The sequence below is a fragment of the Oceaniglobus trochenteri genome, from assembly GCF_020529025.1.
Classification (GTDB): Bacteria; Pseudomonadota; Alphaproteobacteria; order Rhodobacterales; family Rhodobacteraceae; genus Oceaniglobus; species Oceaniglobus trochenteri.
On record NZ_JACNMM010000002.1, the window covers coordinates 56,455 to 110,295 of the forward strand.

Annotated in this window: 58 protein-coding genes and 1 pseudogene (1 of these 59 only partly in view); 37 read left to right on the forward strand and 22 right to left on the reverse strand. The window is 64.1% G+C overall.

Annotation, left to right across the window (positions count from 1 at the left end; genetic code table 11):
- Nucleotides 1-10 precede the first annotated feature (10 nt).
- Both H7828_RS00430 and H7828_RS00435 read right to left on the reverse strand, forming a co-directional pair.
- Nucleotides 11-724, reverse strand: coding sequence for a porin (locus H7828_RS00430; protein ID WP_226778966.1), 714 nt, complete (start codon nt 722-724; stop codon nt 11-13).
- A gap of 135 nt (nt 725-859) precedes the next feature.
- On the reverse strand, nt 860-1,408 hold the full coding sequence (locus H7828_RS00435) for a tetratricopeptide repeat protein (protein ID WP_226778967.1): 549 nt from the start codon (nt 1,406-1,408) through the stop codon (nt 860-862).
- Between the two features lie 84 nt (nt 1,409-1,492).
- Here H7828_RS00435 and H7828_RS00440 point away from each other — a divergent pair, with 84 nt between their 5' ends.
- Together H7828_RS00440 and H7828_RS00445 are read left to right on the forward strand one after the other, a co-directional pair.
- Nucleotides 1,493-1,780, forward strand: coding sequence for an SCP2 sterol-binding domain-containing protein (locus tag H7828_RS00440; protein ID WP_226778968.1), 288 nt, complete (start codon nt 1,493-1,495; stop codon nt 1,778-1,780).
- Nucleotides 1,781-1,783: 3 nt separating this feature from the next.
- Nucleotides 1,784-2,731, forward strand: coding sequence for an alpha/beta fold hydrolase (locus H7828_RS00445; protein ID WP_226778969.1), 948 nt, complete (start codon nt 1,784-1,786; stop codon nt 2,729-2,731).
- A 6-nt stretch (nt 2,732-2,737) separates the two neighbouring features.
- On the opposite strand, the gene H7828_RS00450 is transcribed toward H7828_RS00445, so the two are convergent.
- From H7828_RS00450 to H7828_RS00470, 5 genes and pseudogenes are all read right to left on the reverse strand, one after another.
- Entirely contained in the window at nt 2,738-3,565 is an 828-nt protein-coding gene (locus H7828_RS00450; RefSeq protein ID WP_226778970.1) for a fumarylacetoacetate hydrolase family protein, read from the reverse strand.
- 119 nt (nt 3,566-3,684) lie between these two features.
- Complete coding sequence (locus H7828_RS00455) at nt 3,685-4,404, reverse strand: Ntn hydrolase family protein (RefSeq protein WP_226778971.1); 720 nt, start codon at nt 4,402-4,404, stop codon at nt 3,685-3,687.
- Nucleotides 4,405-4,563: 159 nt separating this feature from the next.
- Entirely contained in the window at nt 4,564-5,409 is an 846-nt protein-coding gene (locus H7828_RS00460) for a transglutaminase family protein (RefSeq protein ID WP_226778972.1), read from the reverse strand.
- On the reverse strand, nt 5,406-6,359 hold the full coding sequence (locus H7828_RS00465) for an alpha-E domain-containing protein (protein WP_226778973.1): 954 nt from the start codon (nt 6,357-6,359) through the stop codon (nt 5,406-5,408). The genes H7828_RS00460 and H7828_RS00465 overlap by 4 nt, the downstream gene beginning before the upstream one ends.
- Before the next feature lie 10 nt (nt 6,360-6,369).
- Nucleotides 6,370-7,759: pseudogene (locus tag H7828_RS00470) on the reverse strand (circularly permuted type 2 ATP-grasp protein).
- Between the two features lie 304 nt (nt 7,760-8,063).
- Here H7828_RS00470 and H7828_RS00475 point away from each other — a divergent pair.
- The 4 genes from H7828_RS00475 (at nt 8,064) to H7828_RS00490 (ending at nt 12,880) form a co-directional block, all read left to right on the forward strand.
- The gene (locus H7828_RS00475) at nt 8,064-8,252 is read left to right on the forward strand and encodes a hypothetical protein (RefSeq protein ID WP_226778974.1); all 189 of its coding nucleotides are present in this window, start codon (nt 8,064-8,066) and stop codon (nt 8,250-8,252) included.
- 78 nt (nt 8,253-8,330) lie between these two features.
- Complete coding sequence (locus tag H7828_RS00480) at nt 8,331-9,344, forward strand: ligase-associated DNA damage response exonuclease (protein WP_226778975.1); 1,014 nt, start codon at nt 8,331-8,333, stop codon at nt 9,342-9,344.
- Nucleotides 9,341-10,933 carry an ATP-dependent DNA ligase gene (locus H7828_RS00485; protein WP_226778976.1) on the forward strand — a complete coding sequence of 531 codons (1,593 nt, stop codon included), beginning with the start codon at nt 9,341-9,343 and terminating at the stop codon, nt 10,931-10,933. The genes H7828_RS00480 and H7828_RS00485 overlap by 4 nt, the downstream gene beginning before the upstream one ends.
- A gap of 135 nt (nt 10,934-11,068) precedes the next feature.
- On the forward strand, nt 11,069-12,880 hold the full coding sequence (locus H7828_RS00490; RefSeq protein ID WP_226778977.1) for a M3 family oligoendopeptidase: 1,812 nt from the start codon (nt 11,069-11,071) through the stop codon (nt 12,878-12,880).
- A 48-nt stretch (nt 12,881-12,928) separates the two neighbouring features.
- On the opposite strand, the gene H7828_RS00495 is transcribed toward H7828_RS00490, so the two are convergent.
- The 3 genes from H7828_RS00495 to H7828_RS00505 form a co-directional block, all read right to left on the reverse strand.
- A complete protein-coding gene (locus H7828_RS00495; protein ID WP_226778978.1) occupies nt 12,929-13,903 on the reverse strand; it encodes a Gfo/Idh/MocA family protein in 975 nt (324 codons plus the stop codon).
- A gap of 70 nt (nt 13,904-13,973) precedes the next feature.
- The gene (gene rpoH / locus H7828_RS00500) at nt 13,974-14,870 is read right to left on the reverse strand and encodes an RNA polymerase sigma factor RpoH (RefSeq protein WP_226778979.1); all 897 of its coding nucleotides are present in this window, start codon (nt 14,868-14,870) and stop codon (nt 13,974-13,976) included.
- A 175-nt stretch (nt 14,871-15,045) separates the two neighbouring features.
- A complete protein-coding gene (locus H7828_RS00505) occupies nt 15,046-16,080 on the reverse strand; it encodes an RluA family pseudouridine synthase (RefSeq protein ID WP_226778980.1) in 1,035 nt (344 codons plus the stop codon).
- Between H7828_RS00505 and H7828_RS00510 the strand changes: the two genes are divergently transcribed.
- Together H7828_RS00510 and H7828_RS00515 are read left to right on the forward strand one after the other, a co-directional pair.
- Nucleotides 16,079-16,381, forward strand: coding sequence for a DUF6476 family protein (locus H7828_RS00510; protein WP_226778981.1), 303 nt, complete (start codon nt 16,079-16,081; stop codon nt 16,379-16,381). The two genes, H7828_RS00505 and H7828_RS00510, sit on opposite strands and share 2 nt — an antisense overlap.
- 96 nt (nt 16,382-16,477) lie before the next feature.
- Nucleotides 16,478-17,155 (forward strand): sulfotransferase family 2 domain-containing protein, encoded by a 678-nt coding sequence (locus H7828_RS00515; RefSeq protein WP_226778982.1) that lies wholly within the window; start codon nt 16,478-16,480, stop codon nt 17,153-17,155.
- 203 nt (nt 17,156-17,358) lie between these two features.
- On the opposite strand, the gene H7828_RS00520 is transcribed toward H7828_RS00515, so the two are convergent.
- From H7828_RS00520 to H7828_RS00565, 11 genes are all read right to left on the reverse strand, one after another.
- Nucleotides 17,359-17,547 (reverse strand): hypothetical protein, encoded by a 189-nt coding sequence (locus H7828_RS00520; RefSeq protein ID WP_226778983.1) that lies wholly within the window; start codon nt 17,545-17,547, stop codon nt 17,359-17,361.
- Nucleotides 17,548-17,881: 334 nt separating this feature from the next.
- Nucleotides 17,882-19,114 carry a hypothetical protein gene (locus tag H7828_RS00525; RefSeq protein ID WP_226778984.1) on the reverse strand — a complete coding sequence of 411 codons (1,233 nt, stop codon included), beginning with the start codon at nt 19,112-19,114 and terminating at the stop codon, nt 17,882-17,884.
- Nucleotides 19,111-19,239: a hypothetical protein gene (locus H7828_RS22785; RefSeq protein WP_281070665.1), complete on the reverse strand. Its 129-nt coding sequence runs from the start codon at nt 19,237-19,239 to the stop codon at nt 19,111-19,113. Before H7828_RS22785 ends, H7828_RS00525 begins: the two co-directional genes overlap by 4 nt.
- Nucleotides 19,239-19,568, reverse strand: coding sequence for a hypothetical protein (locus H7828_RS00530; RefSeq protein ID WP_226778985.1), 330 nt, complete (start codon nt 19,566-19,568; stop codon nt 19,239-19,241). Before H7828_RS00530 ends, H7828_RS22785 begins: the two co-directional genes overlap by 1 nt.
- Nucleotides 19,525-20,109 (reverse strand): hypothetical protein, encoded by a 585-nt coding sequence (locus H7828_RS00535; protein ID WP_226778986.1) that lies wholly within the window; start codon nt 20,107-20,109, stop codon nt 19,525-19,527. The genes H7828_RS00530 and H7828_RS00535 overlap by 44 nt, the downstream gene beginning before the upstream one ends.
- Entirely contained in the window at nt 20,109-20,333 is a 225-nt protein-coding gene (locus tag H7828_RS00540; protein ID WP_226778987.1) for a hypothetical protein, read from the reverse strand. Before H7828_RS00540 ends, H7828_RS00535 begins: the two co-directional genes overlap by 1 nt.
- Nucleotides 20,330-20,581 (reverse strand): hypothetical protein, encoded by a 252-nt coding sequence (locus H7828_RS00545; protein WP_226778988.1) that lies wholly within the window; start codon nt 20,579-20,581, stop codon nt 20,330-20,332. The genes H7828_RS00540 and H7828_RS00545 overlap by 4 nt, the downstream gene beginning before the upstream one ends.
- On the reverse strand, nt 20,572-20,943 hold the full coding sequence (locus tag H7828_RS00550; RefSeq protein WP_226778989.1) for a helix-turn-helix domain-containing protein: 372 nt from the start codon (nt 20,941-20,943) through the stop codon (nt 20,572-20,574). Before H7828_RS00550 ends, H7828_RS00545 begins: the two co-directional genes overlap by 10 nt.
- Nucleotides 20,940-21,260, reverse strand: a complete 321-nt coding sequence (locus H7828_RS00555; RefSeq protein ID WP_226778990.1) for a hypothetical protein — start codon at nt 21,258-21,260, stop codon at nt 20,940-20,942. Before H7828_RS00555 ends, H7828_RS00550 begins: the two co-directional genes overlap by 4 nt.
- Nucleotides 21,261-21,367: 107 nt before the next feature.
- Nucleotides 21,368-21,688, reverse strand: coding sequence for a hypothetical protein (locus tag H7828_RS00560; protein ID WP_226778991.1), 321 nt, complete (start codon nt 21,686-21,688; stop codon nt 21,368-21,370).
- The gene (locus H7828_RS00565) at nt 21,689-22,297 is read right to left on the reverse strand and encodes a helix-turn-helix domain-containing protein (protein ID WP_226778992.1); all 609 of its coding nucleotides are present in this window, start codon (nt 22,295-22,297) and stop codon (nt 21,689-21,691) included. It abuts the gene before it with no gap.
- A gap of 102 nt (nt 22,298-22,399) precedes the next feature.
- On the opposite strand from H7828_RS00565, the gene H7828_RS00570 reads away from it, so the two are divergent.
- Nucleotides 22,400-22,684: a hypothetical protein gene (locus H7828_RS00570; protein WP_226778993.1), complete on the forward strand. Its 285-nt coding sequence runs from the start codon at nt 22,400-22,402 to the stop codon at nt 22,682-22,684.
- An 8-nt stretch (nt 22,685-22,692) separates the two neighbouring features.
- On the opposite strand, the gene H7828_RS00575 is transcribed toward H7828_RS00570, so the two are convergent.
- On the reverse strand, nt 22,693-23,310 hold the full coding sequence (locus tag H7828_RS00575; RefSeq protein ID WP_226778994.1) for a DUF4145 domain-containing protein: 618 nt from the start codon (nt 23,308-23,310) through the stop codon (nt 22,693-22,695).
- Here H7828_RS00575 and H7828_RS00580 point away from each other — a divergent pair.
- The 28 genes from H7828_RS00580 to H7828_RS00715 form a co-directional block, all read left to right on the forward strand.
- Nucleotides 23,309-23,524, forward strand: coding sequence for a hypothetical protein (locus tag H7828_RS00580; protein ID WP_226778995.1), 216 nt, complete (start codon nt 23,309-23,311; stop codon nt 23,522-23,524). The two genes, H7828_RS00575 and H7828_RS00580, sit on opposite strands and share 2 nt — an antisense overlap.
- A 241-nt stretch (nt 23,525-23,765) precedes the next feature.
- Nucleotides 23,766-24,149: a hypothetical protein gene (locus tag H7828_RS00585; RefSeq protein ID WP_226778996.1), complete on the forward strand. Its 384-nt coding sequence runs from the start codon at nt 23,766-23,768 to the stop codon at nt 24,147-24,149.
- 28 nt (nt 24,150-24,177) lie between these two features.
- Nucleotides 24,178-24,696 (forward strand): DUF2829 domain-containing protein, encoded by a 519-nt coding sequence (locus tag H7828_RS00590; RefSeq protein WP_226778997.1) that lies wholly within the window; start codon nt 24,178-24,180, stop codon nt 24,694-24,696.
- Between the two features lie 6 nt (nt 24,697-24,702).
- On the forward strand, nt 24,703-25,854 hold the full coding sequence (locus H7828_RS00595; RefSeq protein WP_226778998.1) for a DUF7146 domain-containing protein: 1,152 nt from the start codon (nt 24,703-24,705) through the stop codon (nt 25,852-25,854).
- On the forward strand, nt 25,844-26,833 hold the full coding sequence (locus H7828_RS00600) for a hypothetical protein (RefSeq protein WP_226778999.1): 990 nt from the start codon (nt 25,844-25,846) through the stop codon (nt 26,831-26,833). The genes H7828_RS00595 and H7828_RS00600 overlap by 11 nt, the downstream gene beginning before the upstream one ends.
- Nucleotides 26,830-27,024 carry a hypothetical protein gene (locus H7828_RS00605; protein ID WP_226779000.1) on the forward strand — a complete coding sequence of 65 codons (195 nt, stop codon included), beginning with the start codon at nt 26,830-26,832 and terminating at the stop codon, nt 27,022-27,024. Before H7828_RS00600 ends, H7828_RS00605 begins: the two co-directional genes overlap by 4 nt.
- A complete protein-coding gene (locus tag H7828_RS00610) occupies nt 27,021-28,880 on the forward strand; it encodes a hypothetical protein (protein ID WP_226779001.1) in 1,860 nt (619 codons plus the stop codon). Before H7828_RS00605 ends, H7828_RS00610 begins: the two co-directional genes overlap by 4 nt.
- Nucleotides 28,881-29,317: 437 nt before the next feature.
- A complete protein-coding gene (locus tag H7828_RS00615; RefSeq protein WP_226779002.1) occupies nt 29,318-29,863 on the forward strand; it encodes a hypothetical protein in 546 nt (181 codons plus the stop codon).
- Between the two features lie 283 nt (nt 29,864-30,146).
- The gene (locus H7828_RS00620) at nt 30,147-31,850 is read left to right on the forward strand and encodes a hypothetical protein (protein ID WP_226779003.1); all 1,704 of its coding nucleotides are present in this window, start codon (nt 30,147-30,149) and stop codon (nt 31,848-31,850) included.
- Complete coding sequence (locus H7828_RS00625; protein WP_226779004.1) at nt 31,850-32,179, forward strand: hypothetical protein; 330 nt, start codon at nt 31,850-31,852, stop codon at nt 32,177-32,179. The genes H7828_RS00620 and H7828_RS00625 overlap by 1 nt, the downstream gene beginning before the upstream one ends.
- A complete protein-coding gene (locus H7828_RS00630; protein WP_226779005.1) occupies nt 32,176-32,688 on the forward strand; it encodes a hypothetical protein in 513 nt (170 codons plus the stop codon). The genes H7828_RS00625 and H7828_RS00630 overlap by 4 nt, the downstream gene beginning before the upstream one ends.
- 10 nt (nt 32,689-32,698) lie before the next feature.
- Complete coding sequence (locus H7828_RS00635; RefSeq protein ID WP_226779006.1) at nt 32,699-32,905, forward strand: hypothetical protein; 207 nt, start codon at nt 32,699-32,701, stop codon at nt 32,903-32,905.
- 3 nt (nt 32,906-32,908) lie between these two features.
- Nucleotides 32,909-33,184, forward strand: a complete 276-nt coding sequence (locus tag H7828_RS00640) for a hypothetical protein (protein WP_226779007.1) — start codon at nt 32,909-32,911, stop codon at nt 33,182-33,184.
- 2 nt (nt 33,185-33,186) lie between these two features.
- On the forward strand, nt 33,187-33,366 hold the full coding sequence (locus H7828_RS00645) for a hypothetical protein (RefSeq protein WP_226779008.1): 180 nt from the start codon (nt 33,187-33,189) through the stop codon (nt 33,364-33,366).
- Complete coding sequence (locus H7828_RS00650) at nt 33,366-35,027, forward strand: portal protein (protein ID WP_226779009.1); 1,662 nt, start codon at nt 33,366-33,368, stop codon at nt 35,025-35,027. Before H7828_RS00645 ends, H7828_RS00650 begins: the two co-directional genes overlap by 1 nt.
- A complete protein-coding gene (locus tag H7828_RS00655; protein WP_226779010.1) occupies nt 35,027-35,224 on the forward strand; it encodes a hypothetical protein in 198 nt (65 codons plus the stop codon). The genes H7828_RS00650 and H7828_RS00655 overlap by 1 nt, the downstream gene beginning before the upstream one ends.
- Before the next feature lie 12 nt (nt 35,225-35,236).
- Nucleotides 35,237-35,554 (forward strand): hypothetical protein, encoded by a 318-nt coding sequence (locus H7828_RS00660; protein WP_226779011.1) that lies wholly within the window; start codon nt 35,237-35,239, stop codon nt 35,552-35,554.
- Nucleotides 35,532-36,584 (forward strand): hypothetical protein, encoded by a 1,053-nt coding sequence (locus H7828_RS00665; RefSeq protein ID WP_226779012.1) that lies wholly within the window; start codon nt 35,532-35,534, stop codon nt 36,582-36,584. The genes H7828_RS00660 and H7828_RS00665 overlap by 23 nt, the downstream gene beginning before the upstream one ends.
- A 285-nt stretch (nt 36,585-36,869) precedes the next feature.
- Nucleotides 36,870-37,793, forward strand: coding sequence for a phage capsid protein (locus tag H7828_RS00670; RefSeq protein WP_226779013.1), 924 nt, complete (start codon nt 36,870-36,872; stop codon nt 37,791-37,793).
- An 83-nt stretch (nt 37,794-37,876) separates the two neighbouring features.
- Complete coding sequence (locus tag H7828_RS00675) at nt 37,877-38,344, forward strand: hypothetical protein (RefSeq protein WP_226779014.1); 468 nt, start codon at nt 37,877-37,879, stop codon at nt 38,342-38,344.
- Nucleotides 38,345-38,352: 8 nt separating this feature from the next.
- A complete protein-coding gene (locus H7828_RS00680) occupies nt 38,353-38,961 on the forward strand; it encodes a phage connector family protein (RefSeq protein ID WP_226779015.1) in 609 nt (202 codons plus the stop codon).
- Nucleotides 38,961-41,384 carry a phage tail protein gene (locus H7828_RS00685; RefSeq protein WP_226779016.1) on the forward strand — a complete coding sequence of 808 codons (2,424 nt, stop codon included), beginning with the start codon at nt 38,961-38,963 and terminating at the stop codon, nt 41,382-41,384. Before H7828_RS00680 ends, H7828_RS00685 begins: the two co-directional genes overlap by 1 nt.
- Nucleotide 41,385: 1 nt before the next feature.
- Complete coding sequence (locus tag H7828_RS00690) at nt 41,386-41,829, forward strand: hypothetical protein (RefSeq protein WP_226779017.1); 444 nt, start codon at nt 41,386-41,388, stop codon at nt 41,827-41,829.
- Nucleotides 41,830-41,831: 2 nt separating this feature from the next.
- Nucleotides 41,832-43,865: a hypothetical protein gene (locus tag H7828_RS00695; protein ID WP_226779018.1), complete on the forward strand. Its 2,034-nt coding sequence runs from the start codon at nt 41,832-41,834 to the stop codon at nt 43,863-43,865.
- Nucleotides 43,865-47,191, forward strand: a complete 3,327-nt coding sequence (locus H7828_RS00700) for a D-Ala-D-Ala carboxypeptidase family metallohydrolase (RefSeq protein ID WP_226779019.1) — start codon at nt 43,865-43,867, stop codon at nt 47,189-47,191. The genes H7828_RS00695 and H7828_RS00700 overlap by 1 nt, the downstream gene beginning before the upstream one ends.
- A complete protein-coding gene (locus H7828_RS00705) occupies nt 47,188-47,718 on the forward strand; it encodes a Thoeris anti-defense Tad2 family protein (protein WP_226779020.1) in 531 nt (176 codons plus the stop codon). The genes H7828_RS00700 and H7828_RS00705 overlap by 4 nt, the downstream gene beginning before the upstream one ends.
- Nucleotides 47,715-50,291, forward strand: a complete 2,577-nt coding sequence (locus H7828_RS00710; RefSeq protein WP_226779021.1) for a hypothetical protein — start codon at nt 47,715-47,717, stop codon at nt 50,289-50,291. The genes H7828_RS00705 and H7828_RS00710 overlap by 4 nt, the downstream gene beginning before the upstream one ends.
- Nucleotides 50,288-53,841: the 5' portion of a hypothetical protein gene (locus H7828_RS00715; protein ID WP_226779022.1), read on the forward strand. Its footprint extends 265 nt past the window's final position; 3,554 of the gene's 3,819 nt are visible here — the first part of the coding sequence; its start codon is at nt 50,288-50,290; its stop codon lies off the right edge, out of view. The genes H7828_RS00710 and H7828_RS00715 overlap by 4 nt, the downstream gene beginning before the upstream one ends.

Below are 53,841 nucleotides of genomic sequence, written 5' to 3' on the forward strand. Positions count from 1 at the left end.
GCGGCGAAAATCATGACCCGGGCGTGATTTTCAGGATACCCCGGCTGCCGAAGGTTGCGCCCTTCTTGTCCCCCAACGCAAAGCTGGCGCCAACGCCCACAAAGGTCTCCGAATCCGAGAACCCCTGGTCGGCCACCCTGACGCTTCCCACCTCGGCATAGGCCGACACCCGGGGCGCGAAGGCGTATTCGCCCCGAAGGCCGACGCGGCGCAGGGATGCGCCGTCTTCGAAGCTGACATAGTCAATCGAGGTTTCGATGCTGAACGCGTCGTTCAAGGCATAACCGCCGGACAAGCCTGCGAAAGTCGCCTTTTCGCCTTCACTGTCGCCATGGGCGGCATAGCCCTCGACACGGAAGGCGTCAAAGGTGCTGCGCGCCTCAAGGCCAAGGTAATCGGCATGTTCGCCGCTGACCCAGTCGCGCCCATAGAACAGGCCCAGGGCCGTGTCGTCATTCAGGTGATAGATGCCGTGCAGGGTAAGGTTGCTTCCGTTTTCGTCGGAAACCCCGAAGTCGCGATAGGCCAGGTCGACCTCGACACCGAACTGCGGCGTGATGCCGAACTCGACCGCACCTTCAAGGCTGAGCGCGCGAAAATCGGCGTCCTTGGTAAATGCGGAATAGCCCAGGGTCACGTCGCCCCCGGTCAACTCGGCCGCCTGGGCGGTTCCAAACAGGCACGCAAAGACCACCGCACCGGTGGCCGCAGATCTGACGTTCATTCTTACCTCGAGAAGGGATGGCGATGGCCTCTCACGATCGAGGGCCCGCGCCGCACCGATATCCGATTTCGCGAACCAGTAAATATCCCCGTTACGATTGCGCCGGCGGATGACCGGAAAAGCACAATCCGCCGCTCAGGTCTCTACGCCCTCGGCGATGACCGTCAGGCGCTGGATCGCGGCCTTTGCGCCCGGTTGGGCGGGGTAGAGATCGTGCACAGCGCGCCATGCGGCCAGTGCCTCGACCTCATATCCCATTTCCTCAAGCAATGTGGCCAGCCCACCCAGCGCCCCGAAATGGCGCGGGTTCAGCGCCAGCGCCATGCGGATGTCGGCCAGCGATTCGCCATAGCGGTTCAACTGGAACAGCGCGGTGGCGCGGGCGTTATAGCCTTCGGCAAAATCCGGCGCATGGTCGATCAGGGCCGAGTAGTGTTCGATGGCAAGCACAAGGTCGCCCTGCTCCATCATCTTGCGGCCCCGTTCCAGCAGCAGGTCCATGGCGGGCGAGCCGCTTTTCGACCATTCCTCCCAGATCTTGCGCGCGATGGGTTCCGACGCTTCGACATCGGCCGATTTCAGCGCCGCGAACAGGTCATCCAGGTCGTCCTGTTGTGCGACGGCCGGAAGTGTCACACAAATGTTCAGGGCAAGTGCCGCAACGACAGGTTTGAGAATTTTCATGACCGCTCCCATAACATTAGGAAGATATTAGCGTACCGGTGCCGGAAATCACCCCACCGACGCATCACAATGAAAGGAATTTCCATGTCCGACCTGATCACCGCCGCCGCTGCCACGCTGAACGAAAAGCTGGGTGGCGATTTCGACGGCTCGGCCAAGTTCGTGATCCCGGACGAAGGCGCGATCATGCTGGACGGTGCAGGCGCGCGCCCCGGCGATGACGACGCCGACGTGACCATGACCGCCGACGCCGACACCTTCCGCGAGATCATCGAGGGCGAGTTGAACCCCACCACCGCCTTCATGTCGGGCCGCCTGACCATCGACGGCGACATGGGCACGGCGATGAAGCTGGCCTCGGCCCTCGCCTGAGCCATGGTCGCCCTGACGATGCAGAAGGCGCCCTTCCATGCGGAAGTGGCAGGTGCCCCCGAAGGCGGTGAAACCCACTGGGCCACCACCGCCGACGGGCTGCGCATCCGGCTGGCGCATTGGGCGAAGGGCGACAAGGGCACGGTGCTGCTGTTTCCGGGGCGCACCGAATATATCGAGAAATACGGCCCCGCAGCGGGGGAATTTGCCGCCCGGGGCTATGCCATGCTTAGCGTCGATTGGCGCGGACAGGGCCTGGCCGACCGCATGATCGACGATCCGCTGGGCGGGCATGTGGTGGAATTCACCGACTACCAGAAGGATGTCGCCGCCCTGGTCGAGGCGGGCGAACGGCTGAACCTGCCCCGGCCCTGGTATCTTGTGGGCCATTCCATGGGGGGCGCCATCGGGCTGCGCGCCCTGAACGAGGGCCTGGCGGTGAAGGCCGCGGTCTTTTCGGCGCCCATGTGGGGCATCACCATCGCCCCGTCCCTGCGCCCCCTGGCCTGGTCTCTGTCCTGGGCCAGTCGGGGGCTGGGCTTCGGCCACGCCTTCGCGCCGGGCACCTCGAACCAGTCCTATATCCTGGGCAACGGCTTTGACGACAACATGCTGACGGGCGACCGCGGCATGTGGGACTGGATGAAGGCCCAGCTTTCGGCCCACCCCGAGCTTGTTCTGGGCGGCCCGTCCCTGCGCTGGCTTTACGAGGCGCTGAACGACACGCGGGCGCTGGCGCGCATGCCTTCGCCTTCAATTCCCGCGCTGACCGTGCTGGGCACCGACGAAAGGATCGTCGATCCGGGGCGGATCAAGGCGCGCATGGCCGACTGGCCGGGCGCAAGCACCCTGATGATCGAAGATGGCCGCCACGAGGTGATGATGGAAACGCCAGAACGGCGCGCACGCTTCTATGATGCCGCCTGCGCCCTGTTCGACGCCAACCGTTAGGGGGGATCAGGCCGCGCGCACCTTCTGGTGCTGACGACCCAGGTGGCCCACCTCAAGCTCCATCGCGTCACCGGCCTTCAGGTACACCTGGGGCCGCCGCCCCATCCCGACGCCCGAGGGCGATCCGGTGGCGATGATGTCACCGGGCATCAGCGACATGAACTGCGACATGTAGCTGATCAGCCGCGCCACCGGGAAGATCATGTTCGAGGTATGCCCGTCCTGCATCAGCTGACCGTTCAGCGACAGGCGCAGCGCCATGTCCTGAGGATCGCCCGCCTCGTCTGGGGTGACAAGCCAGGGGCCGACAGGGCCGAAGGTGTCGGCGGATTTGCCCTTGGTCCACTGGCCCGCGCGCTCAAGCTGGAATTCGCGGTCGCTCAGGTCGTTCACGGCGACGTAGCCCGCAACATGCGACAGGGCCGCGGCCTCATCGACATAGCTGGCCCTGCGCCCGATGACGACGCCCAGTTCCGCCTCCCAGTCGGCCTTGACGGAACCGCGCGGCAGGATCACGTCGTCATTCGGCCCGCACAGGGCCGAGGTGGCCTTGAGAAAGAAGATCGGTTCGCGCGGGGGCTGCATGTTGTTCTCGCGCGCATGGTCGGTATAATTCATGCCCACGCAGATGTATTTTCCCACCTGCCCGACCGGCACGCCAAGGCGCGGATTTCCTTCCACTTTCGGATAGTGGCGGGGGTCGATCCCCTGCAGTTTCGCCAGAACCGGACCGGCAAGATCCATGAAATCCTGCGACAGGTCGCGGATGGTTCCCGTATCGTCCAACACGCCGGGTCGTTCGGCGCCGGGTTGGCCAAATCGCACAAATCTCATTGCCTGCTCCAAATGCTTGCGCCCTTTGAACGGCAGCGCTGACCGAAGGTCAACCCGCGGTTATCGGGCCGGCCTGAATGCAACCCGTGGCGCAGCGGCCGCAAGACCACGATCAGGGGTCAGAGTGCGACTTCGGTAAAGGCATCGCGCAGGGCGTTGGACCAGGACACGCTCATGCTGTGGAACACCGGATCGTCGGCTTCGATGCGGCGGTAATCGGCCTTCATCGCGCCTTCGCGGATCACCGTCAGGTCCAGCGGCATGCCCACCGACAGGTTCGAACGCAGGGTCGAATCCATCGACAGCAGAACCGCCTTCTGTGCATCGGCCAGCGATGTGTCCATCGTCACCACGCGATCCAGGATCGGCTTGCCGTACTTGTGCTCACCGATCTGGAGGAACGGCGTGTCGGTGGTGGATTCGATGAAATTGCCCTCGGGATAGACCAGGAACATGCGCATCCCGCCGCCCCGCCGTTGCCCGGCGACGATCATCGTGGCGCTGGCGTTCTGGTTCATGCCACCCATCTTCACCGCGACATCCCGCGCGACGTTCGACAGGGTATTGCCCACGATCTCGGCCACCCGAAGCATGGTGGGCGCCGACATGATCGATTCGACCGGGCCGTCGGGGGTGTCGATGGCATCTTCCAGGCGCGCGATCGTCGTCTGGGTCACCGAAAGGCTGCCAGCGGTCATGATGGTGATGACACGTTCGCCCGGCTGTTCGAAGGTGAAGGTCTTGCGATAGACCGAAATATTGTCGAGCCCGGCATTGGTGCGCGTGTCGGAAAGCAAAACCATGCCCGCATTCAGCAAAAGCCCCACGCAATACGTCATCGTCCCACCGTCGCCCTGTTCAGAAATCCGACCGCCCCGAGGCGGTATCGGACCTGATTATGACGCGAACGGGCAATGCGCAATCCGCGACGATGCGTAAAAACGGACATGGGGCAGCTTTGCCACCCCATGCCCCTGCCCCTGCCAGGCGACGCGGCCCTATTGCTGCGTCTGGCTTTGGCTTTGCCCGCTGTCCACCTTCTCGACGTGAACATCGACATCCATCGCCTCGATCCCGGCGCCATCGACCACGCCGCGGATCGGTGCCGCACCCTGGGCATCATGCCCCGAGCCCAGCCTGACATAGCGTTCATCGGGGCAGCACTGGTTTGCCGGGTCAAACCCGATCCAGCCGATGCCCTGCACCCAGAGTTCGGCCCAGGCATGGCTGGCCTCGTGGGCGGCTCCGTCGGCCCCGGATTCAAGATATCCGGTGACATAGCGGGCCGGAATGTCGCTGGCCTGTGCGGCCGCGATCAGGGCGTGGGAATGATCCTGGCACACCCCCTGCCCCTGTGCCAGGGCCTCGGCCCCGCTGGTGGCCGAGGTGGTTTCGCCCGGGCAATACTGGATCGCCCCTGCCACGGCATTGGCCAGGGCATGGGCACGCGCCAGGTGATCGTCGGCAGGCACATCGGCCAGCGCCTCCTCGGCCAAGGCATGGACCGAACGGTCGGCCTCGGTCGAGGTGGTGGGGCGCAGATAGGCCTCGGGCGGGACGGATTCGCGATGGCCGCGCAGCACGCCCGCAAGGTCGCGGGTTTCGATGGTGCCCTGTACCACCACCCGCACCTCGTGCACCGGGCCGGGCACCGATATCGTCTCGATCCAGTCGCCCGCCCCGTCGCGAAACGACGCACCGCGCAGGGCGCCTTCAATCTCGACCTTCCAGTCGACCACCTGCTGGCCCTCGAACTGCGAGGGCGTCAGGCGGTGGCTTTGCACCACGCTGCGCATGGGTGGGTTGAAACGGTAAAGTGTTTCGTGGCTGATTGTCAGTCTCATCGCACATCCCCGCTCAGATACATTTCCTGCACTTCGCCGCCCAGGGCGGCCACGTTGCCGATCATCCGGCTCAGGAATTCGTGAAGGCCCTCGTCGAAGACATCCTGAACCTGCATGTCCGACAATTCGCCCACCATCTCGCGCACCTTGGTCTGGGCCGGCCCCGGCTTGCCATAAGAGCGCGCAAGGCGTTCGAGGTGGAAATCGGCACCTTCGATCGCGCTGGTCAGCGACCTTGGGCATTGCCGGTTCAGCACCAGGAAATCGACAATCTTGGGCGGACTGATTTCGCCCCCATAGGCCCAGTTGAAGGCCCGGCTGGAGGACATGGCCCGCAACAGCGTGCGCCACTGGTAGTTGTCCAGCCCCGAACCGACATAGCTGAGCTGCGGAAGCAGCGTGAAATACTTCACGTCCAGCATCCGTGCCGTGCTGTCGGCCCGTTCCAGGTAATGGCCAATATTGGTGAAATCATAGCCATCGTTGCGCAGCTGCGTGTTCAGCGCGGCGCCGCGCACAAGGGCGGTGGTGCGCAGGGTCCAATCCGTCAGGTCCGACAGCGACAGGCGCGAACGCTCGACGCGGCCGAAATCCTGCACCTCCTGGAAGGCGGTGTTCAGGGCATCCCAGACCTGCCCGGTCAGCGCCGTGCGCACGATCCGACCGTTTTCACGGGCCTTTTCGATGCACGAGGCAACCGAGTTCGGGTTGTCGCGGTCGAAGAACAGGTAGGTTTCGACGTTGCGCTGCACGATGTCGGAATACTTTTCGCCAAACCCGCCGGCGGTGCCGGTGGCCTGCAGGACGGATTCCCAATCGTTGCGGTATCCGCCACCGGTGTTGGGCATCAGCGCATTGCGCGCCCCCACTTCCAGAAGACGGGCGTTGGTTTCGGCACGTTCGATGTAACGCGCGATCCAGTAAAGGTTCTCGGCGGTTCTGCTCAGCATGTTCTGCTCCTCACTCCGCCATGACCCAGGTGTCTTTCACCCCGCCACCCTGTGACGAGTTGACCACGAGAGAGCCTTCGGTCAGGGCCACACGGGTCAGCCCGCCGGGCACCAGATCGATGCTTTCTCCGACCAGGCAATAGGGCCGCAGGTCAACGTGGCGCGGCGCGATCCCCTCTTCCACGAAGGTCGGGCAAGTCGACAGCGCAAGGGTGGGCTGGGCGATGTAGTTCCAGGGCTTCTGGCGGATCTTGTCGGCGAAAAGTTCGATCATGGCCTTGTCGGCGCGCGGGCCCACAAGCATGCCATAGCCGCCCGAGCCGTGAACCTCTTTCACGACCAGTTCGGGCAGATGCTCAAGGACGTATTTGCAATCTTCGGGCTTGGCGCATTGCCAGGTGGGCACGTTGTTCAGGATCGGCGCCTCGCCCAGGTAAAAGCGGATCATTTCCGGCACGTAGGTATAGATGGCCTTGTCGTCGGCCACACCGGCCCCCGGCGCCGAACAGATGGAAACGCCGCCCGAACGATAGACGTTCATCAGCCCGGGAACGCCCAGCATGGAATCGGGGCGGAAACACAGCGGGTCCATGAAGGCATCGTCGATCCGGCGATAGATCACGTCGACGCGCTTGGGCCCCTCGGTCGTGCGCATCCAGCAATAATCGCCCTCGACGAACAGATCGGCCCCTTCCACCAGTTCGACACCCATCATGTCGGCCAGGAAGGAATGTTCGTAATAGGCGCTGTTGAAATGGCCCGGCGTGAAGATCACCACGCGCGGTTCGCCATCGCACTTGTCGGGGGCGACGCTGGCCAGGGTCCGGCGCAGAAGGGCCGGGTAATTCTCGACCGGGGCGATCCGGTTGTTCTGGAACAGGTCGGGGAACATCCGCATCATGATCTCGCGGTTTTCCAGCATGTAGCTGACCCCCGAGGGCGTGCGGCAGTTGTCTTCGAGCACGAAGAATTCATCCGGCCCGGTGCGCACAAGGTCGATCCCGACGATGTGGGAATAGACGCCCTTGGGCGGCACGATACCGCAAACGGCCGTCTCGTAGGCCTCGTTCTGATAGACCAGCCGCCCGGGAATTCGCCCGGCCTTCACGATTTCGCCGCGCCCGTAGACATCGACAAGAAAGGCGTTCAGGGCGCGCGCGCTGCTTGATCCCGCGTTCCAGCCTGGCCCATTCATCGGCCTGAAAGACGCGCGGGAACATGTCGAACGGGATCAGACGTTCGGGATTGCCCCCTTCGCCGTAGACCGCAAAGGTAATTCCGATCCGGCGAAAAAGCGCCTCGGCCTCGCTCTGTTTCAGATTGCGCAGTTCCTGCGGCATGTCCCGGCTCCAGCCGAGAAGCCCCTGATAGGGCGCACGCACGGTCTCGCCATCAAACATTTCGTTGAAATAGTTTGTAATCTTCGCTCTCCCCTTGCTGTGGTACGATCCTAGCAACCGTTTTCGTGTTTTGGAAACCTCCCAATGCCTCAGGCGTGGCTTTGTTCCGATTTCAAGGGGATTCAGCCACAGCCAGCCCCGGATTGGCGCGGCGAAAACCGGCCCAACCGCCCCGACCAGTCACGTTGGGGTTGACGCAAGGCCCCACTGCATATCATCCTAAGGTTGAAAGCGACGATGGCTCACGTTGTTGCGTATCTGTAATCAGTATCCGGCGCGCCCGTTGCGCGCCACAGGGGGGAACATGGCCGCCACCGGTATCATCCTGAGTTCACTAGCCGCCTTTGTCGCAACGCTGACCCATGCCGTCACGGGCGAGCCAAGTGTTGCGCAGATGCTCTATACCTATTTCGCGGTCGCGGTGACGGTTTTCGGCACACTTCTCTTCTGGTTGTCCCCGACCGCACCGCAGGAATCCACCGTTTCGGCCTGAACCCCGGCGCGAAGGATTTTGGCGCGCGCCTGACTTGCCGTCACTGGCCGCGGGCGCGAAGCGATCTAGATCAGGCGCATGGCCGATCCGCTTCTTACCTTTACCGACGAAGGCATCTATTGCCCGCAGGGTGATTTTCACATCGACCCGTGGCGCCCGGTCGATCGCGCCCTGATCACCCATGGCCATGCCGACCACGCCCGCCCCGGCCATCAAAGCTATCTTGCCACCCATGCCGCCGCGCCGGTGATGCGCCACCGGCTGGGCGACATCCGGCTTGAAACCATCGGATACGGCGAAGCGCGGGTGCAGAACGGCGTCAGTGTCTCGTTCCATCCGGCGGGGCATGTTCCCGGCTCGGCCCAGATACGGGTGGAACACCGGGGCGAGGTCTGGGTGGTTTCGGGCGATTACAAGGTGGTTAACGACGGGCTGAGCGAACCTTTCGAAAGCCTGCGCTGCCACGCCTTCATCAGCGAATGCACCTTTGGCCTGCCTGTCTTCAAATGGCAGCCACAGGATGAAATCGCCCGCCAGATCAACGGTTGGTGGGCGGAAAACGCCGCCTCGGGCAAGACGACGATCCTGGGGGCCTATGCCCTGGGCAAGGCGCAGCGGCTTCTCTGCATGCTCGACCCGGCCATCGGCCCGATCCTGACCCATGGCGCGGTGGAAAACACCAATGTCGTGCTGCGGGGCCAGGGCATCACCCTGCCGGACACCACCCTTGTCACCCCCGACCTCAAGCGCGGCAATCACCCCGGCGCCATCGTCCTTGCGCCGCCCTCGGCGCTTGGCACACCCTGGGCGCGGAAGTTCGGCCCCGCTTCGGACGGGCTGGCCTCGGGGTGGATGGCGCTGCGCGGGATACGCCGGCGACGTGCCGCCGACCGCGGCTTCGTGGTTTCCGATCATGCCGACTGGGAGGGGCTGAACAGCGCCATCCGCAACACCGGCGCCGAAAGGATCTTTGTCACCCACGGCTATACCGAGATCTTCCGCCGCTGGCTGGAAGAACAGGGCTATGACGCGCGGATCGTGCAGACCGCCTATGAAGGCGAAGCCGCCGATCCGGCCGAGGCGCCGGAATGAAACGTTTCGCCGACCTTTTCCTGACGCTGGACCAGACCACCAGCACCAGCGCCAGGGTCGCCGCGCTGGCCACGTATTTCGCCACCGCGCCTGAGCCTGACAGGCTGTGGACCATCGCCCTGCTGTCGGGGCGCCGCCCCAAGCGCACCGTCACCACGACGCAGCTGCGCACCTGGGCGGCCGAGCGGGCGGGCATCCCCCTGTGGCTGTTCGAGGAGTCCTATCCCATCGTCGGGGATCTGGCCGAAACCATCGCGCTGATCCTGCCGCCCCCGGGCGCGACGACCGACCACAGCCTCAGCCACTGGATCGACAGCATCCGCGCCCTGGCCCCCCTGCCCGAGGATGACCGAAAGGCCGCCATCCTGGACGCCTGGGACAGCCTGACGCCCCCGCAACGCTTTGTCTTCAACAAGCTGATCACGGGCGGCTTTCGCATGGGCGTCAGCCAGAAACTGATGACCCGCGCCCTGTCGCGCGCCACCGGCATCGACGAAGCCGAACTGGCGCACCGGCTGATGGGCGATTGGACGCCCGACAGCCACAGCTTTGCCTCGCTTGTCACGGCGCCCGACCCCACGGCGAACCTGTCGCGCCCCTATCCCTTCTGCCTGGCCTATGGGCTGGAAACCCCGCCCGAAGACCTGGGCCCGCCCGAGGACTGGGCCGCCGAATGGAAATGGGACGGCATCCGCGGTCAGCTGATCCTGCGGGCGGGCGAACATTTCCTGTGGTCGCGGGGCGAGGAACTGATCACCCACAGCTATCCGGAATTTGCCCGCGCCGCCGATTTCCTGCCCGATGGCACGGTGATCGACGGCGAGCTGGTGGCTTGGACCGATGGCGCGCCCCTGCCCTTCAACGCCCTGCAAAAGCGCATCGGCCGCAAGAGCGTGTCGGCAAAACTGCTGCGGGAAGCGCCGGTGGTTCTGCTGGCCTATGACCTGCTGGAGGAAGGCGGGCAGGATATCCGCGCCCTGCCGCTGGAAGACCGCACCGCCCGCCTGCGCCGCCTCATCGCGCCGCTGCCCGCCGATGCGCCCCTGCGCCTGCCGCCCGCGATCGCCTTCACGGACTGGGCCGAACTGCACGCCCTGCGCGACACCTCGCGCGACAATGCCGCCGAGGGGCTGATGCTGAAACGCCGCGCCGCGCCCTACCGCGAGGGGCGGCGCAAGGGCGATTGGTGGAAATGGAAGATCGACCCGCTGACCATCGACGCGGTGATGATCTATGCCCAGCAGGGCCACGGGCGGCGCGCCAACCTCTTTACCGACTTCACCTTCGCGGTGCGCGACGGTGACGCGCTGGTGCCCTTCACCAAGGCCTATAGCGGGCTGACAGATGCCGAGTTCAACAAGATCACGGCCTGGGTGCGCCAGAACACCCTGCAACGCTTTGGCCCCGTGCGGCAGGTCAAACCCCACCATGTGTTCGAAATCGCCTTCGAAGGCATCCAGGAAAGCAGCCGCCACAAATCCGGCGTCGCCCTGCGGTTTCCGCGCATGTCGCGCTGGCGCCACGACAAGCCGGCAAGCGAAGCCAACACCCTGGACGATCTGAAGGACATGCTCAGAACCTATGGCTGACGCGCGATCCGGGCGCACGGTTCCACCGGATATGCCCGCCCTGCACAAAAGAGCTTTTTTCCCCCTGACAGGCCGCGACACTGGCAAGCCGCGCCAGCCTCGCCTATCTGAGAGGGACACAGAGACGAGGATTCCATGCAAAAGCCCTTTTTCGACGCGAACGCCCGGTCCGGCAAAGAGTTCGGCAATCTCCCCGAGTGGGATCTGAGCGACCTTTACCCAGCCCCCGACGCCCCCGAACTGTCGCGGGACATGAAGTGGCTTGAAAAGGCCTGCGCCGATTTCGCCGCCACCTATCAGGGCAAACTGGCCGATCTTGACGCCGCCGGCCTTCTGGCCTGCGTCCACGCCTACGAGGCGATCGACCTGATCGGCGGGCGCATCATGTCCTTTGCCGGCCTGCGCTATTACCAGCAGACCACCGACCCCGAGCGCGCGAAATTCCTGTCCGACTGCCAGGACAAGATCACCGATTTCACCGCCCCGCTGGTGTTCTTCTCGCTTGAGATCAACCGCATTCCCGACGCCCAGCTTGATGCGCTGTTTTCCGGCAATGACGGTCTGGCCCGCTATCGTCCGGTGTTCGACCGGCTGCGCGCCATGCGCCCCCACCAGTTGTCGGACGAGCTTGAAAAATTCCTGCACGATCAATCGACCGTGGGCGCCGCCGCCTGGAACCGCCTGTTCGATGAAACCATCGCCGGTCTGACCTTCGACATCGACGGCGAGGAACTGGGCATCGAGGCCACGCTGAACCTGATGACCGACACCGACCGCACCCAGCGCGAGAAAGGCGCACGCGCCGTGGCCGAGGTGTTCGGCAAGAACATCGCCCTGTTCGCCCGGGTCCACAACACCCTGACGAAAGAGAAAGAGATCGAGGACCGCTGGCGCAAGATGCCCACGCCCCAGACCGGGCGCCACCTTGCCAACCACGTCGAACCCGAGGTGGTCGAGGCGCTGCGCAATGCCGTCGTCGCCGCCTATCCGCGCCTGTCGCACCGTTACTACGAGCTCAAGCGCAAGTGGCTGGGCCTTGAGACGCTTGAAGTCTGGGATCGCAACGCCCCCCTGCCCATGGAGCAGGACAAGACCGTCAACTGGGACGAGGCGAAGGCGATGGTCATGGACGCCTATTCCGATTTCGCCCCGCAGATGGCCGACCTGGCCGAACCCTTCTTCGACAAGGGCTGGATCGACGCGGGCGTGAAGCCCGGCAAGGCGCCCGGGGCCTTTGCCCATCCCACCGTCACCGACGTGCACCCCTATGTGATGCTGAACTACCTTGGCAAACCGCGTGACGTGATGACCCTGGCGCACGAACTGGGCCATGGCGTGCACCAGGTCCTGGCGGCGGAACAGGGCGAACTGCTGGCCTCGACCCCGCTGACCCTGGCCGAAACCGCCAGCGTCTTCGGCGAGATGCTGACCTTCCGCAAGCTGCTGGCCGCCGCCAAGACCAAGGCCGAGCGCAAGGTGCTTCTGGCCGGCAAGGTCGAGGACATGATCAACACCGTGGTGCGCCAGATTGCCTTCTACGATTTCGAATGCAAGCTGCACGATGCCCGCCGCCAGGGCGAACTGACGCCCGATGACATCAACGCGCTGTGGATGTCGGTTCAGGCCGAAAGCCTGGGGCCGGCGTTTACCTACATGGACGGATACGAAACCTTCTGGGCCTATATCCCCCACTTCGTCCACTCGCCGTTCTACGTCTATGCCTATGCCTTCGGTGACGGCTTGGTGAACGCGCTTTACGCGGTCTACGAGGAAGGCACCCCGGGCTTCCAAGACAAGTATTTCGACATGCTGAAGGCCGGCGGATCGAAGCACCACAAGGAGCTTCTGGCCCCCTTCGGCCTTGATGCCAGCGATCCGGCCTTCTGGGACAAGGGGCTGTCGATGATCGAAGGCTTCATCGACGAGTTGGAAGCGATGGAAGACTGAAACGGCACCGCCCCCCGCCCTGATGAAGGCGGGGGGCGGGCCGCCGGATCAGATCTCCTGACCGGCTTCGAAGGTCATGTCGATCATCCGCTGGGTGCCGCGCGAAAACTCCAGCGGGCAGGCATAGGGCGTCCCGTCGCGCGCCGCCTTGCTGAAGGCTTCCACCTGCAACACGTACTGGTTCACCTCCGGAAAACGGTATGTCGTGACCGCCATTCCGGCGCCTTCCACCTGCACCTCAGCCTGGCCAAAGACGCCTGAATTGAAGGGTGTGGTCAGGGTCATTACGCCGGCGTCGCCGTGAAAGGTCATCCGCTGGTTCGGGAACATCCGCATCGACGTGACGCAGTTGTAGGTGAAACCGGGGAAATCGGCGCTGACGTGGGCAAAGGTATCGACGCCGTTTTCAAGCCGCAGCTTCGCGGTGACGGTGTCGGGTTCGGCGCCGGTCACGAAACGGGCCGACCCGAAGGTATAGACACCGATGTCGCGCAACCCGCCGCCGCCGGTTTCGGGGCGGTTGCGGATGTTCTGGGTGGCGGCGCCGTTGTTGTAACAGAACATGCCGTCAACATGGATCAGCCGGCCGATGGCCCCTTCGGCCAGAAGATCGCGCGCCTTGTGCCACTGGGGGTGATGGACGATCATATAGGCCTCGGCGGCAAGGCGCCCTGCCCCGTCGCGCGCCGCGACAAGATCGTCAAACTCGGCCTCGTTCATGGCGATGGGCTTTTCGGTCAGCACATGCTTGCCGGCCGCCAGCGCCTTTTTCGTCCATTCGACATGCAGGTGATTGGGCAGCGGAATATAGACGGCATCAATCGCGTCACTGGCCAAAAGCGCGTCGTAGCTGTCGAAAACCTGAAGATCGGGCGCGAAGGCCAGAAACCCCGCCGCCTTGTCGGCCGAGGATGTGGCCAGCCCCGCCAATGAGGCACCCCGCGATGCGTGGATCGCGGGGGCCATGTGGTTCAGTGCAAAATTCGCGGCACCAAGGATGCCCCAACGGATGGTTTCTGTCATGTTGCCCTCATATGTTCGCGGCAACATGAGGCCTCCTGCCGCAGGCGTCAACCTGACACCTGCCGCCACGTCAGGCAGTGGCCAGCATCCCCTTTTCACGCGCAAGATCGGTCATGCGCTTCTGCAGCTTTTCAAAGGCCCGCACTTCGATCTGGCGGATGCGTTCGCGGCTGACATCGTACTGGCCCGACAGATCCTCAAGCGTGACCGGCTGATCCTGCAGCCGGCGCTGCATCAGGATGTCCTTTTCGCGATCGTTCAGAACATCCATCGCCTCAAGCAGAAGGGCGCGGCGCGATTCCAGCTCGTCACGCTCCTCATAGTCGGTGGCTTGGTCGGCGTCTTCGTCCTCCAGCCAGTCCTGCCATTGCGCGGCCCCCTCGCCATCCTGCGAGATCGTGGCGTTGAGCGAGGCATCGCCGCCCGACATCCGCCGGTTCATGCTGATCACCTCGTCCTCGGTCACCGAAAGATCGGTGGCGATACGCTTCACATGCTCGGGGCGAAGATCGCCATCCTCAAGCGCGCCGATGCGGGCCTTGGCCTTGCGCAGGTTGAAGAACAGCTTCTTCTGCGCGCTGGTGGTGCCAAGCTTCACCATCGACCACGACCGCAGGACATATTCCTGGATCGAGGCGCGGATCCACCACATGGCATAGGTCGCCAGGCGAAACCCCTTTTCGGGATCGAATTTCTTGACCGCCTGCATCAGGCCGACGTTCGCTTCGGAAATCACCTCGGCCTGGGGAAGGCCATAGCCGCGATAGCCCATGGCGATCTTCGCCGCCAGGCGCAGGTGCGACGTGACCATCTTGTGCGCGGCTTCGGTGTCTTCATCCTCGGCCCAGCGTTTGGCCAGCATGTACTCCTCTTCCGGCTCAAGCATCGGAAACTTGCGGATTTCCTGAAGATACCGGTTCAGCCCCTGTTCGGGGGACGGTGCGGGAAGGTTTGCATAGGTCGCCATCTGGTTCAGCCCCTGTTCTGACCCCGGATGTATCGGGGATTAACATGAAAATAGTGAACGAAGCGGTTCAGTTCAAGAACCGGTATCGCCATTTTCTTAACACTCAATGAAACGAGGCGGCTTTTGGGTCCATCCATGACAGCCATTGTCACGCCCTTGTGGCCGCCTGAAACAATCAGGGCGCGGGAAGGCGCAGCGCCTCAAGCAGGGATGCCATGTCGGCGGGCATGGGCGATTCAAAGGTCATTTCTTCGTCGCTGCCGGGATGAATGAACCCCAGGCTGGCCGCGTGCAGCGCCTGACGCCCGAACCCCTGCACCGCCGTCAGCGCCGCAGGGTGCACCGCCTTGGCCGAAAGCTTGCGCCGCCCGCCATAGGTGGGATCGCCGATCAGACCGTGCCCGGCATGGGCCATGTGCACCCTGATCTGATGGGTGCGCCCGGTTTCCAGCCGGCAGGCCACCAGCGCGGCCACGGGCGGCGTGCCCAGCTTTTCCAGCGTTTCCACCCGCGTCACCGCATGCCGCCCCCCCTGAAACAGCACCGCCTGGCGCTGGCGGTCGGTCTTGTGGCGGGCCAGGTGGGTGGTGATCTTCATCACGCTGCCCGCCTCGAAATTGATGCCACGGGTGCCGTGCAGGCGCGGATCGGCGGCATCGGGCGCGCCGTGGCAGATGGCCAGATAATGGCGCCGCGCACTGTGCGCCTCGAACTGGGCGGCCAACCCGTGATGCGCCCGGTCGCTTTTCGCCACTACCAGCAATCCGCTGGTGTCCTTGTCGATCCGGTGGACGATGCCGGGCCGCTTTTCCCCGCCCACGCCCGACAGATCGCCGCCGAAATGGTGCAGCAGGGCATTTACCAGCGTCCCCGAGGGCGAGCCGGGTGCCGGATGCACCACCATGCCGGCCGGCTTGTCGATCACGATCAGATCGTCGTCTTCATGCACGATGGTCAGGGCGATGTCTTCGGGCGCGATGTGGCTGTCCTCGGCCACGGGCACCGTAATCTCGACCAGATCGCCCGCCGCGACCCGCGCCTTCTGATCCTGCACCACCGCACCGTTCAGCCGTACCGCGCCCTCGGCGATCAACCGGGCAAGGCGCGAACGCGAAAGATGCGCCGCCTCTGGCACGTCCAGCGCCAGTGCCTTATCAAGGCGGGCGGGCGGCGCGTCCGAAATCACGACCTTCAAGGATGTTTCAGACATGGACGACACTCCGCTTGATCCCGAACAGCAGCGGATGCTGCGGTTCCTGCGCATTCTGGTGACCGGCCTGACCGCCACGATGCTGGCGGGTCTGATAATCCTGATCTGGCTGTTTGTCACCCGCTTCCCCGAACCTGTGCCGGTGCTGGCCCTGCCCGATGCCATCGCCCTGCCCGACGGCACCCGGGCCACCGCCTTTACCCGCGGGCCCGATTGGCTGGCCGTGGTGACGAAAGAGGGCGAGATCCTGATTTTCGATCCCGAGGGCAAGACCCTGCGCCAAAGGATCGCGATCGACTGAGATAGGGCGCATTCACGCCCGAACCGGTCACATTCACGCCAAATTCACCTGATTAACTTCGTTTCAGAGATAATACCCTGAACCGGAGCCAGCCCCATGCCCTATGTCATCCCGGACCGGAAGATTGCCGTGTTCTTTTCGCCCAAGGGCGCCGGCACCACGATTCGCGCCGCCATGTTCCGGGCCGAGAACGGTTTTCCCTTCCGCCCCTACCGGGTGGAGGGGCGCGAGATGGATGAGAATTCCATCTGCCGCAACACCAAGTTCAGCAATGTCGACCATGGCGCGCTTGAGGGATTCGAACGGATCGCCATTCTGCGTGACCCGGTGCGCAGGTTCCTGTCGGCCTATTCCAACCGCGTGCTGCATTACCGCGAGCTGAGCGAGAAGGCCGTGGGCCGCAAATTGCGCCAACACGGCCTGGCCCCCGACCCCGATATCGACACCTTTGTCGATCACATCGACGAATACCGCCGCGTCTCACGCTGGATCGCCCATCACACGGCACGGCAGAACCGCCACCTGGGCAACGACCCGGATCATTTTCACCATGTGTTCCGCACCGAAGACCTTTCGGCCTTCACCCGCCACCTGTCACACCGCTTCGCCCCGCAACCCGCACCGCCGCGCCTTCAGACCGGCGGGCCGAAATTCCGCCCCGAGGATCTGTCGCCCGAAACCCTTCGGCGAATCGAAGCCTTCGTCGTCGAGGACATCGCCTATGAGATGCACCCGGACTATGCCCGCACGCTTGAACTGGCACGGGCGGCATAGGCTGAAAAGAAAGGGATGGTACCACCTCCTGGTCTCGAACCAGGGACCTCTTGATCCACAATCACGACAGGATTGTGCTTTTTCAATGAGTTGCTGAATTCTCGGCGTTGGATTGCACTCAATGGAATCAATAGGTTGAAATCTGTCCGATCAATCGAGTTGGACTGACGGACAAAAAAAGGGGGCCGAAGCCCCCTTTTCGTTCAGATCAGATCGAACAGGTTGGGTTCAGAACCAGACCCATCGTTTTTTATCTCACTGATCCTGCCCGGGTTCACGTCATAGTCCGCTGCAATCCGGTTCTGAAACTCGCCTCGCTTCAAGCGTTCCAAGATGACCTTTCGATCTTCTTCACTGAGTTTCCTGCTCGGTCTTCTGTGGTCGTCGCTCATATTCTGGCCTCATAGTTGGCCGAAACAGGGTTGACTGACGTGGAAATTCTCCAGTATCTCTACCGGTGTTTAGAGTGTCAGTCGCCCTGCAACGGCGTTTGAATTAACCACGGACCTCCTGCAAGAGGCCGTGGTTTTTTCGTATTAGGGGGCGGAGCCGATTCGAGCAAGCGGAAATATGTCAACCCCCCGAATTGCGCACCAAATACAACCGTACAGTGACATAGTGGGGAGTGGCCACCCCCCTACTTAGCGCCGAAGAAAGCCCTCTGTGACGCGCCCTGCGCCACCTTTGAGGTGTTCACCTAACGTTTCAGACACAAGTTACAGAGCCTCATGCCCGTCGCTTCTTCTCTTGCGGCCTCTGCACCGCGCTGATGGCGCTGGCGGCCAGCTGGTCAGACCCGGGCATGTAGACCTGGCGCAGGCTGGCGTCGGTGCCAGCGGTATTGCCCAGGGCATCGTCCACATCGTCGCTGGCGATGCCGGCATGACGGGCGTTGTCCGAAAAGGTGCGGCGCAGGTCGCGGAACTGAACCGGCTGAAGCTTGCCGGGAACGCCGGCGACGCTGGGCACCGATTTTGCCGCAAGGTCGCGGACCTGGCGGAACAGTTTTTCGTGGCGGTCCTTGGTCATCGGTGCGCCGGTCCTGTCAGCCACGACAAGGGGCGCTTCGGGGTCGATCTGGTGGCAGGGGAAATCCCCGGCACGGATGCGATGGATGGCGGCCATCACGAGCGGCGCGACTTCGGGATGCACCATGAGGCGGGATATCTTGTTCTTCCGGTCTTTCGACCGCTTGAGCGTCCAGGCCAATGCGTGGCCGGTTTCGAACTGGTGCTGGCCGAAGGCCCCGGCCGTGGCGTTGACGATGCAGTCGGTCACGCGCTGGCCCATGAACATCGACAGCGCCATCGTCAGGCGCAGCGAGGGCAGCGCCAGCTGATCGGCGGCACGTTCCAGCGCCTCGAACTCTGCCCAGCTGACCAGGCGGTTGCGGGCGGCCGGGCTTTCCATGCGGATCTTCTGCGCCGGGTTGTATTCGATCAGCCCTTTCAGTTCGGCATAGGTCAGCACGGCGCTGAGCGAAACGATCAGCCGCTGCGCACCGCGCGCGCCCAGGTCGGCCAGCAGGCTTTCATACCAGGTATAGATCACGGGCTTGGTCAAAGCGCGCACCGGTGTGCCGCCCCAGACTTTCAGAATGCGCGTGATGTCATAGCGCAGGTTCTTTTTGTGCGCCTCGGAATTCTTGTGAAACAGGCGGTTTTTCGGGTCGAGATACATCGAGCAGACCGCGTCGATCGAACCGCGCGCGGCCGCCTGCAGGCGGGTCGGCTTCGATGCCTTGCCCTTGCCCCCCAACTTGTCGGCTTCGCGGGTCAGTTCGGCCGCCTTGCGGTTCGACCAGGTCAGGCGGTTGCCGTCGAGTTCGACCACTTTCAGGCCCAGTCTGCGTTGCGCGGCCGTGGGTTCCCACCAGATGCGCCAGTCGGCAGTGCGGGCGCGCCAACGCTGGCGCAATCCCGCTGCCGGTTTGGCGATCGGGGGCTTTCGGTCGGTCACGGCCGCACCAACAGATAGGTGGCCAGCGCCACGATGGCGATGGCGGCCGATACGTAGAGCGCCAGCGGCCGGCGCGGCGCAGGGCGGCGCCCCCAGACGCCCAGGAAATCGCGCTTGTCGTCCATCACGCGCCCCCGCTGGCAAGGCGCAGCAGATGCACGGTGGCGCCGGCCCCGGCACTGGAGCCCGGGCGCGCCGGCGCGGCGTCGGTGTCGGCCCTGGCATAGCCCTGGGTGGCGATCCATTGCAGCACGGCCGAGCGCCGCCAGGTGACGGGGCGCAGGCGGTGCGGCGACGGACAGGGGAAGCCTTCATCCTCGATCAGGCGGGGGGCGTTGCGGTTGAACGCCCCCACGGACATGTCGAGCAGGCCTGCGATTTCGCGGGCGCCGATCCACAGGGGGGCCGGTTTATCCTGCGTGCTGGCGGTGGCTGCGGAAGACGACTGCGACATCGGTTGCACTCCTGTTGGCGAGGGCCGGGAAGGCGGCATGGGGCAGGACGACGGCACGGGCGCGCTGTCCTGCGAAGGTCATGTTGCGACGGATTGCGCCGGGCTGTGCGCTGATCACCCTGCCCCAGCCGCCATTGCTCCAGGCGGTACCGATAAAGACATCGGCCAGGAATGGGATCACGGCGCTGGTGGCCACGGCGATGCCGTCGGGCCGATAGCGAATGCCCGCATGGGCCATCGCCGCATTTTGGTGGGCTAGGTCTTCGGCAGAGCCTGCCACCTTGGCCATCGCGATCAGCCAGTCGATGACCGTCGCCTCGTGGCCGTCTAGCGGCAGGAACGGCGCGGAACACAGGTGCGCCAGAACTTCGGCCCGGGCGTCGGGTCCGGTGCCCGCCCCGGCCACGTCAAGATCCAGCATCTTGTAGTTGCGCCCCTGCAACCGGCGGCGCAGGGCACGCTCGGCCGAGGGGCGGTCATGGGCCACGAGGGTGATCCGCCGGGTGCAGCATTCGTCGATGGTGGCGGTGAAGGCAATCATCAGGAAACACCCCCCGCCTCAAGAGCGTCGGCCAGCCTGCGCAGGTTGGCGACCGCCTTCCCCGTTTCGGCCTCGTCGCCCAAGTGGCCTTCGTCGATGGCGTAATCCATATCGACATTGCAGAAGGCGTTGGTCACGACGAACACGAACTGCTCCGCATTGTCGCTCAACGCATCCGCCATCTGGCTGCGCAGGATGCCGGTTTGGAAATGGTAATCGCTCATGCCGCATCCCCCCCGTCGACGAGGGCTGGCGCGGCGAAGGCCACGACCGTGGTCGGTCGGGCCATCGCTGCGCGCCGCTCCACCAGCTCGTCGAGCAGACCGGGCATGTGGTGAAGGAGGGCTTCGGCCTCGGTGGCCGAAAGAGTGTCGCCACGGCGCAGATCATAGGTGGCATCGCGCAGGCAGCGCAGGAAGCCATCCGAGATTGGCGCGGGGGCGTGGCGGGAATTGGCGGGGTTCAACGGCATGACGTTTCCTTTTCGGCAAGGGCCAGCGCCATGGCGCGGCCGACTTTGGGAAGGCGCATGAGCCGCAGGGCAAGATCGCCCGCTTCACGGTCCATGAGCGAGGGGTGGATAAAGGCGGGTGTGCCGTCGATCCCGTCGATGAAGGCCATGATGTGGTGGCCGGTGGCGCGGGAAATGGCGAGGCTTTGCGCCAGGGTGACGGGCGTGTGGCCCTGGATGATGTCGATGACCTGGCCAAAAGGCAGGCCCGAGGCATCGGCAAGATCGCGGGCCGACATGTTGCACAGATCCATGATGTGTCGGATCCGTTGCGCCAGCAGGCTGTCGGTCTGGGCGGGGTTGGGTGCGGCAATGGCCATCATGCCGCGCGCTCCAGCGAAAGCCCCTGAAAGCGGTGGCGCGAAAAGCTGCACAGCAGGGCCATGTCGAAGGGCATGCCTTCGTGCATCAGGTCATAGACCCGTTCGCCGTGCCAGCGCCCTTCCGGCCCGTCGAGCCAATCGCGGGCGCGGATCGCCGTCACGTCGCGTTCACGCATGACATAGCGGGCGGCCAGATCGAACCGGCGTGCCTGTTCGGCTTCGGGGATTTCGGGCTGATCGCCGAAAAGATCGAACACGGCGCGGCGGATGACGCCGTTGAACCCATGTTCGGGGTTGGCAGTGGTGATCGGGGGCATGAGGCCAAGCTCCTGTGCTGGTTACACACAAGAGTTAGGAGTAGCTACCTCACACTGTCAACTAAAAAGGATCATTTTTCTCACGTTAGGGTGAGATATGTGACCAACTAAAGGCCAGCCGCCGCTTCATTGCCCAACTGGCCGTATCGCTCAACCCGCTCGTGAAGGGGGAGAAACAGAAACTTGGGGTCACCCGCAGATGGATTGATCATCCAAGAACCAAAGTCGGCAAAAAGCACGTATTCCCCACATCTTTTTGCAGTTTTCGACGTAAACCGATAGCGCTGCAATTCTCTCCAGGTTGTCAGCACATGCTGGGCAATAGTGGGCGAGGGCTTCAGAATGTTTCCCGTCCTCATGTCCACAACCCTAAGCCCACGAAGGATTCCGTTGGTGACTTGAAATCGCTGTTCTTGATACATGATCATTCAAATTCTCCAGCTCGCCAAAACCTTGCCTTTGATCGCAACTTCGCGGTCGTCGACCACATGAACGGTCTGATCGCGCGCTTCGATCGAATGTGAAATCAGGTAAGGCGGCTTGAACCGCCTCAGAAGGGTCACTGCCGTACCATGATGCCAGTCATAAGCCTGCGCGATAACGACATCCCCGTCAGAAAAGCGGGTCACATCGCGACAATCGACCAACATGAAGTCGTCTTTGATGAACCCCGCTAAGGACATTGCGCCCGAGGCGACGCGCCAAACATCGATGCCCGGTCGGTCAGCCTTCATTGCGGCAATGATGGCTTCTTGCGGGCCGCGCACGCTTTCGGATGAGGCAAACGGAACGACATCGGGCTCGGCAAACCCAGGCGCTTTCTTGGGGACCGCTGCCTCGCTGAACAATCCGGCGGCGTTCAGCACCTCGGGCAGCGGGATGTCCAGCAGGGTTGCAATCGCCTCGGCTTGAGCGGGCTTCATTTCCTGCTTGCCGTTCATGATCCTGGACACGACCGCACGATCGCGACCGATCGCTTCGGCCACGTCGTTGTGTGTGAGGCCCGCGCGTCGCAGGGCTGCCTTAAACCATTCCATATCCATTGGTCACAAGTAGCTACCACTGACCTCACCTTTAAGTGAGATATTTGAACATTTGAGATTGACAACCGCACGAAACCTCACGCTATATCTAGCGTCATGAGTAGCCACCTCACACCATTGGAAGTCTGTGAATTCCTGATCGGCCCGCTGCCTCAGCTGGGCCTGATCGCGGGTCGCAATGACAAAGCGGCCTACGCCTGGCGGCGCGGGTCGGAATGGCGCGCGCCGGGCGACATGCCGCCCAGCGTGAACCGTGCCCTGCTGGCCCATGCCGAAAAACACGGCATCCCGCTGAAGGCCCGCGACCTGATTTTCGGTGCCGATCGCGCCAAGGTAGCAGCGCGCCTCGCCACGGTCCGCACCCCCGAGGCCGCGGAATGACGGGTCGGTTATTTCCGGCCAGCCAGGGCGGCTTCGACGCGGGCGGGCAGTTCGTAGGTGTAGGTCAGAAACAGCCGCGTGAAATCGCGGCCCGCGATCACATCTGCCTTTGTCGGATCGTCATCGTGAGCGCCATCGTTCCCAAGGAAACGAATGGTGTCGAGCAAATCGATCAGGACCTTTGGCAGTGCATTCTGCTTTTCAAGGGCGCGAATGCGGGTGTTGAGAACGCCCTTGGCCTCGACATGCTGTTCTTTCAAGGTTCGCTCGATGGCCTTGCGATAGGCGACGGCGGCCGAACTGAGGTGGTTGTTGGCCAAGGTCTCTTCGCCTTCGATGAACGCCTTTGCCACATCCTTGGGCAGGAATTCGATCATCGCGGGGGCCTCGTAGGCGGGCCAGACATCGTTGATCATCGTTGCCTCGTGGAACGCATCGCCGTTGAGCGTGTCGGGTCTTTTTCCTCCCGCCCAGATCGTGTCGATGAGGAACGGGTCTTTGCAGGAGTGGCAGACCGCAACGACGCTGAAAGCGTGTGTCCAGGTGCTGTGCGGATACGACGCAACCATCGTTACTCCCGTCTTCTTCGTTCCGCAGCGCGGACAGTTAAAATAGGTGGTCGCCATGTCTATCCCCCGTCAATCGGCATTTTTGAACTCTGCCCTGCGCAGCGGGAAATCGCCAGTCGAACTTGCAACCCACCTTTCCATACATGCGACGCAGCTGGATCTGGACGCGCTTTTGGAGCTGAACGCGGCCCTGATCATGGAACTCTGCGCGCGCGAGGCCATGGAGCGCCAGCGCATCGCCGACGCGCGAGCCGGATCGCACGTCGCATAAAGTCGCCTGTGTTCCGGGGTCACTGCTGCCCGGAACGCTGCCTGCCGGGATGCTTTACCTCCCTCCCGGCCACTTGCGGCCCTGGTCTGTCTGCCAGGGCCGCCCTTTTCCATTCCATCCGGCGCGGGTGCTCACCCTGCGCTGCGAGAGAGGCCGCGATGGAACGCGCGGGCCTCGGCGGGGCGCCTGTCGCGGCGCAGTGCGCCCCGTCTTTTCCAAACCGACAAGAGGACGTGAAGCGATGAGCGATGTCATCGACCATCCCGCGATGCCCGTCAGCGTCGATGTGCGCCAGCTGCGCGCGCTGTTTGATGAATGCATGGTTTTGTTGGCCCTTGAGCGTTCGCGCCCGGGGCGCAGCAAGCACGACTGGCTGTGGCAGTGCCGTCGCGTGGCGGCCGCGCTGGACGGTCGCGACCCCTATGTCGTCGACACAATGCGCCAGGTCGAGCGCCTGCCGATCGGTCGCGCCGCGCCAGATGCCGTGCTGTTCGATCCGCTGTGCCGCCATGTGATCCGGGAGCGCGAAGCCCGGTTCTGCAAGATGATCGGCGTTCTGGAGGACAACGGCGTGCTGCCGATCGCGGGCACCGTGCCTGTCGGGCCGGGTGCGGCGGTGGTGTGATTTTCAACCAAGCGTGAAAGGCGAAACGATGACGAAGCTCTACTACGGCACCAAGGCGATCTTCGCACTGGCGATGACGCGCCAGGAATACAACGATTATCGCGGCTGGGACCTGCCCGGCGACGAAGAAGGGTTGGACCCCGGTTTCCTTGTCGAGTACCTGGACGGCGGCGCGAAAAACCATCCCGATCATGACGGTTACATCAGCTGGTCGCCCGCCGATGTATTTGCCCGTGCCTATCAGCCCGCAACAGCCATGAGTTTTGGTCACGCCATCGCCGCCATGAAGGACGGGGCAAAGGTCGCGCGGGCAGGCTGGAACGGGAAGGGCATGTGGATCGCGCTGACACCCGGATCGGTGGTCGAGGCACGACACGCAAGATGCGGTCATGTCGCGGCCAAGCGCGCGGACGAACTGGGCGATCTCGAAGCGGAAATCGAGCTGCTGCCCCATATCGACATGCGCGCGGCCGACGGATCGCTGGTTATCGGCTGGCTTGCCTCGCAGACGGACATGTTGGCCGACGACTGGCAGATCGTGCCCTAGCCTGACATGACCGACCGCCCCCATCTTCATTCCCTAGCCGACATCAAGGCCATGCTGAACGATCAGGTTCATCGCGTGGCCTATCACTATGCGCCGCCGGCCAAGGGATCATACGAGGACAAGGGGCTTTACTTCACGTTGAACCCGGGGCGCGCCGATCGGTCGGTCGGATCGTTCTGGGTGACGCTGAAACCCGGCAAGTGGCAGGGCCATTGGAAGGACGCCGCAACCGGCCATGGCGGTGATCTGCTGGACCTGATCCAGCTGGCCATGGGCCTGTCGCCTGCCGATGCCCTGCGCGAGGCGCGCCAGTTCCTGGGGCTGGTCAACGAAACCCCGGCCGACCGGGCGCGCCGCGAAAAGGCGATGGCCGCCAGTGCCGCGCGGGCGCAAGAGGCTGAACGCCGCGCGGCCGAGGATCTGGCGCGACGCAAGGATCAGGCCCTGGGCATCTACCTGAGCGCGCGGGAACGGATCGCCGGCACGCCCGTTCAGGCCTATCTGCGCGACAGCCGGGCGATTGACCTGGCAGCGCTGGGATCGCAGCCCCGCGCCCTGCGGTATCAGCCCAAGTGCTATTTCAAGCAGATCGACACCGAGACGGGCGAATGTTTCGAGGGCGAAGGCCCCGCCATGGTTGCCGCCGTTTCGTCGATCAGCGGCGAAACGGTTGCCGTTCACCGCACCTGGTTGGCGCTGGGGGCCGACGGCAAGTGGGGCAAGGCGCCCCTGCCCCAGCCGCGCAAGGCCCTGGGGCCATTCGGCGGTGCATCGATCCGCTTGCGCAGCGGCATCGGCCCCCAGGGCGGCAAGGGCGCCCCGCTGAACAAGTGCCCGGCGGGCAGCCATGTGTTCATTTCCGAGGGCATCGAGGACGCGCTGAGCTGCGCCATCCTGCTGCCCGAGGCGCGGGTGCTGGCCGCGATATCGCTGGGCAACATGGGGGGCGTCAAGCTGCCTCGCAACGTGGCCAAGGTGACGCTGATCGCCGATCGCGACCCCGGCCCCGAACAACAGGCCGCGCTGAAACACGCGGTCAGCCAGTACCAGAAGCAGGGCCGCCGGGTTGCCGTCTGGCAGAACAGCATGGGCGGCAAGGATCTGAACGATGCCCTGATGGGCGTGACCACACAGAAGGATGGGGACGATGGACAGTGATTTGAGCGCAAACGACCGGGCAAAACGCGAGATCGAGCGTCTTTGGACCGAGGCCGATGAGCGTGCCAAGAGCGCGGATCGCGAGTGTCAGGTGATGGATCTGGCGCGCAAGTTCGTTGCCAGTGTCTGTGCTTATGAGGATTTTGACGTGTCGGTGCGCAATGGCAGCTTGGGCTTGTCGGTGGATGTCTGGTTTAAAACCGGCGCCACCGTGCCGGCATCGACGGCCGCCACTTCGCAGCGTGAGACGTTCCAGCGGTCGGTGCCCCTTGTGGCCACCCGCTCCGCAGATCCTGTTCCGGCCCCCGAGCCGGGCCCCGCACCAGGACCGGCCGGCGCGCCGGCGGATACAGCCCCCCCGGACCCCGCGCCGGAACAGGACGATATACCAGCGGGCCCGCCCGCCATGGGCGCCGCAGCGGTTGCCGATGGCGCAGGCCCCGATGACGGCGGGCCGGAACCCGTCGCATCCGCGTTGCCGGAGGCGGGCGGCGACGCATCCCCATCGCCGAAGGCAGGCGGGGATGCCCCCCCGCCCCCCGAGTTGACCCCGGCCGCCGCGCCCTATTCGCCGGCCGAGGAAACCCAGATCCTGAAAATGCACGACGCCCGCGCCAGCAACGGCGAAATCGCCGCTGCCCTGGGCCGGCGGGCGCAGGGGTTTCACCATGTCGTCACCCGCCTGGTCGATGCCCGCAAGGCGGACGCTGCCCGCAGGCTGAGCGAGATCCCTGCCAATGTTTCGGTGAACGTCTGGCAGCACCTCGACAAGCTGGGCAACACCCGGTTCTGGACACAGGCCCGCGACCTTGAGCTGGCCGAGCTGATCGGCAGCGGCATGAAGCCGGGCAATGCGGCGCAGCTGCTGGACATCGAACCGCAGGATGCCATCGACCGTTGGCACGCCCTTTGCCCCAACCGCACCGTGGTGGGGGCCATCGCCGACACCGTGAAGACATTGAAGGCGCGGGCGCGATGAGCGGGGAGATGGACCCGGCAGTCGCCGCGCGGATCGGGGCGATGAAGGCGGCAATGGGGTTCGGTGTTACTCAGGTTCACCGCGACGTTTATGCGGCGGCTAGCGACGCCGCCTGGTCGCCGCAATTCAATCTTCAACGGGCATCGCGGCGGGCGATACTCAAACTTTCGACCGCGCTATCGTCGTCATGAACCAGGTTGAGCAATCCCTTCGCGATCAGCTTCTGAACGCGCCCGAGGTTCCCCCCGATGACGACGAGGGACCCGACGACGATCTGGGCACCTTGCCCCCGGAACCCGAGAAGGAACGGGTCGAGATATTTCCCGGCTGTCCGGTCACCCCCCTGGGCGTGTTCGGCGAGGTCAGCTTTTACCTTGATGTGCAGGGCCAATTGCGGGGGATCGACAACCACACGGCCCAGAAGATGCTGCACGTCTTCGGCGGGCGCATTGCCGTGCTGGCTCGGGCCTTTCCCCAGTTCTACAAGAACGAGGACGGCATCGTCGTGCCGAAGAAAGACAAGTTTGACCAGGGCGCCTGCAGCGCTGCGATGATCGCGGCCTGTGACCGCATGGGTGTCTGGTCACCCACCAACAAGGTGCGCGGCGCGGGTTGCTGGGTCGATGACGACGGCAAGCTGGTCTATCACGCGGGCAACCAGGTGCTGATCGGTGGTGAGTGGCGCCCGCCCGGCTTTCACCAAGGCCACATCTATGCCGCCGATGTCAGCATCCCCCGCCCGGCCGAGCAACTGGGCCGGATCAATCCTGCCACGGCGGTTCTTGAACTGTTCGGCGCCTGGAACTGGCGGCGGTCCGAGATCGACCCCATGCTGCTTTTGGGCTGCCTGTGTGTGATGGTGATGGGCGGTGCGCTGGACTGGCGCAACGGCACCTGGATGACCGGCGCGGCCGGTACGGGTAAATCCACCCTGCAAAAGGCGGTGCTTTACCTGCTGGGCGGGCGTGAGGGCCTGAAGAAATCCAGCGACGCCACCGAAGCAGGCATCCGATCGGCCTTGGGCCATTCCTGCATCCCGGTGGCCCTGGATGAGCTGGAGCCCGAAGACGATCCGCGCGACGCCAAGGCCAAGAACATCATCAAGCTGGCGCGGATTGCCGCCTCGGGCGACCAGGCCTTTCGCGGATCGTCGGATCAGAAGGGCAGCCAGTCGAATGTGTTTTCGGCATTCCTGTTCAGCTCGATCAACATCCCGCCCCTGAAGGCGCAGGACCGGTCGCGCCTGGTTGTCCTGGACCTCGATCCGCTGGAGCACGCGGCCAAGGCGCCGCCGCTCGATCCGCGCAAGCTGCGCGCCCTGGGCGCTGGCCTGCGTCGTCTGCTGATGGACCGCTGGCCCGCCTGGCAGCAGCGGCTTGAGCTGTGGAAGGCCGCGCTGTCGGAGACAGGCCAGAACCAGCGCGGGGCCGATACCTATGCCACGCCCCTTGCCCTGGCTGACATGGTGCTGCGCGAGACCATGCCGTCGCAGGATCTTCTGACCGCCTGGGCCGAGAAGCTGCGCGATGCCCTAGACAGTGAGGGTGTCGAGGTAGGTTCGACGGCCGAGGACATGATGACCTGGTTGCTGGGCCAGCCCATGGACATCCACCGGCGCGGCGAACAGTTCACCGTCGCGCAGTGGATCATGGTGGCCGCGCAGCTGCCTGGCGCGCCTTCAGGGTTGCTCGACAACCTCATGAAGGAAGAGAAGCCGGACAGGGCCAACGAGGCGCTGGCCAAGTACGGGCTGCGGGTGCGCCACAGGGCAGAGAACGCCGAGCTGTTCATCCCCAACAACCGGATCCCGAACCTGTGCCAGCTGTTCGAGGGGTCGATGTGGGCCGAGGGCGTGTGGAAACAGGACGCGCGGCGTCTGCCTGGCGCCACACCGGTGGCCTCGCCCCTGACCCTGGCGGGGCAGAGAACGCGCGGTGTCTATGTGCCGGTCAAGAACATCGCCGGCCTCGTCGCCTTTCCGGCAACAAGAACTGTCGCGCCGGAAGGCGCGTCCGCATTTCCAGACGACATGAGGGACTTCGAGTAAAGCCATGCCGGATCGATCCGCGCAACCCATTGCGCCGCAACCTTTTTTTGTCCTCGCCCCGGACCCTGTTTTCGGCCAATATTCGCGTGGCGACACCGATTTTGACCACGGGTTCGGGTCACAACGGCGTTGTGGGGGCGTTGTGGGCACCGTTGTGCCTTTTAATCGTTTCCGATCAGGGGCTTATGCCCTACCCACAACGCCACAACGGCAAAAGGCAATTCCCTCGTATGTGTGTGCGCGCGGGCGCGCGCATGGGGTCAGTGTGCCGTTGTGCCGTTGTGACCGTTGTGACCTTATCTATCCTATTGAAAAGAAAGATATAAAAGGCACAACGGTGCCCACAACGGTTGCCGTATTGGCCGGAATGACCGTTGTGGCCTGTCCCCGCGATCCTCTTAACCGACTGAAAACCAATAAAATAATGGGTTTTTATTATGTCGGATGAGAAGCCGGACAAGCGCGAGCTGCGGAAAATGGCGGCGGGCAACCTGCTGGAGGGTGGCGCGCAGCTGGACATGTTCGGCGATGAGGGCGAGGTGGTGCCGGTCGAGACGCGCAGCGGTCCTGGGCGGCCTGCCGGGTCGGGCAACAAGCTGAAGACCAAGGTCCGGGCGTTCATGGCCGCCAAGGGCTACCGCGATCCGGTCGAGCAGCTGGCGATGCTGGCGGGCATGGATCGGCCTGACCTGCATCCGCTGGCCTATGCCGCGCAGATCGCCGAACACCTGGGCGAAGACGTGATGGACGTGGCCAAGGTGATGCGCCAGGCGGCTGCCGACGTGCTGCCCTACTGGCATGCCAAGGTCACGCCGGACGTGCAGCTGAACCTGCCGGTGATGAACGTCCAGATGGCACCGCCGATGCCTGGTCAGGCCGCTGGTGGGCGGCGTGTCGGCCCACCGCCGATGCCTGGGCGTGCCAATGACGAAAGCGTTGCAAATCAACAGGTTAGCAAAAGCGACGGCGAGGCGGATCAATGATCGCGTCGGACGGAACATCTAAGCCATTGAAAACATGGGGTGAAAAATCGGTTGGCCTCTTGATCGAAGATCAACCCGCGTCGGACAGTGCCGCCCTGGCCGAAGGCACCCCCCCCCTGTCGTCGCGACCGAGACCCGGCGGCGCGACCACCCGGGGGGTCCCCCCCCGGCCCCAGATCGGATGCCGGTCGTTCCGACCCCGTACCGATTTTTCGGCCCTGACCACGCCTGAAAAAAAATCGCGACTTTGGCGAACCGCAAACGGGGTGGGGGGTGTGTGCCCATGACCAGCCTGTTCGAACTGCGCGATGCCCTGACCGATGAAAACGCGGCGCGCGCCATTGATGGCAGCCGCGTTTCCGAACTCGGGGCGGTTTCGGGGATCACCGAGGCAACCGAGTTGCCATCTGTCGATTTGTGGAAGCCCCCCGGCCCTGTTGCCGACGCCTTCTTCTGGGATGACGCCGATATCATAGGCATACGCGGGCCTGTCGGATCTGGCAAGACCACCGCGCATCTGCGCAGCCGGTTCCGCCGGGCGGTCCAGATGCCCCGTTCGACGGTGGACGAAATCCGGCGCTACAAGGTGGTGATCGCCCGCGAGACCTATCGCCAGCTTTGGGCGACGACGATCCCCAGCTGGTGGGAAGTGATGCCCAAGGCGATGGGCCGGTGGTCCGGTGGGCGGGGCGATCCCGTGACCCATTACCTGGAATTCGAGGATGACTGGGGCCGGGTCGAGTTCACGGCCGAGTTCATGGCTTTCGGCACATCGGTGTCCGAGGTCGAGGCCAATATCCGCGGTGTGCAGACCACCGACCTTGCCCTGGAAGAGGCCGACACCGTTCCGGTGGCCGTGATGACCAAGGGCGTTGGACGGATCAACCGTTTCCCGTCGAAGTCGCACTTCGAGCTGTACGAACCGGCACAGCGGAACTACGGCCAGCTGAGCGCGTCCTACAACTCACCCGATGAGGACAACTGGACGGTCCGGGTGATCGAGGCGCAGGGTGCGGACGCCGAAGCGGCCACGATCCGCAAGTCGATGGCCGACGAGGGCGTGAAGATCAACTTCTACCGCCAACCGGGGTTCGGCGAACCGGGTTGCGAGAACCTGCAAAACCTCGGGACCAAGTATTACCCGCTCCAGATCGCCGCGATGACGGCCGAGGGGCGCGGCAACGATGTTGAACGCCTGGTCTACAACCGGATCGGATACATCCGGCAGGGCGACCCGGTGTTCAAGGGCAGTGCCGAACACCCGATGTATCAGCCCAACCTGCACCGGGCGCGCACCACCCTGCCCCTGATCCCCGGTGTCGGCCTGCGCATCGGACTTGACCAGGGCTATTTCGGCGCGGCGGTGATCGGCCAGTTCATCGCGCCCTTTCAGTGGCGCATCTACGCCGAGCTGTGCTTCAAAAACGGGTCTTTCGCGCCCCAGTTCGGCGCCGCCCTGCGCGATCTTCTGAACAGCCCCCGGTTTGCCGGGTACCGCGTGGAAGAGGCCTGGTGCGACATGGCGGGCAACGCCAAGGAAAGCCTGGAGGACGTGACCTGGATGAGCCAGGTGGGCGCAGCGGCCAAGCTGGACATCCAGCCCCAGCAACTGGGCGGCAACCGTGTGGAACCACGCCTGGCGGTCTGGCGCGCATCGATGCAGTGGAACCATTTCGGCACCCAGGGCCTGCTGATCGACCCCGGCTGCAAGCTGCTGCTGCGCGGGCTTGAGAACGATTACGTCTGGGCCGAGGAAATCGACAAATCCGAGAACCGCACCCGCCGCCCCAAGAAAAAGGGCGTGCGCGCCGCCGATGTGATCGATGCCGGCGGGTACATGATGCTGGGCGAAAGCCTGCCCGATGGCCGCCCGAAGACGGCGGACCTGATCGGCGACAACGGCGGCCCGCCGATCGACGAATGGGACGATCCCGACACCGGAGGCGATGACGGGGTGTATGATTTCAATCCGATGGAGGGATGGTGATGTTTGGTCTTTGGGGCGCAACGGACAGGGCAATTGAGCGGGCACAGCACCGCGCGCGCGCGATGGTTGACAAGCTGGACCGGCTGGAACGTCAGGTCGAGGTGCTGACCAGGGAACGCGATGAGGCGCGGTCTGCGCTGGCGCCCTTCGCCGATTTCGCACCGTGCTTTTGCAACTGCAACCGCCACGCCCTGTTCGTCGGCGTGGTCTCGTCGAAGCGGTTCAGCTTGTCGCGCGCCGATTTCGATGTCGCGTATCAGGCCGCTGGCCGCGATCTGGACAAGCTCAATGCCCGGCGTGACGAAAAATGCAGGCGGCACGGGTCATGAGCGCGCCCCTCGCCTTCGAACTCTGGTCCGATCCCATGGTTCTGCACCTGTGCCGCCACATGCGGCGCTGGGATCAGCGGGAAATCTTCTGCCAGCGCGCCGATGATGACCCCTGGAGCCTTTACCGCGACCTGGCCAGCCTCGGCCATGCGCACCTGTGGTTCGAGATCGCGCGCCCCGTGTCGTCGATCCATCCCGTTGCCCTTTTCGGCGTGGTGCAGGCGGGGCCCGGCATCGGCGGGGCGCACATGTTCGCGACCGATGACCTGACCCTTGGCCACGCGCGCCAGATTGCCGATCGCATTCAGGCCCGCGTGATCCCGGCGATGATCGATCACGGGCTGCACCGTGTCGAGGCGCTGAGCCTGTCGAATTATCACTGGGCACACCGGTTCCTGCGGCGCGCCGGTGCGCATTCCGAAGGCCAGCGCCGCGCCATGGGCCGGGATGGCGAGGATTTCACCGCCTTTGTCTGGCTGACCCCCGAGTATCAACCTGCAATTTTCTAGGAGAACCGCAGTGGCCAACCAAAATTTACCGAACGCATCGCTGGTAATTGCAGTCTTGATCGAACGGCTCGGTGCCGGCGCCCAAAGAATCCATCCAGAAGATTGGGCACATTTCGATCATTGCCTGCCGACTGTCTTCACAGTGCTGGAAGACGGGGCGATCTCCGTAGAGATCGACGAAACCCACAACGCAGCCAAGCAAGAGATGGAAGCCTGAACCATGAAGGATAAATTCGCTCGCCTCGAAGTTGTCGGTGATCGCCAGATACTGGCCGAACTCGAAAGCGGTCCGGAAGGCCCGCAGGTTCGCATCCGACGTGATCTGGATTTCTCGGTCGAAGTCACACAGGGGCCGTGGCCGGATGATGACGAAGGCTGGGATACCGCGGAGAGCGTGTTGGAAAACCTCAATATGACCGAGGCCGCCGCCAGAATGGATCTGATGCTGGCAAATCTGAACAACAAACTAAGCGCCCAAAAAAGCGAGGAGATCTGAGCATGTGTTCTGCCCCCAAAATCGAAGCCCCCGCCGTCCAGCGGATCGGCAGTTCGGCCAGCGACGCCGCCGTGCGCGAAGGCGAGCTGGAGCGCCGGTTGCGGCGCACCCGCAGCGGCAGCGCCGCCGACATCCTGACCTCGCCCCTGGGGCTGGTGGGCGATGCCATGGGGGGTGCGTGATGTTCGGCCAGGACAGCGCACTCGCCCGCCACATCATCGACCGGTTCGAAGAGCTGAAGACCGAGCGCAACCGGCGCGCCGAAGAGCTGGACATGATCGCGCGGCTGTATCAGCCGCAGCGCCAGGGGTTCCGCGGTGAAAGCCGCGATCAGTGGAACCTGCACAAGCTGTTCAATTCCACCACGCTGGTGTCGGCCAGCAACGCGACGGCCAGCCTGTATTCCACGCTTTGCAACCCGGCCAACCGGTGGTTTCAGGCCACCAGCGGTGATGATGACCTTGACCAGTTCCACAGTGTCGCCGCCTGGAACGACATCGTCACCCGCCGGATGCTGGCCAGTTTCCGGCCCTCGGTGTCGAACTTCTATCAATCGGCTGTCAGCTGGACCGCCGACGACGTGATCCTGGGCACCGGGATCATGGTCAGCGACGAGGCGCCGCAATCGCGCAGCGGCCGGCGGATCATCGACACCTGCGTATCGCCTGCCGATGCAGTCTTCGGCGTCGATGCCTGGGGCATTTCCGACGAGCTGATCGTCGAGCGGCGGCTGGACCCGGTGCAGGCGGCCCGGTTCTATGGCGCCGAGAACCTGCCCGAGGCGATCCGCGAAAAAGCCGTGGCGGGCAAGCGGGACGTGAAGACCAGCTATCTTCAGGCGATGCAGCCGAACGACGCCTACACACCGGGCAAGCTGGGCGTGAAGGGCAAGCCCTATGTGTCCACCCATGTCTGTGTCGAAGGGCGCGCCGTGACCCGCCAGGGCGGGCAATCCGAGCAGAGCTTTGCCATCGCGCGCTGGATGGTGGACGGGCAGGAAAGCTGGGGGCGCGGGCTGGGCTATCTGAACCTGGCGTCGGGCACGAAATTGCAGGCGCAGGAACGCGACAACCTTCAGGCCGGCGCGCTGGCGGCCCGCCCGCCCATCGGCACCACGGGCAGCAAGGCCAGCCGCCGCGATGCCCAGCTTGCCCCCGGCAAGTTTCTGCACGGCGCGGTCAGCTACACCGGCCAGCAGCTGGTGCGCCCGATCTTCACCCACCAGGGCCTGCCGGTCACCATCGACATGGTGCGTGCCACCAAGGAAGAGGTCGAGAACGGCTGGCACGCCGCCCTGTTGTCGCTGGTGGGGCGCACCGGGCTGGGCAACCTGGAAGTGATCGAGCGGATGGAAGAGCGTCTGCGCCTTCAGGCCCCCTATCTGGGCCGGATGCAGACCGAGGGTCTGGCGCCAGTGCTGGAACGGCGGTTTTCGATCCTGTGGCGGGCCGGGCAGATCCCGCCCCCGCCACAGGAAATGAAGGGCAAGCCGCTTGAAATGCGCTTCACCTCGGTCGCGGCGATGGCGCAGAAGGCGCAAGAGGGCGTGGCCGTGTCGCGCCTGCTGGAGGATGCCAGCAAGCTGGCGGCGGTACATCCCGATCCGCAATCGGTCTGGGACAATGTCGATGAGGATGGCGCCATTCAGGTGCTGGCCGAGGCACGGGGTGTTCCCGCCGGGGCGCTGCGGTCGATCGAGGATCGCAAGGCCCTGCGCGAGGGGCGCGCCAAGGCGCAACAGGCCGAACAGGCGATGGCGGTGGCCCAACAGGGCGCGTCGATCGCCAAGGACGCAGCCGCCGCCGGGCCGGGGCTGCAAGAACTGATGGGAGGGATGGCGTGATGACCCATCCAGCTTTTCACTCTGTGCAGGACACGATTGAAGCAATCGATGCGGCGCTGGAAACAGCCAAGCTATCCATCATCCAGCGCCAGATACTGCGCGACCTGCGGAATGATCTGGGCGGTGCTTCGGAAATAGACACATTCGCTGATGTTGTAGAGTTGGCGAAAACGGAAGCCGCGCGCCGCTTCTATTGAAAGGAAAGTGAAATGCAGGCCCTCCGCCTTGCCACCCTGTCCGGCATCGCCCGCCTTTTCGGCAAGCCCCGCGCCATCCGCATCGCGCGCGGTTGGCGCGAGCTGGCCCGCGACCCGGATCTGGTGCGCGACCTTTGCACCCTGGGCCACCTTTTCGAAAGCGACATCGATCCGGCCACCGGGCGGATCTACGACGCCGACGAGCTGCGCGAACGCGCAGCCCGCAAATCCATGGCCCTGGCCCTTCTGGCCCGTGCCGAAATCACCCACAGCGAGTTGAACGCAATCCGACAGGAGAGTTTTGAAGATGAATTCGATGATGATGCTTGACCCGGCCCGCCCCCGCCTGCCCCTGCGCCGGCCCGAGGATGAAACCGGCGGTGGTGATCCAGCCCCCGCACCGACCCCCGCCGGCGATCCCGCCCCTGGCGCGCCTGGCCCGGCGGGCGATCCCGCGCCGAAGGCCGCCGATCCCGCGCCTGCGCCGTCGACGGCGGACGATCCGGCCAAGTCGGACGATGCCCCTTGGTACGACAAGCGCGAATGGTCCGACCCGGCGTTGAAACAGCACATGGTCAAGGCGGGCTATCACAAGGGCACCGTGGAAGAAGCATTGGAGCGCGCCCTGAAGGGCGAGGTGTCGGCCACCAAGCGGCTGGGCCGCGATCCGTCCAGCCTGATCGACGCACCCGGCGAAGGCCAGGACGTGGCCGAGTGGCTGAAGGCAAACGGATCGCGCCTGGGCGTGCCGGAAAAGCCCGAAGGCTACGACATCAAGCTGCCCGACGATCTGCCCGAAGGAATGCCGATCGACGACGCCCTGTTGGGCCGGTTCAAGGAGCAGGCCCACGCCATGGGCCTGCCCCCTGCCGTGGTACAGGCCAACGTCGAATTCTACGCCAAACAGATGGCCGAGGATTTCGCCAGCAGCGCATCGAAAGCGGCCGAGGCCGAAGCAAAGATGGATGCCGGGCTGAAAGAGGCCTGGGGCGCGGATTGGAAGAACAACCAGCAGCTGGCCATTCGCGGTTTTCAGGCCCTGGCGGCCGAGCTGAAGATGGAACCTGCGGCGGCGAAACTGGTGGCCCAGAAGATGGAAGCCGACATGGGCGACGTGGCCCTGCTGAAATTCTTCCATGGCCTTGCCAGCAAGCTGGGCGACGACACCCTGGCCGTGCCGAAGGGCGGCGATGCCCCTGCCCTGCAACTGGCCGATGCCCAGCAACGCAAGGAACAGATCATGGCCAAGCATACCGGCGATCTGGCCAAGGCGCGCAGCACCGGTGACCGGGCGCGCCACGACGCGCTGCAGAAGGAGCTGAAGGGGTTGAACCGGATCATCGCAACCTACAGCGACTGAACATGACTGCGCCCGCAGGCCGGGGGGGCACGACGGGCGCAGAAACCGGTTTCCCGGGGACAGGCTTAAACCAGCAAAGCACTGTGCGGTTGAGATAACACTTGACAATCCATTTCGCAATAAGGATTGATTCGGTCAATGCGGGGGGTCTCGGGAAACCGGGGTCCGCTACTTTCAGGTAAGACTGAACGCCCAACGCCAGCGATATGGCCAGGTCGGGTCCGGCGTCCATTCGCCGGGGGGTCCTCCGAACATGATCATCAACATGTTCAGAGGGAGGGCCATATGAGCTACGCTGAACGCTTCGACCAGACGAAAAAAATGGAATTCAAGGATCAGGCGCGTCTTGCGGCCGATCACAACGAAAGCAAGCTGCGCGCCACCGTGAGCGAGCAGGCCTGCGAAGGCGAACAGTCCGCGCCGGTCCTGTATTACGACAGCGGCAAGGCCACCCGTTCGGAAGGCCGCGTGCCGCTGAACGTCGATACCCCGGCCAACCGGCGCCGCCGCTGGCTGAAGTATCAGCCCCCCTTCAAATCCGGCGAATACATCGACAGCCAGGACAAGTTCCGGGGCATGTCGGATTATCAGTCGCCGCTGATGATGCACCACAGCGGCAATTGCAAACGCGCCATGGACGAGGATGTGATCCTCGAAGGCATCTTCGGCGATGCCTACGAGGGCAAGCTGGGCGGCCAGGTGATCACCTTTCCGGGGACCCAGGTCATCGACAAGATCGTGCAGTCGGGCAGCGGCACCGATGCCACCGGCCTGAACCTGGCCAAGCTGAAGGCCAGCCGCAAGAAGTTTGCCGGTCACAAGCACGATCTGGACCGCGAGGACATCTTCATCGTCGTCACCGCCGAACAGATCGACGATCTGTCCAACGAGATCGAGCTGACCAGCCAGGACTATCGCGCCGAAGCCGGACCGCAGTTCAGCCGCGACGGCAAGCTGACGAAGGTCTGGAACCACGTCTTCATCGAGTACCAGAACCTCGGGACAAAGACGGAAGGCTCCGATCTGCTTCAGCGCGTGCCGGCCTACCTGAAGTCCTGCGTCATGCTGGGCATCTGGGAAGAGCAGAACTTCGACGCTTTCCCCGACCCCAGCCGCGACATGGAACTCTACATGCGCGCCCGCTTCAACGCCGATTGCCGCCGCCTGGATGAAACCGGCGTCGTCGAGATCGAATGCCTGATCGACTGATCTGATCGCGGCTTTCGCCTGCAAGCACTGATCGCCGCCCCGTCCACCGGGGCGGTCTTTGCACAAAACAACAGGAGGGCGCCATGCCCATCGTCAAACAGAAGTCTTCCATTTTCGGCACCACCGGCGAGGCCGGCTATACCAGCCCGAATTCGTCGTCGCGCAACGGTCGGATCAACCGCGTGGTGGGCACCGTCACCTGCGCCGCCACCGATCTGCAAGGGTCGGAGTACCTGGTGGCACAGGTGCCGTCGTCGGCCATCATGCTGCCGGAAAGCGCTATCAGGACCACCGCCTGGGGCTTTGCCCAGGCCGTCATCGGCGTGAAGGGCGACACCGACGCGCTGCTGGACGTGGCCAAGGCCACCGGCGGCGCGACCGGCAACAAGCCGATCACCATCTTTGGCTCGCTCTGGAACAAGCCGCTTTGGCAACAGCTTGGCATGGCGGCCGATCCGGGCCATGCCATCGACCTGATCGTGTTCACCGAAGGCGATGCCACCGCTGCCGGCACGCTTGAATTCGACCTGTCCTTCGCCAACCACGTCTGAGCGCGGCGATGCCGATCCTCCAGACGGAAAGCGAAACCGCGATCGTGCAACGGGCCCTTGGCCTGGCCGAAAGCGCGAACAGTTTCGACAGTCTGGAGGATGACAGCGACGAAGCCCGCGAAGGGCGCCTTCGCTATGACCACAGGCGCCGCGTTATCCTTGAAGCGATCGACTGGAATTTCGCGCGCGCCCGGATCGCCAGCGTCGCCGCGCAGCCGAACGCCTTTCCGGCGAACCAGCCCTATGCCTATGCCCTGCCGCCCAACCTGTTGCGGGTGCGCAATGTCATGGTCGGAACGCGCCCGGTGTCCTGGTCGCGGGAACGGCTGATCTATGCCGCCGAGCCGAACGCCCAGATCGTCTATACTTGGGATGAGCGGAACCCGGTTCTGTTCTCGCCGATCTTTACCAGTGCGCTGGAGTACCTGCTCGCCGCGGATTTCTCCATGATCTTTGCACGGTCGGTCAACCGGCAGCAGGTGATGCTGCAGGAGTTGCGCCGGGTCATGCAGGACGCCGACGAGATCGAAGGCATGGAACGCAGCGACGACTGCGCCTATGCCACCGGCGGCTGGGTGGACGCGATCGAGATCCCGCATTTCGGCGGGCGCATCTGATGGTGCGTGCATCGCCTCCGGCCCGCTCCGCCTCATCGGGTGAAATGTCCGAACTGATGTTCGGGCGCCCCGACTTCGAACGCTATGCCAACGGTGTCCGCCGGTTGCGCGGTTTCATCCCCCTGCCCGAAGGCCCCACCACCCGTTGCCCGGGAACCGAGATGATCGGGGAAACCCGCAACAACGGTGTCGGCCGATTGATGGGGTTTGTCTTCCGCGACGAGGATGCGATGTTGCTGGAATGGACCAACGGGCAGTTGCGGTTCTGGCGCAACGGCGCCCTGGTGCAGGACGGCGGCGCGCCCTATTCCATCGCGACCCCGTACAACGCCACGCAGGCAAAGAGCCTGCAATCCCTGCAATCGTCGGATCGCATCTACCTGACCGGTGGCGGCCTGCGCCCCCAACGGTTGAGCCGCATGGCCATCGATGATTGGTCGATTGAAAACACGCCGTTTGTCGGTGGTCCTTTTGCCCCCCGCAACCTGGACCAAAGCATCGAAATCAGCGCCAGCGCGGCGACTGGAACAGTTACGCTGACAGCGACCGGCGATGTCTTCCTGGCCGATCATGTCGGCAGCCTGTTCCGCCTTCAGGAGACGGACAGCAGCGCCACGCCCTTCTGGACCGGAAACACCGAAACCGAGATCGGCGATCAGTATTACCACGGTCCCAACCTTTACGAGATCGTCGGGTTCGATGCCAAGAACGGCACCACCGGCGCGACGGCCCCCACCGTAGATGTCGATGAGAACGTGAGTGCAGATGCCGATGTGATCTGGAGCGCCATCTCGAACGACAACAGTGGCAATGTTCCCGACTGGACGGCGGGCGAAACCGTTCGTTTCGGCAATCGCCGCTTTTCGGACGGCTGGACGATCGAGGTGATCGGCTTCACCGCAAGCGGTCGCAAGACCGGTGTCAACCCACCCGTCCACATTCAGGGTCGGGTGCTGACGGAAAAGGGCGGCCCAGTCTACGAATTCGTGACCGACGGCATCGGTATTGTCGAAATCACCGCCGTGGCGGGGCCGCGATCTGCCACGGCCGAGGTGCGCAAGCGGCTGCCCGATGGCCTGACCGAACGGCCGACTTACCGGTGGTCGGAAGCGGCCTGGTCGGATCTGCGCGGATGGCCGCGCGCCATCGGAGCGTTTCAGCAGCGCCACTGCTATGGGGGCACCCCCATGGACCCGCGCACCATGTGGTTCTCTGTAATCGGCGGCACGGTGGACATGACCGACAACGGGCTGGAGGATGACGGGTTCTCCTACATTCTGGCCAGCCCGCGCGCCCGCGCCGGTGAAATCCGTTCGATCCTGGCGGCAGGTGAAACGCTGCACATCTTCACCTCGGGCGATGAATTCTTCGGATCGGCCACGGATGCAGACCGCGCCTTTGCTGCCGAGACAGCGCGGTTTTCCAGCGACACGGCCCACGGCGCCGCAGATGTGCCACCGATCCTCATCGATGGCGCGCCGGTCTTTCTCCACAAGAACAGCCGCCAGCTGTTCGCCCAGATGATCAACCCGAACAGCGGCAAGTTCATCGGCGAGAACCTGACCCAGATCGCCCGCCATATTCTGGGCCGGGGCGCAGATCGCCTGGTCTACCAGGAAGACCCGGTACCGGTGGTCTGGGCGCGCGGCACCGACGGCGCCCTGATCGGCCTGACCTATCTGCCCGGCCAGAAGGTTGTCGGGTTCCATCGTCACGATCTGGCAGGCGGGTTTGTCGAGGATATCGAAGTGCTGCCGAGCGATGACGGGTTGAGCGAAGATCTTTACCTGATCGTCCGGCGCCAGATCAACGGTCAGACCCGCCGCTTCATCGAGCGCATGAAGCACCCATTCATCGAGTTGGACGGCCTTGAACCGGATCTGCAGGATGCATGGTTCCAGTATTGCGCAGTGCGCTACCAGGGCACTGCCACCACCGAAATTTCCGGCCTCGATCACCTTGAGGGGGAGACGGTCACCGCCTGGACCGAACGCGGCGCCTTTGCCAGACTGACCGTCACGGGAGGTGCTGTCACTCTGCCCCATCCTGTCACATCCGCGATCACCGGGCTGGATGCAACGGATCTGCAGAACATCGAAACGCTCGACATCGTCATGGGGACCCCGGACGGTGGCGATGAGGGGCGCAAACGGACCCACCGCGTCACCGGAATGCGAGTGCATCGAACGGTTGGTGGCCGGTTTTCGGTCATCCAGACCACTAGCTGTGAGCGCCGTGAAACGGCATCCCAGCCGATCTTCAACGAGCGCGCCTTTGCCCTGCCAAGCCTGCGCGACGGGGTTGTCGAAATCGGGGGCCACAAGGGCTGGTCCCACCAGACCGCGCTGAAATTCACGCCCGATCCTGGCGCACCCTTCACGCTGGTCAGCCGCACGCCCACCCTCATGGTGACGGATAGCTGATATGTGCACCCCGATCATAGCAGTGGCACTTTCGGCAGCGGGTGGTATCGCCGGTGCGATCCAGCAGCGCAACATCGGCAAGGCCAACGCAGCCATGGCCCGTGCCGAGGCCGAGCAAACCCGGGAAATCGGGCGCTACAACGAAACCAAGGCACGCACCCGGATGCAGCAGTTGATGGCGCGCCAACGCGGCCAGTTGGCCGCCCGTGGCGTTCGTCTCGACAGCGCGACAGCCCTTGACCTGGGCGAACGGGCCGGGCGCGAAACTTCGGTCGAGGGCAGCGCGCAACGGTTCAACGCCGACAGCCGCGCCACGGCCCAAAGCAACGAAGCGGTGCTGAGCGAATACCGGGGCAAGATGGGTTTCATCACCGGCATTGCCCAGACCGGATCGCGGGCACTGACGCAGTCGCTTGACCTCTGGCCCGGCCTGGCGGGGGCCTGACGATGGCATTGATCGTTCCCGAAGCGCAGACGCCATTCTCACCGGTTCAGCAACCCCGGATCAGCCATGACATGCCGGGCATTGGCGACGCGCTTTCGACCGTCGGCAATACCCTCGTCGCGATCGAGGGGGCCAAGGTGCAGCGCCGGCGCGAAGGTGCGATGCGCGAAGCTCGGGTCCAGACCATCGAACGCCTGGGCGAGCTGAACACCCGGTACCAGCAGGACACCGATTACAACGGTCTGTCCGACCGCTTTCAGGCCGATGCCGACCAGGCCTTCGCCAGCATTGCCGAAACCCTGCCCCCCGACCTGCGCGAACGATACATGCAGGACGCGCGCGAAACTCTGGCCCCCCAGAAACAGGCCTTCGCCCGCCTGGAATACGGGCTGGAGCGTCAGCATTCCCGGGTTAGTGGCCAAGCCGCGTTGCGCACCTACGTTAACGAAAGCGCAAATGCGCCGGACGAAGATAGCCGTCTGGCGATCATGAGCGAAGCTGCGGCCTTTCTGGCAAGCGCAGTGGAAGACGGCACATACACACCCGAAGAAGCCGACGCAATGTTGCAGAAGTTGGCAACTGACAGCGACTTTGCTCTCGCGCTTGGTATGTCGATCGAAGATCCTGATGTGTTCTTGGAGCGCCTTGACGATGGCGCTTTTCCAAATATCGATCCCGTCACAAAAGAGCGCTTGCAAATCGGAGCCAAGGCGGAAATTTCCCGCCGCGATGCCCAGGCTGCAAAGCAGCTGGATGTCGAAGCCAAGGCGGCACAGAAAGCCCAAGCTGCAACCGTCGATGACGCCATTGCAATCATTGAAAACGGTCGGCCCTATACCGGCCTGGCCGAACTTCAGGCACAGGTCAAAGGCACCCCGGACGAAGCACGTCTGAACGCCACCTTGCGAGCCCAGCAGGTGGCCGGGAACTTTGCTGTCCTGTCTCCCGCCCAGATGGCGGCCGAGATCGCGCAGATCGCAAAGACCGCCACCAACGACCCCGCCGATATCGCCCGCCTTGAACGCCTGCGCGCCATGCGCAGCAATACGATCAAGAGCCTGGAAAACGACCCGCTGTCTCACGCCAAAGAGCGCGGCATCACGACGCTGGGGCCTGTGGACTTCGACGACAGGGCGACAGTCCGAGATCGCATTTCCACGGCCGAGGCGGTTGCCGAGGACGTGATGGACGGATTGCCGCCATCGCCGATCCGGTACTTCACGAACGACGAACGCGACAGCCTGGCCGCCATCGTCCAGGCCGACAATGCCGATGCCAAGCTGTCCCTGGTCAACAACCTGGTCAATACCTTCGGCCCGCGCGCCCCGGCCGTTCTTGCGGAGATCGGGGCGTCGGATCCGGTGTTCGAGCTGGCAGGCAACCTCGTGTCCCAGACCGGCCAGGTCGAGGTGGCGCGCACCCTTTTGAACGGGCAGCGCCTGTTGGCCGAAGGACAGGGCGCCAAGGTCAAGAAGGTGGATCGCGATGCGGTCCGCGCCAGCGTGGCCGAGATGTTCCCGCGCAGTCTTCACGACCGCTTCCCACTTCTGCTGGAAGCCGCCGATGCCTATTACGCCGTATCCGGCCAGATGGCCAACCCCGAGGCCGAACCCGAGGCAAGGCGCCGGTCCTACATGAAGGCAGTGCAGGCGGCGGCCGGCCAGGTCACCCGGAACGGGCGCACCTATGGCGGCATCCAGATGGTGAACGGACGCCAGACCCTTTTGCCCGCCACCCTGGACGCCGCCACCGCCGAAGCCTTGCTGGAGAAGGCCAAGCCCGAGGACTGGGTAAAGGCATCGGTTTCGGGCGCGGCGCCGATGTGGGGCGGAAAGCCCCTGCCCGAGCTTTTCACTGGCAGGGCGGGGTCCGTACATCCCGGGCGGCTTGCCCTTGAGTACATCGGACGCGGCCAATACCTGGTGTCGATCCAGCGCCAGAACGGTGAACTGCGGTACCTGACCGATGACGCGATGCCCGACGGCAAGGCGCGTCTGTCCCTTGAGAGGCTGCTTGAGCTTCAGGAGGGGCGCTGATGGCGACGATCTTCGACGACCCCCCGGAGCTGGCGTTTCACGATCTCCCCGAGGCCAGCGAGGGGCCGGAAACCGGCCTTCTGGGCGTGGCCGCTGCCGATTTTCAGGCCGAGGCCATCGACAGCAATTACTGGGCGTTGCGCCAGCGGCGCATCGCCGAGGCCAACGCCCGGGCGCTGAGCGATCTTGCCGGTGACGTTGCCGATGATCCTGACGCATGGAAGGCCAAGGCGGGCGACCGAGAGGACCGCGCACGTATGGGCTATGGCGGCATGTCAGTCGGAAACTACGTCGGCGATGTTCCGATCGACAAGGGCGGTGACAACGCCGCGATCCAGAAGCTTTTCGACGATCTGGAAATCATCCGCGAATTCGATCCGGGCCGGTTTGCGAATTACCCGTCCTCTTTCGACGAGCTGCAACGTCAATCCGCCGACCGCGTGCGCGACGAGCTGAACGAAGAACGCGCCGATGCCGAACGCCGGTCGAACAACCGTTCCGTAAAGACGTGGCAGGGCGGCGTTGCCGGGTTCATCGGGGCCGCGGGCGCCGCGATCACCGATGTCGAAGGGGTGGTCACCCTGCCCTTCGGCGCCGGTGCCGGGACATTGGCGCGACAGGTTTTGATCGAAGGCGCTCTGGGGGCCGGGTCGGAGGCGTTGAGCCTGCCCGCCCGCTATGCCCAGGCCGACTTTCTGGGCCGTGAGCGTCCGAGCGCCGTGGCCCAGTTGACCTTCGGTGCGGCCTTCGGTGGCGCGCTGCCCATCGGCATCCGCGGTGTGAAGCTGGGCGCCAATGCCCTTACCAAGGCAGGCCGAGTTCGCAATCGCGAGCTTCTGGCATGGGGAAAGCGCAAGGACGCCAGCCCCGAAGAGCGCGCGGCCGCCAAGGTTCTGGGCCGTGAAGAAGCGACCATCGACACCGCTCCGGACGGCACCGATGCCCATATCCACGCTGAAACCGTGGACGATGCGGAAACCGCAGTCCGGGCAGATGAGCCGGTGCAGGTTGTGCCGGGCGATGTGGTGCCCCCGTCCAGCGACAAGAACAAGCCCGGCGTTACCCGTCAGACCCTTGACCTGATCCGCAGTGTCGAAGCCCCCGGGGGATATGACCAGGTCTATGGCGGCATCGCCCCCCAAGACCTGCCCCCCAAGCCTCTGACCCAGATGACCGTGGCCGAGGTTTTGAACTGGCAGGATCGCATCGACGGCAAGTACAACTCGGAAGCTGCCGGCGGCTATCAGATCATGGAAGACACCCTGCGCGACCTGGTGCGCAGCGAAGGGTTGACCGGGGGCGAGCTGTTCGACGCCGCAATGCAGGATCGCCTGGCGATCGCGCTGATGCGCCGGCGCGGCCTTGATGATTTCCTGGCAGGCACGATCAGCGCCGAAACCTTCGGCAACAACCTGGCACTGGAATGGGCGGGCCTGCCCCGCGTGCGGGCATCGGATGCGCCGCTGATCCGCACGAAGACCATCGGCACCAACGAGTTTTCGGCCCGGGGCGTGAGCGACGAGGCGTTCCGCGCCTACCGCGCGCTGGAAGGGATCACCGGGCGAAAGTTCAAGATCAACAGCGCCCACCGCGACCCCAAGCACAACGAAGACGTGGGCGGCGCGAACCAAAGCCAGCACATCCACGGCAATGCCTTCGACATCGATGTCAGCGATCTGAGTATTCCCGAACGCCAGCAGCTGATCGTACAGGCCCGGGAAGCCGGGTTTGGTGGTATCGGCGTGTACCGCACCGCGCTGCATTTCGACGTTGGCAAGGAGCGCGCCTGGGGGCCGTCTCACGGGGTCGAGACGGTGCCCGACTGGGCACGCGAGGCTGTGCAGCATCCTGTTACCCGTCCCCGCGCCGGGTCCAGCGCCTATGAGGGGCACAACGGCAACAGCTCGCAGGTGTCGCCATCGCGCTTCATGGGTATCCTGACCCAGCGTGGCACCTATCGCCCCCTGACCGATGATGCCCGATCGGCGGATATCTATTCGTTCCGGCCCGGTGAGCTTCGCACCGATGCCAGTGCCTACCAGTACAAGGAAGGCGGTGACGACAAGGGCGTGACCGACCGCCTGGCCAACGTGCGTGAATGGAACCCGCCGGCCGCCATCGGTGTGATGATCCATGAGCGGCTGGACGGTGAACGCTATATCGCGGACGGCCATCAACGGCTGGGCCTTGCGCAACGCCTGACGGCCGAGGGTGTCGAGGGGATCGAGCTGCAAGGGTTCGTTCTGCGCGAAGCCGACGGCTGGGGCGTGCCCGAAGTGCGAGCCTTCGCTGCCGTCAAGAATATCCAGGCCGAAACCGGCACCGCGCTGGACGCCGCCAAGATCCTGCGCGACCACCCCGAACTGGCCCATATGATCGACCGTTCGCGTGGCTTTGTCGTTCAGGCTGACGGTCTGTCGCGCCTGTCGCCCGGCCCGTTCCAGGCCCTGATCAACGGCGTGATCCCCCAGAATTACGGCGCCATCGTCGGGCGTATCATGCCCGACGACGAGGAATTGCAGGCGGCTGCCATCGCGACATTGGCCAAGGCCGAACCCGCCAATGCCTTCCAGGCGGAAAGCATGGTGCGCGACATTCGCCGGATGGGGTTGGAGAAGCGCGCTGACGCGGCGCAGGGATCGCTGTTCGGCGAGGGCTTTGACTTGGGCGAAACCGCGATCAACGAGCGGGCGCGCGTGTTGGACGCGGCCCACAAGGAACTGAAGCGCGACAAGACCACCTTCGCCCGCCTGTCGCGCGAGGGCGAACGCATTGAGGGAGCCGGAAATGTCCTCGACACCGACGCAAACACCAGCCGTGAACAGCTCGCCCAGAAAGCCATCGAGCGGCTCATCATCCTTGCCGACGAACCCGGCCCGGTCCGGGACGCGCTCGACGCCGCAGCCCGGGCCGTCCGGGGCGGACAGCGCCTTGGACAGGCCGCCCAGGATGTCATCGACGCTATCACCAACCCGGATCGAACGGATGGAGCGCGAGCTGATGCGCCAGGACCTGGCCGAACAGGCGATGCGCCGGCGGATGATACCGCGCTAGCGGAAGATCAGCTGGGAGAACCCGGCCCGGCGCTGACCGAACCCGATCTGTTCGGCGATCCGGTCGAAGGCCGCGGCGCCCTGGCGCAGGTGGATCAGATCGAACGCGATCTGCGCCATCGCATGGCGACGGATCCCGAGTTCGATGTGGACCTGGTCCAATACGACGACGACGGCAACGCCAGCAAGAAACGCCTGTCCGACATGATCGCCGAGTTTGGCGACGAAGCCAGCGACATCGAAAACCTGAAAACCTGCATGAGGACACCATGACCAAAGCGACCAAGGACGACAAGACGACAGAAAGCAAATCGCCTGCCAGTGACGATCAGAAGCCCGCTGATGCAGGTTCCGCCGCGAAGGCCGCAGAGGCCCCCGAGGCAACCAAGGGCAGCACAGAAGCCCAGCAGGCGCCTGCAAGCGGCAAGCCCGGTGCACAGGCTGCGACAACCGGCAAGCCGGATCAGGCCAGCACGAGCAAATCGCCTGACACGCCCGAAACGCCGGACGGACAGGTGAAGCCGACAGGGCCGCTTGAAAACCTCGCCGAAGCGATGATCGAAAACGCGCCCCGCCCCTTCCCCCTGGAGGAACTGAAGCGTGGCGCCCGCGCGCGGCGCGCGTCCTGGGCGCCGGGCTATGTGATCGTGCTGGGCACGAAGGGCAACCGGGGAAAGGTGACGCCCTGCTTCATGCAGTCGGGTTCGCGGTCGGGGATGATCGAGTGGAAGCCCACCGGGCTGTCGGATCTTCTGGCCGAAGATTGGGAAACCATTGGCGAAGGTCAGCCCGACGAATGAGCATCCTGGACTGCATCCAGCGGGCAGTATCGAAAGCCCCGGGTGACGGCGGGATCAGCCCGGCGCGCGCCCGGGCCTTCCAAAAACTGCTTGAGGATCGGACGGCAGAATACGCCCACCTTGGCCCCGGCGCCGAAATGGCGGCGGCCGAGGATGTCTGGGTGCAGATCCGAACCGATTTCCAGAAGCGTCGCCGGTCGAACCTGTTGCAGGCGCAGGCCAACATCAAGACGCTGGGCGATATCGCCGAATTCCGTGATGCCGACGGCACGGCCAATGCCGCACAGGCCATCCGCCAGAAACTGGAATGGGGGCAATCGGCGACCTTCGACAGCGCGTCGTCCCGTCGCGATGCCCTGATGGGTCAATACCGCCGGATGATCCAGGACTTCATTGGCGATCATGCGCGCAACATCATCGGCAGTATTCGCAACAAGGCCCGCCTGCCCGACATCGTGCGCGAGCTCCATGGCGAAGCCACCGGCAATCCGGCGGCGAAACAGGTGGCCGACGGAGTGCGCAAAGCGCTGGAACAGGCGCGGCTGGATTTCAACGCTGCCGGGGGCGCCATCGGCAAGCTGGCCGATTTCGGGCTGCCCCATTCCTGGAACCGGCACACCATGTTGTCGATCGATCCCGACCGAAAGGTGGCGCGCCAAAAGTGGACGGCGGACGTGGGCCAGCGCCTGGACTGGGACCGGATCGTGGATCACGACACCGGCAAGCCCTTTTCCGGTTCGTCACCTGCGGCGCGGCAGTCTTTCCTGGAGGAGGTTTTCGATACCATCACGGAAACCGGCTGGAACAAGCGCGAGCCCAGCGGCATGGCCGTTGGCAAATCCACGGCAAACCGGCGGTCGGACGCCCGCGTGCTGCATTTCAAGTCGGCAGACGACTGGATGGCGATGAACGAAGCGTATGGGCGCGAAGACCCCTTCACCGCAATCCTGTCGCACCTGGACAGCATGGCGCGTGACACCGCGCTGATGCAGGTGCTGGGGCCGAACCCGCAAGCGGGGCTTGAGTTCGCAAAGCAGACGGCGGCGAAGCTGGCCGCCGAACGCCCCTGGAAGCCCTCACGGTTCAACTGGAATGCGTGGAGGGCGAATGGCCTCAAGCTCTATTCCGACCCGAGCAAGGAGGTGGTGGCTGCCGGAAAACAGTCACAGCGGATGCTGGACCTTTACACCGGTGCCGCTAATGCTCCTGAAATGGACGTGGTGGCCTCAGCATTCAGCGGGGCACGGCATTTCCTGATTGCGTCCCAACTTGGGGGCGCGATGCTTTCGGCCGTCACCGACGTGGGCTTCATGGGGCTGGCCAGCAAGCAGGTGGGCCTTGATGCCAGCAAGGTGATCGGGCGCCACGTCAAGGCCCTGGCATCGACCGGCCAGCGCCAGTTGATGGCGCGCGCCGGGATCGTCTTTGACAGCGCGGCCAACGTCGGCGTCGCCCAGGCCCGCCTGATGGGCGACGCCTTTGGGCCGAAGAGCATGGAGCGGCTTTCGGAGTTCACCATGCGTGCGTCCGGCCTGACCGCCTGGACCGACATTGGCCGGGGCGCCTTCCGCCTGGAGTTCTACGGACTGCTGGCCGAGAATGCAGGCCGTGCCTGGGATGACATCGACGCGCCGTTGCGCCAGATGGTCTTTGAGCGCCGGGGCATCACCCGCGCCGATTGGGATGACATTCGCAGTACCGCGCTGTTTCGTGACCAGGCCGACCCCGATGCCAGCTTCCTGATCCCGTCCGACATTCGCCATCGCACCGACCTGGCGCCCGAGCGGGCGATGGACCTGTCGCTGAAGCTGGACGCCGCGATCCTTGAACAGATGGAATTTGCCATCCCCTCGGCCAGCCTGCGCGGCCGCGCCACCATGCACGGCGGCGCTCCCGGCAGTCTGATGGGGGAATTGTCCCGGTCAGGCATCATGTACAAGAGCTTCATGTTCTCGCTGATGTTCAACCAGCTGGGGCGCGCCCTCTTTCACCAGGTCAACGGCAGCCGTGCCGCCTATATCGTCGGATTTGCCACGATCACCACCGTGGCGGGGGCGGTGTCCATGCAACTGAAGGAAATCGCCAAGGGGCGTGATCCGCGTGACATGACCGATCCGAAATTTTGGCCGGCCGCCGCGATCCAGGGTGGCGGCTTCGGCATCATCGGCGATTTTGTCTATGCCTCGGAAAACCGGTTCGGTGGTGGACTGGCCCAGACCATCGCCGGACCGATGGTGGGTGCTGTCAATGACGGCATCTACCTGACCAACGACATCGTCAAGGCGCTGGCCTATCGCGACCAGAAGCACCGCGATCGCCTGGGCCGTGCATCGGTGAAATTCCTCGACCGTTTCTCGGGACCGACGAACCTCTGGTACACCAATCTGGCCCTGAACCGGATGCTCTGGGACAACCTTCAATCCTTCGTGGACAGCGACGCAGAAGCGGCCTGGCGCCGGGCCGAGAAGAAGCGTGTCCGTGAGTTCGGAAACGAAAGCTGGGCGCCCCCTGGCGGAGGCCTTCCTGACCGCCTGCCCGATCCCTCTGCCGCTGTAGGAGCTGACCGCCCATGACGCAATCGCCTGAAACCCGCCACGTCAAATATCCGTCGCCGGTCACCAACGGCGTCTACCCGATCCCTTTCCGATACCTGGCAGGCGTTGAGATCGCCGCGCATCTTCGGAACGAGGATGGCTCAGATCCCCGGCCGCTGGTGCACGGTGTCGATTTCACCGTTGATCCGCAGGGAGACACCGAAGCTGACGATGGCGCGTTGACACTTCTGGCGTCGCCGCAACCTGGCACTCAGTTGCACATCGAAGGCGCTACCACCCTTGCCCAGTATTACCGCAGCACCCCGGGCGCTGAGGGTGTCGAAGCGCAGTTCGATCGCGATATCCTGGCAATCCAGGAGTTGGAGCGCAAACTGGCGCGCGTGCCAGTTCTCGCGCCCGGTTTCGCGCCCCAGGACCCCACGTTCCCCGTGCCGGTTTTTGGCAAGGCACTCGTTGGCAATGCGGCTGAAACCGGATGGATGAACGCGGACCTGGTCGCGACGCCCGTGGTCGCGGAAAACGTCCTGCTTCGGGTGCCGTCGGAATTTCCAACGGTGCAGGAGGCCTTGGGTGCAGCCCAGGGTATCATACTCAAGAGCAGCGCGCGGATCACGATCCTGCTTGAAGCCGGGTTTGCCTGGCCCTCGCAGGTGTCGGTCTTCGGTGGCGACTATTCCCATGTGCAGATCGTCTCGCAGGATGCTGTCGTGCTGACCGCCGAGAGCTTCCCCGCGAACCACGCGCTGATCTCGTTCCTCTACTGCACCGCGCCCCATTGGGCACTGGTTGTGGACATGCAGCTGCGCGGCGACAACGGGGTCGAGCTGAACCAGTCGCGCATGAACGTGCGCCATCGCTGCGGTATGCGTAACGCCGGGGCACAGGGCAACCCGCATCGCGAGGCCTGGGGTAGCAACTTTGTGGTGTTGGGTGACAGCGGATTGTTCTGCGATCCGGTGCGCGAGACGCTGTTGGAACGCACGGGACACACAGCCGCCGGGGGGACGGTCACCACCTTCCCGCTGGCGGAAGAAGATCGCGAAGCCACCGGTTACTATATCGGCGCCGCGATCACCGTGCTGAACGGGTCGGACACGACCGGGGCCGACATTATCGACTATGACGGCACCACGAATGTGGTCACGCTGCGCTGGTCGGATCGCTGGAGCGTGCCGAACAACGGCGCGGGCCTGAATTATCGCATCGAACTGCTGCGCGGCCTGATCGCGACGGGCGGCGCGCGGCGCGGCGTGACCAGCACATGGGCCAGCAACATCTCGATCTCCGCGGGCAACCTGCGCAACAACGGCACCAACAATCGTGACCCCGGCCACGCGGCGCTGTTCTTCCGGCGCGGCTCGACCGGCCAGATCGATAGGGTCACAATGACCGGCTCCGCTGCTGGCGCCCGTTGCGCGAGGGCTGGCATGCTGTCGGCGCGTCAGTGCTATTTTACAGGCATCGCCGGCAACGCCATTGTCGCGGCCGAGGGCGCCTCAATCGCGGCGGCCGACAGCGCGTTCCTGCGCTGTGGCGTCAAGGCAGGTGGCGAGTTGCCAGAATTGCCCGTGCTGTTCCTGTCCTCGGCCGAGGGGCGCGGCGGCAAGGGCAACATCGATGCGGCGGGCTGCGAGTTCGATGACAGTCCCGGCCCGATCGCGCGGATCGACGCCGAGGCGGGCTCGATCGACCTGGGCGACAGCAGGGCCTTTAACATCGGCAGTTACCTGGCCACGGCAGACGGCGGGAATATCGATTGTACGCGGGTGAAGGGATCGACCGCAGCGGATGCTGCAACTTCTCACGTTGTCTTTGCATCGAACCTTGAGGGCGCCACCGTTTGTATCGGCATGGAGTGGGACGCCCAGAGTGGGGCGCAATACATCGTGCGAACCGCCAATGACGGGCGCGCCAATGTGTCGGGCGCCACCTTCAGCGGCTGGACGATCAAACCGTTCGATGTGGACGAGGCATCGCATCTCTATGTCGAAGAAACCACGATCAATGGTTCTCTGCGGTATCCTATCGGGGTGGAGTTGGGGCCCAACGCGAACCTGCCCAACCGCCAGACGGCGGTGCATGCCATCGAGGACGGCTGGGCGCCGTCTTCCGGCACGGTCTTCCAAGCGGGTGGCCTGACTTACAAGCAGGAGATGGATGCCACGGCGATTTCCGACATGGCGAACGTCGTTCCGGTAGATCCTGCCCCTGGTCACTTTGCGGCCCTGCCTGACGGCACTGATAGCACAACAGCAATCAAGGCGTTTCTGGCGTTCTGCGCCGCGAACGACATTGCCCCAAATTGGGGTGACGGCCAGACTTGGACCTGCACCGGAAATATCGACGGCTTTCTCAACGCCAACCACATCGGTGCCGCCCGGATTGTGCGGGGCAGCGACGACATGCACATTGGCGCATGGCTGACGCCAAACGGGAACGTGGTCTATGTGTCCCCCACGGGGACAGCGACAGCTGACGGCCTGACCAGCGGCACCCCGACCACCCAGGAAAAAGCGTTCGCTTACATCGCGCGCCAGGGAAAGCTGGACCCTGGCCATCGCTGGGCTATCGATTTTGCCGCCGGGACGTACAGCCCGACAACAGCGGTGCGGTTCGAAAACTGGCCCACTCTGGCGCACCGGCTTGAGTTGCGTGGGAAGGCATCAGGCGGCGATGCGACGGTGATTATCGACGGGACGAGCGCCGACAACAACTGGCTTCGCTGCCTGCGGGACAACGGACGCACGGGGTTGCAGGGCTACGACCTCATGATCCAGAATTTCCCCGACTCCGGTATGCACCTGCACAGCGGCGCCAATGACCTTGAGTTTGAACGGGTTTCGTTCAAGGACAATGGGGCTGCGGGCGCGTCGATCCGGGGCGGTCACGCCGATTTCATCGGCCCTGCGGTGGCCGAAGGGAACACGGGCGCGGGTATCGTTCTGCAAGGCGTCTATGGCGCCAGCGGGCAGAAGAATGGAGGCGGGGCGAGCGGCTACACCTACGACGGCAACGGCGTTGGGTTTTCGTGCACCCGGCACTCCAACACTTACTGTTCCGGCAGCACCTTCAAAAACAACGTCAAATCCATCGAGGTTGACCGCAACAGCCGGTGTCGCCGTCAGGATAACGTTCACGAAAGCTGGACCGGAACGCCCGCCATCACGGTCGGGGCGGGCGGCGTGTTGGACTATGACCCGGATCGGCTGGACTCATTCGCGGGCCTGGCGGCCGGTAAAGCCGCGATCTGGGTCAACAATTATACGGTGGCCGGAACGCTTAGCGACGCGCAACCGACGCGGGAAGAACACGCTTTCTGGATCGGGAGCCATGAGATTTCCGACCGCACCGACCGGCACAATATCGCTGTGACTGGGCCGGGGCTAAACGAATTAGCGCCGTACCGAATGGGAGATTACTGGCTCTTCAACGAGCGCGCGCATGGCTGGCTGTCGATGATGCTTGACCTTGACGCGGGCGTTGATCTGACGATGCATCTCGCGTCGGACAGCAGTTCCCACAATGTCGCCGGGTGGAAACTGCCGTCCAAGGCCGACGCCTCAACATG

Bases quoted from the DNA above. Each gene is read 5' to 3' on its own strand.
- H7828_RS00625 (WP_226779004.1), top strand. From the start codon at position 31,850: ATGTTTGGTCTTTGGGGCGCAACGGACAGGGCAATTGAGCGGGCACAG.
- H7828_RS00450 (WP_226778970.1), bottom strand. From the start codon at position 3,565: ATGAGATTTGTGCGATTTGGCCAACCCGGCGCCGAACGACCCGGCGTG.
- H7828_RS00515 (WP_226778982.1), top strand. From the start codon at position 16,478: ATGCCCTATGTCATCCCGGACCGGAAGATTGCCGTGTTCTTTTCGCCC.
- H7828_RS00575 (WP_226778994.1), bottom strand. From the start codon at position 23,310: ATGGCGACCACCTATTTTAACTGTCCGCGCTGCGGAACGAAGAAGACG.
- H7828_RS00535 (WP_226778986.1), bottom strand. From the start codon at position 20,109: ATGATTGCCTTCACCGCCACCATCGACGAATGCTGCACCCGGCGGATC.
- H7828_RS00565 (WP_226778992.1), bottom strand. From the start codon at position 22,297: ATGGAATGGTTTAAGGCAGCCCTGCGACGCGCGGGCCTCACACACAAC.
- H7828_RS00490 (WP_226778977.1), top strand. From the start codon at position 11,069: ATGCAAAAGCCCTTTTTCGACGCGAACGCCCGGTCCGGCAAAGAGTTC.
- H7828_RS00570 (WP_226778993.1), top strand. From the start codon at position 22,400: ATGAGTAGCCACCTCACACCATTGGAAGTCTGTGAATTCCTGATCGGC.
- H7828_RS00660 (WP_226779011.1), top strand. From the start codon at position 35,237: ATGCAGGCCCTCCGCCTTGCCACCCTGTCCGGCATCGCCCGCCTTTTC.
- H7828_RS00595 (WP_226778998.1), top strand. From the start codon at position 24,703: ATGACCGACCGCCCCCATCTTCATTCCCTAGCCGACATCAAGGCCATG.
- H7828_RS00510 (WP_226778981.1), top strand. From the start codon at position 16,079: ATGGACGACACTCCGCTTGATCCCGAACAGCAGCGGATGCTGCGGTTC.
- H7828_RS00685 (WP_226779016.1), top strand. From the start codon at position 38,961: ATGGTGCGTGCATCGCCTCCGGCCCGCTCCGCCTCATCGGGTGAAATG.
- H7828_RS00690 (WP_226779017.1), top strand. From the start codon at position 41,386: ATGTGCACCCCGATCATAGCAGTGGCACTTTCGGCAGCGGGTGGTATC.
- H7828_RS00655 (WP_226779010.1), top strand. From the start codon at position 35,027: ATGACCCATCCAGCTTTTCACTCTGTGCAGGACACGATTGAAGCAATC.
- H7828_RS00550 (WP_226778989.1), bottom strand. From the start codon at position 20,943: ATGATGGCCATTGCCGCACCCAACCCCGCCCAGACCGACAGCCTGCTG.
- H7828_RS00495 (WP_226778978.1), bottom strand. From the start codon at position 13,903: ATGACAGAAACCATCCGTTGGGGCATCCTTGGTGCCGCGAATTTTGCA.
- H7828_RS00465 (WP_226778973.1), bottom strand. From the start codon at position 6,359: ATGCTGAGCAGAACCGCCGAGAACCTTTACTGGATCGCGCGTTACATC.
- H7828_RS00480 (WP_226778975.1), top strand. From the start codon at position 8,331: ATGGCCGATCCGCTTCTTACCTTTACCGACGAAGGCATCTATTGCCCG.
- H7828_RS00585 (WP_226778996.1), top strand. From the start codon at position 23,766: ATGAGCGATGTCATCGACCATCCCGCGATGCCCGTCAGCGTCGATGTG.
- H7828_RS00650 (WP_226779009.1), top strand. From the start codon at position 33,366: ATGTTCGGCCAGGACAGCGCACTCGCCCGCCACATCATCGACCGGTTC.
- H7828_RS00600 (WP_226778999.1), top strand. From the start codon at position 25,844: ATGGACAGTGATTTGAGCGCAAACGACCGGGCAAAACGCGAGATCGAG.
- H7828_RS00520 (WP_226778983.1), bottom strand. From the start codon at position 17,547: ATGAGCGACGACCACAGAAGACCGAGCAGGAAACTCAGTGAAGAAGAT.
- H7828_RS00560 (WP_226778991.1), bottom strand. From the start codon at position 21,688: ATGATCATGTATCAAGAACAGCGATTTCAAGTCACCAACGGAATCCTT.
- H7828_RS00455 (WP_226778971.1), bottom strand. From the start codon at position 4,404: ATGACGTATTGCGTGGGGCTTTTGCTGAATGCGGGCATGGTTTTGCTT.
- H7828_RS00610 (WP_226779001.1), top strand. From the start codon at position 27,021: ATGAACCAGGTTGAGCAATCCCTTCGCGATCAGCTTCTGAACGCGCCC.
- H7828_RS00555 (WP_226778990.1), bottom strand. From the start codon at position 21,260: ATGCCCCCGATCACCACTGCCAACCCCGAACATGGGTTCAACGGCGTC.
- H7828_RS00545 (WP_226778988.1), bottom strand. From the start codon at position 20,581: ATGCCGTTGAACCCCGCCAATTCCCGCCACGCCCCCGCGCCAATCTCG.
- rpoH (WP_226778979.1), bottom strand. From the start codon at position 14,870: ATGGCGACCTATGCAAACCTTCCCGCACCGTCCCCCGAACAGGGGCTG.
- H7828_RS00460 (WP_226778972.1), bottom strand. From the start codon at position 5,409: ATGAGACTGACAATCAGCCACGAAACACTTTACCGTTTCAACCCACCC.
- H7828_RS00640 (WP_226779007.1), top strand. From the start codon at position 32,909: ATGAAGGATAAATTCGCTCGCCTCGAAGTTGTCGGTGATCGCCAGATA.
- H7828_RS00710 (WP_226779021.1), top strand. From the start codon at position 47,715: ATGAGCATCCTGGACTGCATCCAGCGGGCAGTATCGAAAGCCCCGGGT.
- H7828_RS00680 (WP_226779015.1), top strand. From the start codon at position 38,353: ATGCCGATCCTCCAGACGGAAAGCGAAACCGCGATCGTGCAACGGGCC.
- H7828_RS00435 (WP_226778967.1), bottom strand. From the start codon at position 1,408: ATGAAAATTCTCAAACCTGTCGTTGCGGCACTTGCCCTGAACATTTGT.
- H7828_RS00440 (WP_226778968.1), top strand. From the start codon at position 1,493: ATGTCCGACCTGATCACCGCCGCCGCTGCCACGCTGAACGAAAAGCTG.
- H7828_RS00695 (WP_226779018.1), top strand. From the start codon at position 41,832: ATGGCATTGATCGTTCCCGAAGCGCAGACGCCATTCTCACCGGTTCAG.
- H7828_RS00530 (WP_226778985.1), bottom strand. From the start codon at position 19,568: ATGTCGCAGTCGTCTTCCGCAGCCACCGCCAGCACGCAGGATAAACCG.
- H7828_RS00665 (WP_226779012.1), top strand. From the start codon at position 35,532: ATGAATTCGATGATGATGCTTGACCCGGCCCGCCCCCGCCTGCCCCTG.
- H7828_RS00475 (WP_226778974.1), top strand. From the start codon at position 8,064: ATGGCCGCCACCGGTATCATCCTGAGTTCACTAGCCGCCTTTGTCGCA.
- H7828_RS00630 (WP_226779005.1), top strand. From the start codon at position 32,176: ATGAGCGCGCCCCTCGCCTTCGAACTCTGGTCCGATCCCATGGTTCTG.
- H7828_RS00705 (WP_226779020.1), top strand. From the start codon at position 47,188: ATGACCAAAGCGACCAAGGACGACAAGACGACAGAAAGCAAATCGCCT.
- H7828_RS22785 (WP_281070665.1), bottom strand. From the start codon at position 19,239: ATGGACGACAAGCGCGATTTCCTGGGCGTCTGGGGGCGCCGCCCTGCG.
- H7828_RS00700 (WP_226779019.1), top strand. From the start codon at position 43,865: ATGGCGACGATCTTCGACGACCCCCCGGAGCTGGCGTTTCACGATCTC.
- H7828_RS00615 (WP_226779002.1), top strand. From the start codon at position 29,318: ATGTCGGATGAGAAGCCGGACAAGCGCGAGCTGCGGAAAATGGCGGCG.
- H7828_RS00675 (WP_226779014.1), top strand. From the start codon at position 37,877: ATGCCCATCGTCAAACAGAAGTCTTCCATTTTCGGCACCACCGGCGAG.
- H7828_RS00620 (WP_226779003.1), top strand. From the start codon at position 30,147: ATGACCAGCCTGTTCGAACTGCGCGATGCCCTGACCGATGAAAACGCG.
- H7828_RS00430 (WP_226778966.1), bottom strand. From the start codon at position 724: ATGAACGTCAGATCTGCGGCCACCGGTGCGGTGGTCTTTGCGTGCCTG.
- H7828_RS00540 (WP_226778987.1), bottom strand. From the start codon at position 20,333: ATGAGCGATTACCATTTCCAAACCGGCATCCTGCGCAGCCAGATGGCG.
- H7828_RS00670 (WP_226779013.1), top strand. From the start codon at position 36,870: ATGAGCTACGCTGAACGCTTCGACCAGACGAAAAAAATGGAATTCAAG.
- H7828_RS00590 (WP_226778997.1), top strand. From the start codon at position 24,178: ATGACGAAGCTCTACTACGGCACCAAGGCGATCTTCGCACTGGCGATG.
- H7828_RS00445 (WP_226778969.1), top strand. From the start codon at position 1,784: ATGGTCGCCCTGACGATGCAGAAGGCGCCCTTCCATGCGGAAGTGGCA.
- H7828_RS00505 (WP_226778980.1), bottom strand. From the start codon at position 16,080: ATGTCTGAAACATCCTTGAAGGTCGTGATTTCGGACGCGCCGCCCGCC.
- H7828_RS00645 (WP_226779008.1), top strand. From the start codon at position 33,187: ATGTGTTCTGCCCCCAAAATCGAAGCCCCCGCCGTCCAGCGGATCGGC.
- H7828_RS00580 (WP_226778995.1), top strand. From the start codon at position 23,309: ATGTCTATCCCCCGTCAATCGGCATTTTTGAACTCTGCCCTGCGCAGC.
- H7828_RS00485 (WP_226778976.1), top strand. From the start codon at position 9,341: ATGAAACGTTTCGCCGACCTTTTCCTGACGCTGGACCAGACCACCAGC.
- H7828_RS00605 (WP_226779000.1), top strand. From the start codon at position 26,830: ATGAGCGGGGAGATGGACCCGGCAGTCGCCGCGCGGATCGGGGCGATG.